This window comes from Roseiflexus sp. RS-1 (assembly GCF_000016665.1).
In the GTDB taxonomy this organism is placed as follows: Bacteria; Chloroflexota; Chloroflexia; order Chloroflexales; family Roseiflexaceae; genus Roseiflexus.
The window spans coordinates 1,037,914-1,095,584 of sequence record NC_009523.1 but is presented as its reverse complement, the minus strand read 5'-3'; the positions used below and the strand labels follow the sequence as shown (position 1 = coordinate 1,095,584).

At 58.9% G+C, this 57,671-nt stretch carries 45 protein-coding genes, 2 tRNA genes and 2 pseudogenes (2 of these 49 only partly in view); 32 read left to right on the top strand and 17 right to left on the bottom strand.

The window, feature by feature from the left end; translation table 11 throughout:
* The 3 genes from ROSERS_RS04570 to ROSERS_RS04560 form a co-directional block, all read right to left on the bottom strand.
* Window positions 1-38, bottom strand: partial view of an FmdB family zinc ribbon protein gene (locus tag ROSERS_RS04570; RefSeq protein WP_011955645.1) — the 5' portion only. The gene continues 199 nt to the left of window position 1, outside the view; only the first 38 of its 237 coding nucleotides appear in the window; its start codon is at window positions 36-38; the stop codon falls past the left edge of the window.
* A 151-nt stretch (window positions 39-189) separates the two neighbouring features.
* Window positions 190-1,026, bottom strand: coding sequence for an alpha/beta fold hydrolase (locus ROSERS_RS04565; protein WP_011955644.1), 837 nt, complete (start codon window positions 1,024-1,026; stop codon window positions 190-192).
* A 69-nt stretch (window positions 1,027-1,095) separates the two neighbouring features.
* Entirely contained in the window at window positions 1,096-1,740 is a 645-nt protein-coding gene (locus ROSERS_RS04560) for a hypothetical protein (protein ID WP_011955643.1), read from the bottom strand.
* Window positions 1,741-1,927: 187 nt separating this feature from the next.
* Here ROSERS_RS04560 and ROSERS_RS04555 point away from each other — a divergent pair, with 187 nt between their 5' ends.
* Together ROSERS_RS04555 and rimI are read left to right on the top strand one after the other, a co-directional pair.
* Window positions 1,928-2,776, top strand: coding sequence for a hypothetical protein (locus ROSERS_RS04555; RefSeq protein WP_041334776.1), 849 nt, complete (start codon window positions 1,928-1,930; stop codon window positions 2,774-2,776).
* Window positions 2,777-2,792: 16 nt separating this feature from the next.
* Window positions 2,793-3,458, top strand: coding sequence for a ribosomal protein S18-alanine N-acetyltransferase (gene rimI, locus ROSERS_RS04550; RefSeq protein ID WP_011955641.1), 666 nt, complete (start codon window positions 2,793-2,795; stop codon window positions 3,456-3,458).
* A gap of 542 nt (window positions 3,459-4,000) precedes the next feature.
* Here rimI and ROSERS_RS04545 read toward each other — a convergent pair.
* The 5 genes from ROSERS_RS04545 to ROSERS_RS04525 all read right to left on the bottom strand — a co-directional run bounded on the left by ROSERS_RS04545 (window position 4,001) and on the right by ROSERS_RS04525 (window position 7,661).
* Window positions 4,001-5,686 (bottom strand): ribonuclease J, encoded by a 1,686-nt coding sequence (locus tag ROSERS_RS04545; RefSeq protein ID WP_011955640.1) that lies wholly within the window; start codon window positions 5,684-5,686, stop codon window positions 4,001-4,003.
* Window positions 5,687-5,804: 118 nt separating this feature from the next.
* Complete coding sequence (locus ROSERS_RS04540) at window positions 5,805-6,380, bottom strand: hypothetical protein (protein WP_011955639.1); 576 nt, start codon at window positions 6,378-6,380, stop codon at window positions 5,805-5,807.
* A gap of 6 nt (window positions 6,381-6,386) precedes the next feature.
* A complete protein-coding gene (locus ROSERS_RS04535; RefSeq protein ID WP_041333024.1) occupies window positions 6,387-7,025 on the bottom strand; it encodes a uracil-DNA glycosylase in 639 nt (212 codons plus the stop codon).
* Window positions 7,026-7,056: 31 nt separating this feature from the next.
* Complete coding sequence (locus ROSERS_RS04530; protein ID WP_157040970.1) at window positions 7,057-7,437, bottom strand: hypothetical protein; 381 nt, start codon at window positions 7,435-7,437, stop codon at window positions 7,057-7,059.
* An 11-nt stretch (window positions 7,438-7,448) separates the two neighbouring features.
* Window positions 7,449-7,661 carry a hypothetical protein gene (locus tag ROSERS_RS04525; RefSeq protein ID WP_011955636.1) on the bottom strand — a complete coding sequence of 71 codons (213 nt, stop codon included), beginning with the start codon at window positions 7,659-7,661 and terminating at the stop codon, window positions 7,449-7,451.
* A gap of 419 nt (window positions 7,662-8,080) precedes the next feature.
* Here ROSERS_RS04525 and ROSERS_RS04520 point away from each other — a divergent pair, with 419 nt between their 5' ends.
* The 3 genes and pseudogenes from ROSERS_RS04520 to ROSERS_RS04510 all read left to right on the top strand — a co-directional run.
* Window positions 8,081-8,827, top strand: a complete 747-nt coding sequence (locus ROSERS_RS04520; RefSeq protein ID WP_083763259.1) for a class I SAM-dependent rRNA methyltransferase — start codon at window positions 8,081-8,083, stop codon at window positions 8,825-8,827.
* Between the two features lie 162 nt (window positions 8,828-8,989).
* Complete coding sequence (locus tag ROSERS_RS04515; RefSeq protein ID WP_011955635.1) at window positions 8,990-9,952, top strand: IS110-like element ISRfsp2 family transposase; 963 nt, start codon at window positions 8,990-8,992, stop codon at window positions 9,950-9,952.
* 27 nt (window positions 9,953-9,979) lie between these two features.
* Window positions 9,980-10,453, top strand: a pseudogene (locus ROSERS_RS04510) (class I SAM-dependent methyltransferase); the annotation flags it as partial.
* A 144-nt stretch (window positions 10,454-10,597) separates the two neighbouring features.
* Here the strand turns inward: ROSERS_RS04510 and lgt are convergent.
* Window positions 10,598-11,473, bottom strand: a complete 876-nt coding sequence (gene lgt / locus ROSERS_RS04505; protein WP_011955634.1) for a prolipoprotein diacylglyceryl transferase — start codon at window positions 11,471-11,473, stop codon at window positions 10,598-10,600.
* A gap of 154 nt (window positions 11,474-11,627) precedes the next feature.
* Between lgt and ROSERS_RS04500 the strand changes: the two genes are divergently transcribed.
* From ROSERS_RS04500 to ROSERS_RS04475, 6 genes are all read left to right on the top strand, one after another.
* A complete protein-coding gene (locus tag ROSERS_RS04500; protein ID WP_011955633.1) occupies window positions 11,628-13,226 on the top strand; it encodes a DUF4129 domain-containing protein in 1,599 nt (532 codons plus the stop codon).
* The gene (locus ROSERS_RS04495; protein WP_041333019.1) at window positions 13,207-14,199 is read left to right on the top strand and encodes a uroporphyrinogen decarboxylase family protein; all 993 of its coding nucleotides are present in this window, start codon (window positions 13,207-13,209) and stop codon (window positions 14,197-14,199) included. The genes ROSERS_RS04500 and ROSERS_RS04495 overlap by 20 nt, the downstream gene beginning before the upstream one ends.
* A complete protein-coding gene (murJ, locus tag ROSERS_RS04490) occupies window positions 14,196-15,530 on the top strand; it encodes a murein biosynthesis integral membrane protein MurJ (RefSeq protein ID WP_011955631.1) in 1,335 nt (444 codons plus the stop codon). Before ROSERS_RS04495 ends, murJ begins: the two co-directional genes overlap by 4 nt.
* 348 nt (window positions 15,531-15,878) lie before the next feature.
* Window positions 15,879-16,886, top strand: coding sequence for a tRNA dihydrouridine synthase DusB (dusB, locus tag ROSERS_RS04485; RefSeq protein WP_041333016.1), 1,008 nt, complete (start codon window positions 15,879-15,881; stop codon window positions 16,884-16,886).
* Between the two features lie 142 nt (window positions 16,887-17,028).
* Window positions 17,029-17,970, top strand: a complete 942-nt coding sequence (xerD, locus tag ROSERS_RS04480) for a site-specific tyrosine recombinase XerD (protein WP_011955629.1) — start codon at window positions 17,029-17,031, stop codon at window positions 17,968-17,970.
* A 243-nt stretch (window positions 17,971-18,213) separates the two neighbouring features.
* Entirely contained in the window at window positions 18,214-19,806 is a 1,593-nt protein-coding gene (locus tag ROSERS_RS04475; protein ID WP_011955628.1) for a glycine--tRNA ligase, read from the top strand.
* A 415-nt stretch (window positions 19,807-20,221) separates the two neighbouring features.
* Here ROSERS_RS04475 and ROSERS_RS04470 read toward each other — a convergent pair whose 3' ends face one another.
* The 3 genes from ROSERS_RS04470 to yhfZ all read right to left on the bottom strand — a co-directional run bounded on the left by ROSERS_RS04470 (window position 20,222) and on the right by yhfZ (window position 23,497).
* On the bottom strand, window positions 20,222-21,436 hold the full coding sequence (locus ROSERS_RS04470; RefSeq protein ID WP_011955627.1) for an NAD-dependent epimerase/dehydratase family protein: 1,215 nt from the start codon (window positions 21,434-21,436) through the stop codon (window positions 20,222-20,224).
* A 112-nt stretch (window positions 21,437-21,548) separates the two neighbouring features.
* Window positions 21,549-22,562: a tyrosine-type recombinase/integrase gene (locus tag ROSERS_RS04465; protein ID WP_011955626.1), complete on the bottom strand. Its 1,014-nt coding sequence runs from the start codon at window positions 22,560-22,562 to the stop codon at window positions 21,549-21,551.
* Between the two features lie 11 nt (window positions 22,563-22,573).
* Window positions 22,574-23,497, bottom strand: coding sequence for a GntR family transcriptional regulator YhfZ (gene yhfZ, locus ROSERS_RS04460; protein ID WP_011955625.1), 924 nt, complete (start codon window positions 23,495-23,497; stop codon window positions 22,574-22,576).
* A gap of 189 nt (window positions 23,498-23,686) precedes the next feature.
* Here yhfZ and ROSERS_RS04455 point away from each other — a divergent pair, with 189 nt between their 5' ends.
* Window positions 23,687-24,910: an ABC transporter ATP-binding protein gene (locus ROSERS_RS04455; RefSeq protein ID WP_011955624.1), complete on the top strand. Its 1,224-nt coding sequence runs from the start codon at window positions 23,687-23,689 to the stop codon at window positions 24,908-24,910.
* Between the two features lie 125 nt (window positions 24,911-25,035).
* A complete protein-coding gene (locus ROSERS_RS04450) occupies window positions 25,036-26,313 on the top strand; it encodes a cellulase family glycosylhydrolase (RefSeq protein WP_011955623.1) in 1,278 nt (425 codons plus the stop codon).
* On the opposite strand, the gene ROSERS_RS23945 is transcribed toward ROSERS_RS04450, so the two are convergent.
* Window positions 26,231-28,906 carry a histidine kinase N-terminal 7TM domain-containing protein gene (locus ROSERS_RS23945; RefSeq protein WP_232282760.1) on the bottom strand — a complete coding sequence of 892 codons (2,676 nt, stop codon included), beginning with the start codon at window positions 28,904-28,906 and terminating at the stop codon, window positions 26,231-26,233. The genes ROSERS_RS04450 and ROSERS_RS23945 overlap by 83 nt on opposite strands.
* A gap of 200 nt (window positions 28,907-29,106) precedes the next feature.
* Window positions 29,107-30,186, bottom strand: coding sequence for a glycosyltransferase (locus ROSERS_RS04440; protein WP_011955621.1), 1,080 nt, complete (start codon window positions 30,184-30,186; stop codon window positions 29,107-29,109).
* 149 nt (window positions 30,187-30,335) lie between these two features.
* Between ROSERS_RS04440 and ROSERS_RS04435 the strand changes: the two genes are divergently transcribed.
* From ROSERS_RS04435 to ROSERS_RS04375, 12 genes are all read left to right on the top strand, one after another.
* Window positions 30,336-32,681 carry a hypothetical protein gene (locus tag ROSERS_RS04435; protein ID WP_232282759.1) on the top strand — a complete coding sequence of 782 codons (2,346 nt, stop codon included), beginning with the start codon at window positions 30,336-30,338 and terminating at the stop codon, window positions 32,679-32,681.
* Between the two features lie 271 nt (window positions 32,682-32,952).
* Window positions 32,953-34,584 carry a DUF2079 domain-containing protein gene (locus ROSERS_RS04430; RefSeq protein WP_157040969.1) on the top strand — a complete coding sequence of 544 codons (1,632 nt, stop codon included), beginning with the start codon at window positions 32,953-32,955 and terminating at the stop codon, window positions 34,582-34,584.
* Between the two features lie 7 nt (window positions 34,585-34,591).
* Complete coding sequence (locus ROSERS_RS04425) at window positions 34,592-36,691, top strand: glycosyltransferase family 39 protein (RefSeq protein ID WP_011955618.1); 2,100 nt, start codon at window positions 34,592-34,594, stop codon at window positions 36,689-36,691.
* Window positions 36,692-36,849: 158 nt separating this feature from the next.
* The gene (locus ROSERS_RS26390) at window positions 36,850-38,736 is read left to right on the top strand and encodes a hypothetical protein (RefSeq protein ID WP_198136356.1); all 1,887 of its coding nucleotides are present in this window, start codon (window positions 36,850-36,852) and stop codon (window positions 38,734-38,736) included.
* Window positions 38,737-38,740: 4 nt separating this feature from the next.
* Entirely contained in the window at window positions 38,741-40,906 is a 2,166-nt protein-coding gene (locus ROSERS_RS04410) for a hypothetical protein (RefSeq protein WP_011955616.1), read from the top strand.
* Window positions 40,903-41,754 (top strand): class I SAM-dependent methyltransferase, encoded by an 852-nt coding sequence (locus ROSERS_RS04405; RefSeq protein WP_011955615.1) that lies wholly within the window; start codon window positions 40,903-40,905, stop codon window positions 41,752-41,754. Before ROSERS_RS04410 ends, ROSERS_RS04405 begins: the two co-directional genes overlap by 4 nt.
* 2 nt (window positions 41,755-41,756) lie before the next feature.
* A complete protein-coding gene (locus tag ROSERS_RS04400; RefSeq protein WP_011955614.1) occupies window positions 41,757-43,430 on the top strand; it encodes a hypothetical protein in 1,674 nt (557 codons plus the stop codon).
* A 27-nt stretch (window positions 43,431-43,457) separates the two neighbouring features.
* Entirely contained in the window at window positions 43,458-44,570 is a 1,113-nt protein-coding gene (locus ROSERS_RS04395; RefSeq protein ID WP_011955613.1) for a glycosyltransferase family 4 protein, read from the top strand.
* A gap of 16 nt (window positions 44,571-44,586) precedes the next feature.
* Entirely contained in the window at window positions 44,587-45,804 is a 1,218-nt protein-coding gene (locus tag ROSERS_RS04390) for a glycosyltransferase family 4 protein (protein WP_011955612.1), read from the top strand.
* A 154-nt stretch (window positions 45,805-45,958) separates the two neighbouring features.
* Window positions 45,959-46,531 (top strand): hypothetical protein, encoded by a 573-nt coding sequence (locus ROSERS_RS04385; RefSeq protein ID WP_011955611.1) that lies wholly within the window; start codon window positions 45,959-45,961, stop codon window positions 46,529-46,531.
* Window positions 46,532-46,844: 313 nt separating this feature from the next.
* Window positions 46,845-46,921, top strand: a tRNA-Glu gene (locus tag ROSERS_RS04380).
* An 8-nt stretch (window positions 46,922-46,929) separates the two neighbouring features.
* Window positions 46,930-47,005, top strand: a tRNA-Asp gene (locus tag ROSERS_RS04375).
* Between the two features lie 285 nt (window positions 47,006-47,290).
* Here the strand turns inward: ROSERS_RS04375 and ROSERS_RS04370 are convergent.
* Window positions 47,291-47,641 (bottom strand): nucleotidyltransferase family protein, encoded by a 351-nt coding sequence (locus tag ROSERS_RS04370; protein ID WP_011955610.1) that lies wholly within the window; start codon window positions 47,639-47,641, stop codon window positions 47,291-47,293.
* Window positions 47,642-48,067: 426 nt separating this feature from the next.
* On the opposite strand from ROSERS_RS04370, the gene ROSERS_RS04365 reads away from it, so the two are divergent.
* On the top strand, window positions 48,068-49,891 hold the full coding sequence (locus ROSERS_RS04365; protein ID WP_011955609.1) for a bifunctional metallophosphatase/5'-nucleotidase: 1,824 nt from the start codon (window positions 48,068-48,070) through the stop codon (window positions 49,889-49,891).
* A 356-nt stretch (window positions 49,892-50,247) separates the two neighbouring features.
* On the top strand, window positions 50,248-51,447 hold the full coding sequence (locus tag ROSERS_RS04360; RefSeq protein WP_011955608.1) for an aspartate aminotransferase family protein: 1,200 nt from the start codon (window positions 50,248-50,250) through the stop codon (window positions 51,445-51,447).
* A gap of 305 nt (window positions 51,448-51,752) precedes the next feature.
* Here ROSERS_RS04360 and ROSERS_RS24730 read toward each other — a convergent pair.
* Together ROSERS_RS24730 and ROSERS_RS24725 are read right to left on the bottom strand one after the other, a co-directional pair.
* Window positions 51,753-52,067: pseudogene (locus ROSERS_RS24730) on the bottom strand (transposase); the annotation flags it as partial.
* 54 nt (window positions 52,068-52,121) lie between these two features.
* Complete coding sequence (locus ROSERS_RS24725) at window positions 52,122-53,081, bottom strand: integron integrase (RefSeq protein ID WP_011955607.1); 960 nt, start codon at window positions 53,079-53,081, stop codon at window positions 52,122-52,124.
* Window positions 53,082-53,240: 159 nt separating this feature from the next.
* Here ROSERS_RS24725 and ROSERS_RS25820 point away from each other — a divergent pair, with 159 nt between their 5' ends.
* The 5 genes from ROSERS_RS25820 to ROSERS_RS04335 form a co-directional block, all read left to right on the top strand.
* A complete protein-coding gene (locus tag ROSERS_RS25820) occupies window positions 53,241-54,047 on the top strand; it encodes a hypothetical protein (RefSeq protein WP_011955606.1) in 807 nt (268 codons plus the stop codon).
* A 146-nt stretch (window positions 54,048-54,193) separates the two neighbouring features.
* Window positions 54,194-54,478: a hypothetical protein gene (locus ROSERS_RS04350; protein WP_041333001.1), complete on the top strand. Its 285-nt coding sequence runs from the start codon at window positions 54,194-54,196 to the stop codon at window positions 54,476-54,478.
* A 574-nt stretch (window positions 54,479-55,052) separates the two neighbouring features.
* The gene (locus ROSERS_RS04345) at window positions 55,053-56,057 is read left to right on the top strand and encodes a PGN_0703 family putative restriction endonuclease (protein WP_041332998.1); all 1,005 of its coding nucleotides are present in this window, start codon (window positions 55,053-55,055) and stop codon (window positions 56,055-56,057) included.
* A gap of 101 nt (window positions 56,058-56,158) precedes the next feature.
* Window positions 56,159-56,911, top strand: coding sequence for a DUF3800 domain-containing protein (locus tag ROSERS_RS04340; RefSeq protein WP_011955604.1), 753 nt, complete (start codon window positions 56,159-56,161; stop codon window positions 56,909-56,911).
* Between the two features lie 89 nt (window positions 56,912-57,000).
* Window positions 57,001-57,671 carry the 5' portion of a hypothetical protein gene (locus ROSERS_RS04335; RefSeq protein ID WP_011955603.1) on the top strand. 124 nt of this gene lie beyond the right edge of the window, so 671 of the gene's 795 nt are visible here — the first part of the coding sequence; its start codon is at window positions 57,001-57,003; its stop codon lies off the right edge, out of view.

Below are 57,671 nucleotides of genomic sequence, written 5' to 3'. Positions count from 1 at the left end.
CGCGAGCAGTCACTGCATTGATACTCGTAGAGCGGCATAGGACTGTTCTCATGATGGCGGAAACCATGTGCCTCGATTATACCACAGAACGCAGAACCACAATGACGCGCACCACGGAAGACTCGACCGGCGCCGCGTCCAGAAAAGCGGAGCGGCGCCGGTTTGGATGATCACGGCAATCTATGGCGTTCAGGGCATCAGTGAAGAGCGTACTACCGTTTGCGGCGCGATGCCGGTGCGAAAGGAGGAGTGATCGTTTGCCAGAAAACCAAGCAACAGCGTGTTGAACTGCTCAGCCTCATCGAGGAAAGGAAAGTGGCGACTCTTCGGCATCACAACGACCTGCGCCAGCGGCACATGGTGGAACAGATCCGCCTGATTGGGGTTCACGATCTCGTCCCGCCCGCCATGGACGATCAGCGCAGGAACAGCGAGTTTCGGCAGTTCCGGGCGCAGGTCGGTGTACAACATCGAGGCGATTGAACGCTGCAACGTGCTGGCAGAAGACTTCAGGCTGTCGTCGAGGATTTCGTGCACCGCCGGATCGTTCGTTTCGCCCAGGAAGTGGCGAAACAGAAAACGCCGCAACCAGGGAGCACCCGCCAGGGTATCGGCAAGCGGTCGATGATAGGTGAGTTTGAGCAACCAGGAGAGGGACGAGCCGACAATTGGAGCGCCCACTGTCACCACACGCGCAATGCGCGTGGGATGATCAATCGCCGTTTTGAGCGCTACCATACCGCCCATCGAGTGACCGACCAGCAGGACGCGATCAATGCCGAGAGCATCGAGGAAACGAATAACCTGATTGCTGTAATTTTGGATGCTCTCGGTCGTGCTCTTGCGGCGCGATTCGCCAAAGCCCCAGAAATCGAACGAGTAGGCGCGGTAGGACCGCTTCACATACTCCATCGTCGGAAACCAGTAGCGCCAGCTGCCCATCCAGCCATGCAGAAAGAGCACGGGGCGACCACGACCCAGCACTTCATAGTGAACGACCTGGTTGTCAACAACGATGATGCTCATACACTTATCCTACCATCTTTTGAACCACGGATCATCAGGAATATAGTACTGTTTCGAGAAAACACACCCTCAGGCGCCGCGGATCGTAATATTGTTCGTCAGACGGGTACGTGCCAGGGTCAGATGCTGCTCACGCTCACTGAGCGAACGTCGCAATCTGTTTTGCAGTGTGGCGATGTCTTCCGAAATGGCGCGCAGTTGCTGCATCTCACGTTCGAGATCATCGAGCAACTGACTGGCTTGCAACGCTGCCATCGCATTCGCACGGTCACGCGATAATGCCCCCAAACGCTCCTGGATCGCTGCCAGCAATCCCATCAGATTCGCCCAGGCTTCATTGTCCTGGCGGTCGCGCATTTGCAGACCGTGCTGGCGACCATCGAGCCACGACTGGATCTGGCTCTGGAGATCGCTCAGACGCGCTTCCAGTTGATCGATTGTCGCAACCAGTTCGGGAGAGGTTCGGGCGATGCCGCCATTCTGCGCCAGCGCTTCGAGCCGCCCCTGGAGCGTCGATAGCGACGCGCCAAGCTGTGCCTGCCGCATCGCAACTGCTTCCTGTTCGTTGAGCAGATCGAGCAGCATTTCACGCAGTTGGGCAGTCTCACCGGCGACCCGCGCCGATTGCTGGTGCAACAGGTGCGGTACGAACCAGAGCAACAGCGCAAGCAGCGCCAATACCATGATTCCCAGCGCGACAAAGAGGACAGACATAGCGTTAGACCCCCTACATCATTCCTGGCGTTATTATACGAGCACTCAATTACCAGAATCAACGCCTGAAGCGCCAGCAGGATGACATATGGATTACACCGGTTTTGACAACTTCTTTTCTGGATTTTATAATGCCAGGGCAGAGGCAGTCCCCATCTACAAGCTGAAAGCGCATATGTAAATGTATATGCACGATCATACCCGACGCATCTCGTGGATGACGCTCGTGCTTGTTGCCAGTGCAATCCTGGTTGCGTGCACAGGCGGCAGCCCATTATCGTTACCGGGTAGTCCATCATCGCTCTACGTTCCCGATCTGCTTGATCGTCCGCAGGAGTTCAACGGCAAAGACATCACCGTATCGGGTGCGTATCTGAATCGTTATGGGCGCGAAGTGCTGGCGCTTGGGGTCAGTACGCTCGATAACGGTCTCGACGCTCAACCTCTGGGAGAACCGATCTGGCTCGAAGGGTTCCCGCAGGAAGCAACTGCTGAACTCCATCGACCCGGTGATGCCGTTTATGGCTTCGTGCGGGTGAAGGGTCGGTTTGAGACCGGCGGTCCGTTTGGCGCGGAGAATGCGTACAGACATCGAATTCTCGTCGCTTCGGCTGAGCCGATTGAGCGCGTGCGACGTCAGGAGTATCGCATCGATAATCGCCCGCTCGGCGAGGGGAAAGTCTCCCTGTTCGATCTGGTCGCCGATCCGGCGCGGTATAACGGTCAAACCGTGACAACGCAGGGGTACTATTTCTGGAACTCCCTGATCTATGTACTGGCTGAAGGGGTTTCGACCGAAGAGGACGGAAGCAGCCCCCAACCGATCGGCAAGATGATCTGGATGGAAGGGTTTCCGCCCAGCGTTTCCGGTGAACTGAACCTTGGTCCGAATAACAGTTTCGTCTGGGGGCGCGTCGAGGTGACGGGGCTGTTCCAGGGCGGCGGAAATTTCGGCAAAGACGGCGCATACCCCGGTCAACTCCTGCTCGACCCGAACAATCCGGGTAGCGCGCGTCCACTCGACCCGAAACGATAACCGGCACGAGACTACCGTGTACTATTTCATCGAGCGCATGACCGAAGAGGATATCGAGCAGGTGCAGGCGATCGAGCGCGCCAGTTTCAGCACGCTCTGGTCTGCCAACACCTATCGCCACGAATTGCGCTCGCCTTCGACGAGTCGCTATATCGTCGCGCGCGCCTCGCCGATTCCGCCGCCGCCACGCGCTGAACGTCAACCTGTGCGACGTGGCTTGCTCGCAAGCCTCCTCCCGGCACTCTTCGGGCAGCAACCATCATTGCGCGACGTTCCGATCGTCGGGTATGGCGGGGTCTGGTTGAGCGTCGACGAGGGGCACATTACTACGATTGCCGTGGCGCCAGAGTACCGCGGTCGCGGCATTGGCGAATTGCTGCTCAACGGGCTGATCGACCAGGCGCTCGACCTGCACGCCGATGTGCTGACGCTGGAGGTGCGCGTCAGCAATGTCGTCGCCCAGCAATTGTATCTGAAGTATGGTTTTCGCCCCGCAGGCACGCGACCGCGCTACTACACCGATAATGGCGAGGACGCGCTGATAATGTGGACTGATCCGATCCGCACGCCAGCGTATCAGGAAAAGTTACGTCATCTGCGTGAACGCCTGTTTGCGCGGTTGCGTGAAGAGGCGGAGGCGCCAGAACCGGTGCGGAATGGTGTGCGCCCTGGGATGCAATGAGATGGTTGACCGTCTAATGGAGATTGAGAAATAAATCCGCTCTACCGCGCTAGCCGTCGGGCTGATGGAGATTGAGCATTTATAGCAGTTTTCAAATACATTGACCTTTGTTCCTATCTGCCGTATCGCACGAGGCGCCCGCGTCCGGCGGAGTGTAGACCGAAATTTATTTCGGTCACCACGTGGGGTGCGCAATTCCCAGAAGCGTTCAACCTCGTCCAACAGGTTCAACCTTTGTGAGAACTGCTATAATCCGGTATATGCCGTGTGCCGTCGGGCTGAAGCCCTCGGCTATGGAATGCGAAGCCCGCTTGCGCGGGCTGTGGTGGGTTATTTACTCAAAGACCATACGCCCTCGGCTATGGAATGCGAAGCCCGCCTGCGCGGGCTATGGCGGATTATTTACTCAAAGACCATCAGACGCTTCGTTGCTTGTATCCCCTGTCTTAAAGGAAGGCGAGCGGCTGCCATACCCGCGCGCTCCACCTTCCTTCTCGCTGACGTGTTCAGAAAACAGCAATGGGCATCTCCGCACGCCGGACTTACACCTCCATAACCACCGGCAAAACCATTGGACGACGGCGTGTTTGCCCATAGAGGTAGTCACTCACCACATCCTTGATCTTGCGGTTGACGAATGCGCTGTCGATCTCCATCTTGCCGCTGCCGTTCCGCTTCGAGAGCGCATCGCGCACGATGTTCTTCGTCGACTCGATCAGGTCGTCCGACTGACGCATGTAGACAAAACCGCGCGAGACCACATCCGGTCCTGCGACCAGTTCCCCGGTAGTTCGGTCGATGCTGACGACCACCATCAGAATGCCATCACGCGCCAGCAACTGACGGTCACGCACGACCACCTGCCCCACATCACCGACGGTCGTGCCGTCCACATAGACGTACCCGACCGGAACTTTGCCGGTCACTTTCACATAGTTGCGACTGAACTCCATCACAGCGCCATTTTCGGGGATGATCACGTTCGATTCGGAGAACAACCCGCCCATGCCAAGCGCAAGTTTGCGGTAGAGCATCATATGGCGATAGTCGCCGTGGAACGGCACCACGAACTCCGGGCGCAGGATGGCGAGCGCCATTTTGAGCTCCTCTTGAGCCGCGTGACCGGAAACGTGCACTGCCAGGCTCGAAGGGCTGCCGCCATAGATCACTTCAGCGCCAAGACGGAACAGGTTGTTGATCACCCGATTGACCGACACCTCGTTGCCCGGAATAGGCGTTGCCGAGACAACAACCGTATCCCCTTCCTTGATCTTGACGTGGGGATAGTCGCGGTTAGCCATGCGCGCCAGCGCCGACATCGGCTCACCCTGGCTGCCGGTGCAGATGACCGCCACCTGATCATCGGCGAGACCTGCCGCTTCCTGCGGGCGGATCAACGTGCCTTGCTGCGCGCGCAGATATCCGAGTTCGAGCGCGATGCGCGTCGTGTTCTCCATGCTGCGCCCGGCAACAACAACCTTGCGCCCATACGCTTCTGCCGAGTCGATCACCTGCTGCACACGCGATACGTTCGATGCGAAGGTTGCCACAATAATGCGACCGGGCGCAGTTGCGAAGATCGAGTCGAACGCCTCGCCGACCACCTGCTCGCTTGGCGTGTACCCTTTCGACTCGACCCGCACGCAGTCGGTGATCAGCAGCAGTGGCGACCGTCTGCCCAGTTCCGACAGTTTGACCAGATCGGTGGGACGCCCATCCACCGGCGTGTGATCAAACTTCCAGTCGGTCAGATAGATCGCCAGACCGACCGGCGTATCGATCGCCAGACCGACCGTATCGGGGATCGAATGCGCCACGCTGAACGGTTCGATCGTAAAGGAGCCGACGGTGAACGATTCGCCCGCCTGCATCTTCACCAGCCGGGCACGATCAAGCAGGCGATGCTCTTTAAGCTTCCCCGCCAGCATGCCGAGCGTCAGCGGCGTGCCGTAGATCGGCGGGAAATCGAGTTCCGGTACAAGGTATGGCACGGCGCCGATATGGTCTTCGTGCCCATGCGTCAGCACAATCGCCTTGATTTTATCCTTCTGGTCGCGGAGATAGGTGATGTCGGGGAGCACCAGATCGACGCCGAGCATATCGGCTTCCGGGAACATTACCCCACAATCGAGAACAAGAATCTCGTCATTTTGCTCCAACACCCACATGTTGCGGCCCACTTCACCAGCGCCGCCAAGCGGAATTGCACGTAATCTGTTTTTTGCCATAAGCGCCTGTGAGCAGCGACCATTGTTGCGGTCCCTGCTACGCTCCTTTCCTTTCCGGCCGCTGCTGGAGCGGCTCTGTTGTTATTCCGAATATCATTACAGGCTGCGCCACAGCCTGTTATGCTTGTGATAATGCCGACTGCACATCGGTCAGACCAGTGCGCGCGCGGATCTCCTGAAGCAGATCGTCGCGGTCTTCAAGACCCGGGTAGATCAGCAGGCGTCGGTCGCCGCATGCCTGACGGTGGAGCCAGCGCACCAGCGGATTCTTGATCTGAGATGACAGATCGTCGCTCACCATGATGGCATCGAGTGGTTCATCGGCATTCTCTTCGAGGCGACGGATGCCGGTAATACGATCCCAGGGACAGTTCAGCGCGATACCAAGCGATGTAAACCGCAAACCGGCGTCGGTTGGCGTATACTGCGCGCCCCACTCTTCGAGAATACCCCAGAGAACCAGTGGTGTCGCAATCAGCAACACCACCATCAGCAACGCAGGAATAACCTGACCGGCGGAAAGTCCGCGGTCGAGGTTTTCCTGAAATGCCTGGAACAACCCGGCGGAGGGGTCACTACTGGTAGCGAGTGTGATCCGCAGCGTCCACAACGCAAACATCCAGATAAGCAGTGCGCCGATCATCAAAACGATTGCACTGCGTCGTCCTGACGGAGAAAGCCGATACGTCTTCATAGATGCTCAGAACAGCGACAGTTGCTGCACGTCCGGATCATTGGGCTTTTCAGGCGCAACGGGAGCAGCGCTGTGCACCGACCGCGCTTCCGCCTGCGCAATGAACTCCGGCAACCTGCGAAAATCCGCTTCGATCAGAGCGCGGTACTGCGGTTGATGGAGCGCCGCAGCCGGATGCATCATCGGAACGATCAAACGTCCGTCGATCCAGCGAGGTTGACCGTGGATGCGGGAGATTTTCTCTCCTGGAAACCAGCGCGCCATCGAGAAGCGCCCAAGCGTCACAATCACCAGCGGATTCAGCGCGGCGATCTGCCGTTCGAGAAACTGACTGCACGCAGCAATTTCGTCCGGCTCGGGATCGCGATTGCCCGGCGGGCGGTGTTTGATGACGTTGGCGATGAATACATCACTCCGGCGCAACCCGGCAAGCGCAAGCAACTCTTCAAGAAATTGCCCGGCAGCCCCCACGAATGGACGACCCTGGCGATCTTCATTGAAACCGGGCGCCTCACCAATGAACATCACTTTCGCATCCGGCGGACCTTCGCCCGGAACGGCTCTCATCGCCGACTGATGCAATCGACACGCCGTGCACGTGCGAACTTCGCTGGCAATCTGCTGGAGTAATTCGGCTGCACTCAACGGTCTATTCCCTGCCAGTTATGATACTTCTTTATTGTATTATACCATCTTCATCAGACAACGCAGCGTGTTGTTCCTGCTCAGGAAGCACACCATTTTGTTCCTGTTCAGGAAGCGCACCGTTTCGTTCCGGCGCCTCGATGCTGTGGAATATCGGTGTGGACAGGGGATTGAGACCGGGATTAAAGCTCGACGCCGGTTCGGATTGCGGGTGCCGACGGCGTAGAGGAGCAGCGCGCGTCAACCAGCGCCTCATAAGCAGATGCTGAAGAAAAACCAGGAGGGCGCTGGCGATCAGGAACGCACCAACGAAGACGCCTATGGGGAAGCCAAGGAACAACTGCCGAAGCACGAGCGTCTCGACAGCGATGGCAACCCCCACCACGAGCGCCATTTTCAGAGCGTTACTCATCGGCATCGCTGCTACGCGCCGTCGTACGGCAGACGTGCGCGCTTTTCTTCCTCAGGTCGCACTTCACGCCCCTGGTCAAGGGTGTAGTTGCCGGTATCCAGATGTGTGGGCTTCGTCGCTTGATGCACAATGACCCCCATTTTCAGCGCCACGACGAACCCGACTGCACCGATCACGGCAAGAACAACGATCAGACACAAGACTCCCGGAAGTATCGACGACATTGCGACGTCTCTCCCTTTTCATACAGTAACCTGACACGATCATATCACACGCTTATGCCTGAACATACGCGACAAATGAAGGCAGGTTTCACCCTCTCTCTTTGTAATAATCGCTCAAGCATCTCAAGAGATACGTCTGATCAAGAGATGCACCAGATGCAGTGCTGCACGTCGCTCGGAAAACACCTTATGAGTCTGCTGCAAAAAGGTCATGTCACCACAGCGGCGCAGCAGACGCAGCGAGCGATTGATGGAAATCTCTGCGTCCCCGGCGTCTTGGCAGTGAGTTTTTGCAGTGGAGGCGCCTTTTTGTGCAGTGACCTCAGGATCATGCTACACTGCGCGTGATAGTACCAGGCGATCCGGTTCGCACGCAGACGTTCGATCTGTCAGGATCTTAATATCCAATAGTACAAACCATGGTGCATCTTCCAGAAATCGCGCTGCCGGCGTTCCTGCGCGAGCGCCTGGCTCAGGGGCATCCCTGGGTCTACCGCGACCATGTGCCGCCCAACGTGCGCCTGCCTTCCGGCGTGTGGGTGGCGGTTCGTTGCGGCGCGTGGCGGGGATATGCGTTGTGGGATGCGGAGGGGCCGATTGCGTTACGTATTTTCTCGACGCGCCGTCCGCCTGATACCATCTGGTTGCGCGATCAACTGATGAGGGCCTGGGAACTTCGCGCTCCATTGCGGGCTGCGGGCATCACTGCGTATCGCTGGGTTTTTGGCGAAGGTGATGGACTCCCCGGCATAACTATCGACCGCTACGGTGACTTTGCTGTAATCCAGACGTACTCTGTCGGCGCCTACACGCTGGTTGACGAGGTGGCAACAATGCTCGCCAGAGTAGACCCGACCCTTCGCGGCGTGGCGCTGCGCGGATCGGCAGGGACGCGCCCGGCGACGTATGAAGATCATCGTGATACAGCGCCTGACGGGGAGAGCGGCGCGCGTCTGCGAATCCTGCACGGCGAAGCGCTGCCGCGCGAGGTTGTGATCACCGAACACGGAATACGCTTTGCTGTCGCCCTCTATGCCGCTCAAAAAACCGGTTTGTTCCTCGACCAGCGTGAAAACCGGCGGTTCGTCGAAGGTCTTGCTGCTGGACGAACCGTGCTGAACTGCTTTGCCTATACCGGCGGATTTTCGCTCTATGCGCTAGTATAATCTAACGGGACACGGTATACCGTTCTGCGCCAGGTTCACGAGATCGCCGCGGAGTGTTGGGTAGCCGTGTCCTTCAACGCGACCAAGCCGAACAGTTATCTGGGCCCTCAAACCCGCATATGCTAGCAAGGCTGGCGCCGTTTTCCTCAGGAGGTTCTGTGTATGGCTTCCCGTGAGTCGCTCTTTATCGGCATTGATGTCTCCAAACAGACGCTGGATGTGGCGTTTGGCGCCGACCCGCACGCGCCACGCGAGACGATACCGTATACCGACGAAGGTGTCCAGCTCCTGGTCACGCGACTCCAGCGCCTGCAGCCGACCCTGATTGTGCTGGAGGCGACCGGCGGGCTGGAGCGCATGGTGTTCGCCCAACTGCTCCAGGCTGGCGTGCCGACGGCGCGGGTGCAGCCACGCCGCGTGCGCGCCCTGGCGCACGCGGAAGGACGCCAGGCGAAGACCGACCGCCTGGATGCCCGGTTGCTCGCCCGCTTTGCCGAACGGGTGCGCCCGCCGCACCACCAAGCGACGGACGAGCAGCGCGCATCCTTGCGCGACCTGCTGGTCCGGCGGGAGCAGGTGATTCAGATGCGGACGGCTGAGATCAATCGGTTGACGGCTGCCGCGCCGAACCTCCGCCCGGGCATCCAGCAGCATATTGATTGGCTGGATCAGGAGATCCGTGCGCTTGAGCAGGAACGCGACAACGAGGCGGAGCGCACCGACGAGGTGCGCCGGAAACGGGAGCTGCGCGAAAGCGTGCCCGGCATCGGCGCGATCACCGCACTGAACCTGCTGCTCCGCCTGCCCGAACTGGGGACCATCAATCGCAAGGAAGCGGCGGCCTTTGTGGGCGTTGCGCCGTATGCCAATCAGAGCGGCGCACAGCACAAACCCCGGCATATCTCCGGCGGCAGGAGGGATGTGCGCAGCGTGTTGTACATGGCGACCCTGGCGGCCACGCGGCGCCGTCTGGTCAGGCGCGCCTTCGATCAGCGCCTGTGTCAAGCTGGCAAGCCGCGCAAGGTCGCCATCGTCGCTGCGATGCGCAAGCTGCTGACTATTCTCGGCGCAATATTGCGTCAGCAAAAGCCCTGGGATCCGGCTGTGCATACGAGCGCCCCTTGACAAGCAACACAGTTACTCCGCGGCGGCGCCCGCCGGGTCGTTAGCGTCGATAGTGGCAAGGGACTGGCGGCAGCAACCCAAAATAACCTCGTGCTCAACAACCTCGACGATGGGCGACATCACTTTGAAACCGCCGACTGTTTCGAGTTGCTGGAGCAGTATGCCGCCTCCGGGAAGCGCTTCGATCTGGTGATCCTCGATCCGCCCAGTTTTGCCCGGCGCAAGGAGAGTCGCTTTGCAGCCCAGCGAGCATATGCGCGGCTCAACGCGCTTGGTATGCGCTGCGTCGTTCCCGGCGGTCTGCTGGCAACCGCCAGTTGCACCACCCAGGTAGGACCGGAGGCGTTCCGCGAAGCGCTGGCAGCAGCCGGCGCTATCGCCGACCGACGGTTGCAGATCATTCACGAGGCTGGTCAACCGCTCGATCATCCAGCGCCAGCGCACTTTCCCGAAGGAAGGTATCTGAAGTTTGTGGTTGGACGAGTCGAGGAGCGGGTGTAAAAGGTTGAAGGTGGAAGGGTTGCACCGTGCCGGTGGAACATATGCTCGCTGCATCGTCTGTGGTGCAGCACCGGCAGACAACAAGACGGAGAAAGAGGCGCAGCAGGCGCCTCTTCCCTCCACATTCACCACAGGATGTGACACCTAACGTTCAGCGCTCTTTGGTTGCGTTCCGTGTGTGGCGGCGTAATGGTGATTGATTGCCAGACCAACCACACCACCAATGACCATGAGCAGACTGACCAGTTGCGCCACACGCAACGACCCCTCGCATGTTCCGCCGATACCGCTCAAACACAGACTGTCGGTGCGGAATCCTTCGATCCAGAAGCGCCCCAGTCCGTACCAGATCGCATAGAACAACGCAATATCGAGCGGACGCAGCCAGTCGCGCAGGCGTCGCTCCAGCCAGATCAACACCCCGAAACCGATGAGATTCCAGACCGATTCGTAGAGAAATGTCGGATGAAACAGGGTATCGGGCGGAAACTGCTGCATATCGCGGTACGGACCGATGCGATGCTGCTCGTCGATCAGGACGCCAAAACCCAGGTGTGTCGGGCTGCCATACGCCTCCTGGTTCATAAAGTTGCCCCAGCGCCCGATCGCCTGCGCCAGCAGGAAGGGAGGCATGGCAATATCGAGAAAGATGCGCAACGGCAGGCGCTGCCAGCGTGTGTAGAGCGCAGCCGCAACCACAGCGCCGATCAGCGCTCCATGGATCGCCAGCCCGCCCGTCGCCGGGTTGACAATCTCCAGCCACGATGCACCGGCGAAGCGGGGCCACTCAAACAGGACATAATAGGCGCGCGCGCCGATGATGCCAGAGATCATTCCAACCAGCAGCAGGTTCCAGATATGCTCCGGATCATACCCGCGCTGGCGAGTGCGTCTGGCAGCGATCCAACCTGCCAGCATCGCACCACTGACGATGATGACGCCATACCAGCGCACGACAAGCGGAATGCCGAAAAGAGACGTATTGATGAGAAATGGATCATCAGGCGGATAGAGTCCCATACGACCGCTCCCCTTTACAGAATAGCGGATATTGTAGACCTCAACCGCACAGGTGTCAATAATTTCGACGCTCGACCGGCGTTCCTGTGGTACCATAGAAGGAGCAGCGCAGCATACGGAAGTATGGCTTGACTCAGTCTGGCAGGGTGACAGCGTGCCTCCTGGCGTGACGTTCAATCTGCGGGTGGTGTTTCTGGTCGCGTTAATGCTTGCGTCGCTCGCAGCAGCGGTGTCGGGTGCGCTCCAGCGACTCTTTCCCGGATGGCAACCGATCTATCTGGTGATTGTCTGCTTTCTGATTGGGCTGGAAGCCGGCATTGTTCACTATGTCGCGCGATCCACACGATTGACGACGATCGAACTGGCACGCTATCTCGTGCCGGAACTCTTCGTTATGGCGGTTGTGATGCGCCTGATCGCGTCGCTTAGCATCGCAGACGTATCGCTTGCTGATGATCTGCAACGCTGGCTGTACGACCCGCTCTCCGTGTTCGATGCTGCTTTTGGCGCGTTTATGGTCGCTGGCGTGGTTGTTGGCGTTCTGGCGCATCTTTCGATGCGCGATCTGAACACACTGGCGCTCCTGCTGCCAGCTCACCCATCGGATGATGATAATCGCCGCCTCGCCGCGCTGGTTGCAGTGGATCGCTCGCTGGCGCTCGAACGGATCGGTGCGCGTTTTGTGATCGGCGGCGCACTGTTGCTGATCGCACTCGCGGGTGAAGCGGTGAATACGACCACAATCGGCGGACCGCCCCGTCCACTGGCGCCGCTCAGCATTGCAGCGTCGCTGACATACGTGGTGAGCGGATTTGTGCTGTACAGTCGCGCGCGACTGGTGGTGATCCAGGCAAAGTGGGCGCAGGAAGGCGCGCACGTTGCGCCGCTTGTCGAACGGCGATGGGTGCGAAGCAGTTGGGCGCTGATCCTTCTGATGGTTGCAGGCGCGGCTTTGCTGCCGCGTTCCTATGCGCTCGGTCTGCTTGATACGCTGCGCGCGTTCCTCGGTGTGCTCGGATATGCGCTGGCAATGATCGGGTACGTGCTGACCTGGATTCTGGCGCTGATCCTGTCGTTGCCTGCATGGATCCTCGCGCTCTTCGCGCCAGATGGCGCACCTGCAGCATCGGGATTGCCGCCGCCGCCACCCGTATCGCCGCCGTCGGTCGAACGAGATCCCAACCTGCTTGCGGCACTGGTTTTCTGGGCATGCATGCTGCTGCTCGCCGGATATGCCCTTGCGATTGTTGCGCAGCGTCATACGCCACTGCTGCAACGATTCGGCATCGCAGCGACGATCCGGGCGCTGATCGCCTGGTTGCGCTCGATCTGGCAACAGGGAGCGTCATGGGCAACGCTGGCGATCCGGGCGGCGGACGAAGCGTTGCGCCGTCCGTCGGGAACTTCGACCAGGCATCGCAGGACGATCAACCTGCGACGCCTGCCGCCGCGTGAACGTGTGCGCTACTTCTACCTGGCAACATTACGCCGCGCCGCGCAGTGCGGCGTCGAGCGCCACCCTTCCCAGACGCCGTATGAGTACGCTGCGCGCCTGGAACGCGCACTGCCCGAAGCCTCATCGGACATCGCCGATCTGACAGACGTGTTTATCACCGCACAGTACAGTCCACACATATGCACTGAAGATCACGTCACGCAGGCGCGCCGCCCATGGGAACGGTTGCGCCGCATGCTTCGTCCCAGACATTCCAGGATATCGAAAGAGGTGCACCATGTCGATGACGCGCCGTGAGCGGCTTGCCGCCGCTCTTCGTGGTGAGCCGGTTGATCGCCCGCCGGTTGCGTTGTGGCGTCATTTCCCGGTCGATGACCAGGATCCTGAGCAACTGGCGCAGTCGGTTGCAGCATTTCAGGCGCACTACGACTGGGATTTTGTGAAGTTCACGCCGTCCAGCAGTTTCTGCGTGGAAGATTGGGGATGTCGTGCGGTGTACCGTGGGCGCCCCGAAGGCACCAGCGACTACGTGGCGCGTCCGGTCAGCGTTCCCGCCGACTGGCGTCGGATCGAGCCGCTCGACCCATATGCGGGAGCGCTTGGCGCGCACCTGGCTGCGATCCGTCGCGCACGGGAACTGATCGATCCGGACGTTCCGCTGCTGGCAACGATCTTCAGTCCGATCAGTCAGGCGAAGAACCTGATCGGCGACGGGATGGAGATCGTCCATCTCCGGCGACACCGATCCGATCTGTTCCACGCACTTGAGGCGATCACCGAAACCACCATTCGCTTCGTTCAAGCGGCGCTGGCAGCCGGCGCCGATGGCATTTTTTACGCCATGCAACGCTGCACGGCGGATGTCATCAGCGAAGCCGAGTACCGCGACGTCTGCAGCCCGCTCGATCTCCGCATCCTCGAAGCGGTCCACGCTGCACAGAGAGAGACAACCTTCATTCTGCTCCACCTGCACGGGCTGTATTCCTACTTCGACATCGCAGCAGAATACCCGGCGCAGGCGCTCAACTGGCACGACCGGGACACCGGACCGGACCTCGCGGAAGGAGCGCGTCGTTTTCCGGGCATGGTCGTCGGCGGGCTGAGTCAGCGTGACATTGTCGAGGGTACGCCAGCGACAATTCAGACGCTGGCGCGACAGGCTATCGATGCCATGGGTGGGCGGCGCGTGTGTCTCTCAACCGGTTGCGTTATGCCGACAACCGCGCCATGGGGCAACATTCGAGCGTTGCGGGCGGCTGTGGATCGATGATCCGGCGCGAATTCACCATCGCCGAAGGGACAATCCTTTTCATATCCGCCTATGTTCTATCAGCGGGATTGGGGATTATCCGTCAGGCGCTGTTCAACGCCGAATTCGGCACAGGAATGGAAGCGAGCGCCTACTACGCCGCCTTCCGCCTGCCCGACACCATTGCCAGCCTGATCAGCGGCGGGGCGCTTTCCAACGCGATGATACCGGTGTTGCTCGGCGTGCGCCACGAAGAAGGCGACACTGCCGAGCGACGTCTGGTGAACCTGGCGGCAACGACACTGACTGCCGCCGTAACGCTGATCGTGCTGATCTGCATCGTGTTTGCCCCCTTCCTTGTGCGTTTCGTCATTGCTCCAGGTTTCGATAGCGCCACGGCTGCATTGACCGTGGCGCTGACACGGATCATGCTGGCGCAACTGATCCTGGTTGTCATCTCCAGTGTGGCGATAGCAGTATTGAACGCGCGTAACCAGTTTCTGCTCACTGCGATCTCAATTGTGACCCACAACATCACCATGATTGGCGGCATTCTGGCGGCGCGTTTCATTCCCGGCGTCGGCATCTATGGTCCGACCTGCGGCGTGGTTGGCGATGCGCTGTTGCAACTGGTCATTCTCTGGATCGGGTTGCGCGCCAACCGATTTCGTTTGCGACCGGTGTGGGATCTACGCGACGCGCAATTGCGTCGGATGCTTCGCCTGCTGACGCCGAATGGATTGTCGTCCGGGGTGAATTATGCCGGCGGAATCGTCGATACTGCGTTCGCCTCGCTGGCGCGTGAGCCGGGAGCGCTACCAACACTCTTCAACGCTGGCCTGCTGATGGGTGTGCCACTACGGTTGATCGGAGTCGCTCTGGCGCAGGCGGCATTTCCACGCATCGCTGCCAGCGCGGCGCGCGGCGACTGGGCGCGTATGCGTAAAACTCTTGGCGCTGCACTGGCAATCAGTATCATTCTGGCAATCGGAGCAGCGCTGATGCTGGCACTGACCGGTCGTTCGCTCATTCGCCTGCTGTTCGAACGTGGTCGTTTCGATGCCGCTGCGGGCGATCTGACGTCGTTGCTGCTGATTGTCTATATCGCAGGTTTGCCGGCGTATGTTGCAACCGAAGTGCTGACACGCGGGTTGATCGCTCTGCACGATACGCAGACGCCGTTGGTGACCAACTGCGCGCAACTGATGGGGCGGATAGCGCTGATCTGGATGTGGCTCGAACCGTGGGGCGTTGTGGCGATTCCGGCTGCCTTTGCGCTTACGTCGGCGCTGGAGACACTGACGCTGGGGATGGCGTTGCGATGGCGGATGCGGGCGAACGTTGAAGGTTGAAGGTTGAAGGTTTGGAAGGTTGAAGGTTGAAGGTTGAACGTGGAACGTGGAACGTTGGAAGGTTGAGCGTTGGAAGGTTGAAGGTTGAAGGTTTGGAAGGTTGAAGGTTGAAGGTTGAACGTTGGGACGTTGGGGCATTGAAGGTTGAAGGTTGAAGGTTGAACGCTGGGACGTTGGGGCATTGAAGGTTGAACGTTGAAGGTTGAACGTGGAACGTGGAACATTTGGACGTTGGGACGTTGGGGCGTAGAACGTGGAACGTGGAACGTGGAACGTTGGAGCGCCATTGACTCTGGTATAATTCGTATGAGCACGATTCCACGAAAGCCAGATGGTTCATTGCAGTCTATGAACGACAACCTTCCAACGAAGTACCAGATCAGGCATATCACCATCGAGCCGAACATTGTGCTGGCGCCGATGGTTGGCGTCACCGATAGCATCTTCCGCCGCATGATCCTCAGCCTGGGCGGATGCGGATTGGTGTGCAGCGAAATGACCAGCGCCTCGGCGGTCAGTCCGCGCGCGCGCAGCCGCCATCGCCAGCTCGACTATCTGCCCGAAGAACGCCCGATCGCTATGCAACTGAGCGGCAATGATCCAGACCTGGTTGCGGCGGCTGCGCGCGTCGTCGAAGAACTCGGCGCCGATATTCTCGACATCAACTGTGGATGCCCATCGCCAAAAGTGACTGGGGGCGGGCACGGTTCGGCGCTGCTGCGCGACCTGCCGACAATGGAACGACTGTTGAAGGCAGTCTGCGCTGCGGTGCAGATCCCGGTGACCCTCAAGTTTCGCGCCGGGTGGGACGAAGCGAGCCTGAACTACCTGGATACGGCAAAAATGGCGGAGCAGGCTGGCGTGGCGGCGCTGGCGCTCCATCCGCGCACGCGCGCCCAGGGGTACAGCGGTGTCGCCGACTGGACGCGGGTCGCCGAAGTCAAGCGCGCTGTCAGCATTCCCGTCATCGGATCAGGGGATGTTCGTGATGCCGCCGATGCGCTTCGCCGTCTGCATGAAAGCGGCGCCGACGGTGTTATGATCGGGCGCGGCGCGATGCATAATCCGTGGATCTTCCGACAGATTGCTCAATTGCGTACAGGAATGCAACCGATGACGGTCACACCCGCCGACAAATATGATTTTCTGACGCGCTATCTGGAGATGTGTTGCGACGAAATGCCCGAACGCCTGGCGCTGAACAAGTTGAAACAGTTGATTGGACAGTTTGGCATTGAACTGCCCGGCGCAGCCGCACTGCGCAGCGCAGTGCACCACTCGTCCAGCGTCGCCGAAGCGCGCGACCATCTCGAGCGTTTCTTTGCCTGGCATATCGAGGCGATGGCAGTCGGTTGACACACCGGAAGCCTTGCAGTACCATGCGCTGACATCGGGCATCGCACTGCACTGTTGTACACGATGCGCGTCTGCCAGCAAAGATGCTGAGTGATATGGTCTGTCATGTGTGCCGGACTCCGGTCGAGGCGTTGGAGCGACTATGAATGATCAGGTTGAAGCGTTTCTGCGGCATCTTGCAGACGAACGCAACCTTGCCGCCAATACCATCGCAGCGTATCGCACCGATCTCGATCAGTTCTGCGACTTTGTGAGCGCGAGAAATCGGCGAGAGTGGCGTGATGTTTCGCACGATGATATTCTGTCATTCATGCTGTATCTCCGCGAGCGTCGCTACGCCAGTTCGACCGTTGCACGCAGGGTTGCAGCAGTGAAGTCGTTCTTCGCGTTTCTGACCGGAAGCGGCGCCGTCCCGCACGATCCAACCGAGCGGATCGATTCGCCGAAGGTCGATCGCGATCTGCCACGTGCGCTGACGCCGCATCAGGTGGACGAATTGCTGGAATTGCCGTTGCGTTCGCCGACACCGGAGCGCATTCGGGACAAGGCAATGCTCGAGTTGCTGTATGCCACCGGGATGCGGGTAAGTGAACTGGTGGCATTGAACATGACCGACATCGACCTGGTGCACAGCACGGTGCGCTGCACCGGAAAAAACGGGCGCGTGCGCGTTCTGCCGATCAACGGATCCGCAGCGACGGCGCTGGAAGAGTACTGTGATAACAGTCGCAGCCAGCTTGCCCGTGGAAGTGATGCGCCAATCGATGCGCTGTTCCTCAACCATCGCGGCAAGCGCCTGACACGGCAGGGGTTCTGGCTGATCCTTAAACAGTATGCCGAAGAAATGGGGCTGGGCGAACTGACGCCGCATATGCTGCGTCATTCGTTCGCAGTGCATATGCTCAACGCTGGCGCCGACCTGCGCGCTGTGCAGGAACTGTTGGGGCATACGTCGATTTCGACGACGCAAATCTATACCCACATCAACCACGCATCGTCGGCGCAACCAGTACGGTCGGAACCGCGCGCCACCGAAGTCAATGGCGTGATCAACGAGCAGGCGCTCGTTCCGGAGGAAAAGTAAAGACGTGTGGCGTTGAACCAGAGAAGTACCTGCATGCGCTGCATCCAGCGAGCCGGGGAAGGTGCGAGCCTGGCAGTATGCGCAGCAGGGAAGGGCGCTGGGGAGCTGAATTACTTCGAGTGATCGTTCAGGACGTTGGTGCTGAACGGTAACTGGGGTGGAACCGCGTGTTGCCCGTCCCGTGCAATGCGTCCCCAGGCGAATGATGATCGCCTGGTTTTTTTATTGAACAGGAGTTGTTCTATGCCGGCAACCACCTTGGATCAGTTGGTCTCGCTTTGCAAACGACGTGGCTTTGTGTTTCCCAGCTCCGAAATCTACGGCGGACTGCAAGGCGTCTTCGACTGGGGACCACTGGGGGTTGAGTTGAAAAACAATATCATCTCCTCCTGGTGGCGCACCAATGTCTATGAGCGCGACGATATGGAAGGGCTGGACGCCGCCATTTTGATGAACCGTCTGACCTGGCGCTATTCCGGTCACGAGGAAACGTTCAACGATCCGCTGGTCGATTGCCGGGACTGCAAGAGCCGCTGGCGCGCCGATCACATCAGGGGGCGTTGCCCGAACTGCGGTTCAACCAACCTGACCGAACCGCGACCGTTCAATATGATGTTCAAGACCGCCGTCGGTCCTGTGGCAGACGCCGACTCATTTGCGTATCTGCGCCCGGAAACAGCGCAGGGCATCTTCGTCAACTTCGGGAATGTGCTGGCGACCAGCAGTCGTAAACTGCCGTTTGGCATCGCACAGGTTGGCAAAGCGTTCCGCAATGAGATCAACCCGCGCAACTTTCTCTTCCGTGTGCGCGAGTTCGAGCAGATGGAGATCGAATACTTCGTAATGCCCGGAACCGAGGACGAATGGCACCAGCGCTGGCTGGAAGATCGGCTCGCCTGGTGGGAGAGCATCGGCATCCCGCGCGCGCGCATCAAGATTTACGACGTGCCGCCCGACGAACTGGCGCACTATTCCAAACGCACCTTCGACCTGATGTACGACTACCCGACCCTGGGGTATGAGGAAGTCGAAGGGATCGCCAGTCGCACCGACTATGACCTCGGTTCACACAGCCGCGACCAGGAGACGCTCAACCTGACGGCGCGCGCCAATCCCAACCGCGATAGCACCGCCAGGCTGACCTACTACGATCCGGAGAGCAGGCGGCATATCGTGCCCTTCGTGATCGAACCGTCGGCTGGTGTGGGGCGTTGTTTCCTGGCAGTGCTTGCAGAAGCCTACGATGAGCAGATGGTCAAAGCGCCTCCTCCTGAACGAGTGCACGCCGTTACCGACGCACTCGAAGCATTCCTCAAGTCGGTCGGCAGAAACGAAAAACTGGCGTCCGAAATACGCGACGCACTTGTTGAACGCGGACAGGCAATCCTCGCGGGACTGCCAGAGACCATGCCGCAGATCGAGACGTTGCTGGCAATGCCGGGCGCGGATCAGATCGACATCGGAAAGAAATTGCGTGGTCAGGCACAGGGACCGATCGATGAATACTTCCGTACTGTGTTGCATCTGAAACCGCATCTCGCACCGATCCGCGTCGCTGTCTTTCCACTCAAGCGCAACCACGAAGGTCTGGTTGCCATGGCGCGCGAACTGCGCACGGCGATCCAGAGCGGCAGTTCCTTTCGCACCGTCTACGATGATACCGGCGCTATCGGCAAACTCTACCGTCGCCAGGACGAGATCGGTACACCGTACTGTGTGACGGTCGATTTCCAGTCGCTCGAAGATGGCACCGTCACCGTGCGCGACCGCGATACCATGCAACAGGTGCGCATACCTGCATCCGAGGTGCGGGCGTATGTGACGGGAAGAGGTTGAAGGTTGAGAAGCGACACCTCGCTCCCCGCATGAGCCCCTGGCTATCCGGTGCGAAGCCCGCCTGCGCGGGCGAGAGCGGATTATTTCTTCAAAGACCATGAGGTGCGCTGCGCCCCCCGTATGCGCTTCGTGCCGTGGGGCTGAAGCCCTCGGCTATGGAATGCAAAGCCCGCCTGCGCGGGCTTTGGCGAATTATTTCCTCAAAGACCATACGCCCTCGGCTCGCCAGGGCGAAGCCCGCCAGCGCGGGCGAGAGCGGATTATTTCCTCAAAGACCATACGCCCTCGGCTCGCCAGGGCGAAGCCCGCCAGCGCGGGCGAGAGCGGATTATTTCCTCAAAGACCATACGCCCTCGGCTCGCCAGGGCGAAGCCCGCCGGCGCGGGCTGGAGCGGATCCTAAGCCTTAAGACCTGCTACGATTCGGTAACTGACGCCTGACCGGTCACCACTTCCTCGGTGGGAATAAGAGGATTATGCGTGCGGCGCCAGTTGACCGCCGGCATGATCAACTCTGGACGCACCCGATCACGGTGCTGCATCACCACGCGCATCACCGATTCGAGCAGTGTCTCGCTCAGATAGTGCGGCTTCAGTCCAAGGTCCAGCAGGCGCGTATTGGCGGCGTTGTAGTAGTGCTCTTCCTTCTCGACGCGCGGGTTCGGCAGGTGATTGATCGTCACATCGAAACCGAACTCCTGCGCCGCTTCGCGCACTGCCTCGGCGAGACCGGCGACATCGAACTGCTCGGTGAACTGATTGAACACACGCAACTCGCCGCGCGCCGCCGGATTGAGGATCGCAAGTTCGACGCACGCCAGCGTATCGCGAATATCGAGGAAGCCGCGCGTCTGCCCGCCCTTGCCGTACACCGTCAGCGGCAGCCCGACGACTGCCTGCACCAGGAATCGATTGAGCGCCGTACCGAAAACCCCATCGTAATCGAAGCGCGTCGCCAGACGCGGATCCAGAGTTGTTTCCGGCGTCTCGACGCCGTAGACCACCCCCTGATTCAGATCGGTCGCGCGCAGCCCCCAGATGCGGCATGCAAGGAGAATGTTGGTGCTGTCGTGCACTTTCGTGGCATGGTACCAGCTGCCGGGTTGTTTCGGATACGGGAGCGTATCGGTGCGTCCCTTATGCGTAATGGTGATGTACCCCTCTTCGATATCGATGTTCGGGGTGCCATACTCGCCCATCGTGCCGAGTTTGACCAGATGACAATCCGGTGCGTGATCGGCAATTGCATAGAGCACGTTCAGCGTACCGACAACATTATTGACATGGGTGAATACAGCGTGCTGACGGTCGATCATCGAATAGGGAGCGCTCCGCTGCTCACCGAAATGGACAACCGCCTCAGGCTGAAAATCACGGATGACCGGCTCCAGGAAGGTATAGTCACACAGATCACCAATGAACGGTGTGATGATCTTGCCCGTCAGTTGACGCCAGACTGCAATGCGTTGCTGGAGCGTTTCAATCGGCGTCAGGCTTTCGGCGCCGAGTTCATGATCCCAGAGACGCCGCGAGAAGTTGTCAAGAACGGCGACCTCGTGGCCGCGCTGTGAGAGGTGCAATGCAGTGGGCCAGCCAAGGTAGCCGTCGCCGCCAAGGACGAGAATGCGCATACGAGAAACTCTCCTCAGATTTCGGGTGAGCGGGTGATTTCTCCTGAGTATACCACAGACGCTTTACAAGCGTAGCGTCACAGTGTCAAGATTGTATTAAGGGCAGGTAAAATTATAACGATTCCGGATCCGGCGCGAACTGATCGTGTAGTTCCTGTAATCGTTCATCAGTATGACGCGCGTAGTACTGCTCGGTGATGCGGGTATTGGCATGCCCCAGGATTGCTGAGACTTCGGAGAGTTGTGCGCCTTCGTTGAGCAACCAGGTTGCAACAAAGTGTCGAAACGTATGTGGCGTGACGGTACGCAACGCGCGCGCTTCGCGGGGGCGCCCTTCCTGCTCGACCTGGCTGGCAATGGCGCTCGCCGCGTCGGTCACAATACTCCAGGCAGCGATACGCCCCAGGCGCCCACCGGCGCCGCGCGGTCCGTGCGAAATGAAGAGCGCCTCGGCATGAGGAAAGGTGGCGCGTCGCGCCGTCAGGTAGCGTGCAATTACCTGCTGCGCGTGCTCACGCAAAAAGACGGCGCGTCGTCGTTGTCCTTTTCCGACCACGAATGCGCGAGGGGCGATACAGCCATCGTCGGAGAGAACGTCTTCCACATTCAGGCTCAATACTTCGGAGATGCGCGCGCCGGTGGAAAAGAGGGTGTGCAGAAGCGCAGCATTGCGCAGCCTGTTGAGGCGATCACGCTCACTGCGGCGCCCCGGTTCGGCTGGCGGTGGTTCACCATCGTAGAACGAGACCAGTCTGCGCAGATCGGGAACATCGGGCGCACGACTGGCATAGGCGCGGGGAAGGGCGTCACGCAGGTGCAGACGCACCAGCGCCAGATCACAGCGCAGGCAACCGCGATCGGCAAGGAATTTGCAGATCGCCAGCGCCCCGTGACCATAGGTCAGCACTGTTCCGTCCGCCAGATCGGTCAGCGATTCGATCCAGGCGCCCAGATCAGTTGCGCGAATATCGGCGACCGTGCGCCGCCCTTCACGCTGCGCCCATCGTGCAAATGAGCACCAGGCGTCACAGTAGGTCTCGATAGTGGACGGCGCCAGCGGCTTGCGGCGAGAACGTTGCGCCGCCGCCCACGCTTCTGCTACTCCAGTAAGCGCCAGGTCTGTCATAATCCTCTCGTTCAGTACGCAGGCGGGCGCCGCCGATCCAGCACCTCCTGCTGGATCTCACGCAGTTCGGTCGCATTGACCGCAGCACGAAGCACCGAAGCCACAGCGCGATTGCCTTTATCAACGACCAGCGTCGCCACACCGAGCGCAACAAGTTCCGGATACTCGTCCATACTCAGGGGGATGACCGTCAGGTCACGAACCGTATCCGGCACATCCTCACAACTCCAGACCGTCCCATCGATAACGCCATTCATCACCAGGTGCAGCCCTTTAGCGTAGTCGATCTCGACGAATTCGACACTCCGCCCGCGACAGATGGCGCGCACAATGAAGGCATGATCGCTCGACGAAGGATCGATGCCAATCCGCATCCCGTCGTGAATGCCAGACCCTGAAGCATCGTGCAGCAACAGAACGTGGTGCGCCATGTAGGTCTCATCACCCAGTTCGGCAACCACATCGACTCCGGGGCTGAGCAACGCTGCGTGGCGTGAGAGCAGCGCCCAATCGCACTGCTGCGCCATCAACATCTGTACCCGTTGCCCCGAACCACGGATGAAGCGCAGTTCCAGGTCAATCGGCAGTCGGTCGAACTGAGTGCGCAGACCAGTTGCCAGCCCGGCCAGGCGGCGCGAGTAGATCAATGGCAGCGCACCCATCAGGGGGCGACGCATTGCCAGTGACCAGAGCAACGGGTACTCGATAGCAACGACATAGGTGCCAAGCCGACCGCGCGCTTCAAGACGAACCGCACCAACCGACATCAGGTAGTTCAGCCCTGCCTGAACCGTCCCGGCGCTGGCATCCAGGCGTGCAGCATACTCATGAACGCGCGTAATCCGATCTCCTGGGATGCGTTCGAGCATCGAACGCGCCAGCGCAGCAACGGTCTGCCCATGTTTCGAGAAAAGGGTTTCGACATCCGCCTGCACAGAAGAATCCCTGTTGGATTGACGGTTACGGTTCATTGCACCACTCTGAGCGCCTGGCACAGACCTGAATGTAGCACAAAGCGCGGAGTTGTGTCAACTCTGGTTGACACACGGTGATGTTGGCGGTACTATGCCTCGTCTGGCAGCGGATGAACGAATGCGGCTTTCGGAAACGATGGAGGAAGCGCAGTGAGCGCGGTGATCGAGTTCGACAACGTCTCGAAACGTTTTCTGCTCCAGCATGAGCGCCATACCACCATACGCGAGCGTCTATTCGGGGTCTTTCGTCCGCGTACACCACGGGATGAATTCTGGGCGCTGCGCAATGTCAGTTTTACAGTGGCGCGCGGCGAAAGTTTTGGGCTGATCGGTCACAACGGTGCCGGGAAAAGCACGGCGCTCAAGTTGATGACACGCATCCTCGAGCCGACATCGGGGCAGGTGCGATTGCGGGGGAGGGTTGCTGCCCTGCTCGAACTCGGCAGCGGTTTCCACCCCGAATTGAGCGGACGGGACAATGTGTTTCTCTACGGTTCGCTCATGGGTCTTAGCCGACGCGAGATGGCCGCACGGCTGGATGCGATCGTCGCATTCGCCGGGATGGAAGATTTTCTCGATCTGCCGGTCAAGCATTACTCCTCCGGTATGTACACGCGCCTGGCGTTTGCCGTGGCAACGGCGGTAGACCCCGACATTCTGATCACAGATGAAGTGCTGGCGGTTGGCGACGAGGCGTTCCAGCGTAAATGCATGGATCGCATCCTGAGGTTTCGTCACGCCGGGAAAACGATCATTTTCGTTTCGCACGCACTCGACACGGTGCGCACCCTGTGTGATCGCGCAGTGTGGCTTGATCGGGGCGTCGTCCGTGCGATCGGCGCAAGCGGGGAGGTGATCGACGCCTATCTTGCCGATGTAAACCAGCGTGAACACGCATCGTCGGCACAGATGGATGCACCGGGCATTGACCCGACACGCCGTTTCGGGTCAGGCGAAGTCGAAATCATCGGTGTGGAACTGCTCGATGCGCAAGGCGGTGGGGGCGCGATTGCCCGCACCGGTGCGCCGGTGACGTTCCGAATCCGGTATCGCGCCCATCAAACTGTGCCGCAACCGGTATTCGGGCTGGCGATCCATCACGAAAGCGGTACGCTTCTGGCGGGACCGAATACCCTGTTTGCCGGACTGGACATTCCTGCGGTGCGTGGTGAGGGAAGAGTTGATATGCACGTGGCAGCGTTGCCGTTGCTGGCGGGGCGGTACCTCCTCAGTGCAGCAGTGTATGACAAGACAATGCTGTTTCCCTACGATCATCATGACCGCATTTATCACTTTGCCGTGCATAACGAAGGGGGAAGCGAACGATTTGGCGCTTGCGTTTTAGGCAGTCGCTGGTCATGGCACGAGGAGTGACATCATAGTGGGTGGCTTCTCCCTTTGGGGAACATCCTGCCAGCAGAGAGGCTTGTTCACATCATAGAAGAAACGTTCTGAGCGTCGCGTCACGTTTGCGGAGCGGCGCGTAACAGGAATATCCGATGCACTATCACACTCGTTTGATCTGTTTATTGCTGGTGTTCGGGTGGCTTGTCGCCTGTGGATCATCGACGACGAATCCGTTGACCCAACCGGGGCTGGGTGAGATACGTCCGACAACCACGACGCGACCAACGGACAACGCAACGCCGGTGTTGCCCATACCCACAGATACAATCGGAACAGCAGCGCCGCAGGTGCGTTTCCTGCGCACATCTGCGCTGCAATTCGGCGTGGTGGCGCACCTGTACTACACCGATCGCAGCCGGGTATTGATGCTGACGAACATTGCCGGTTTCGACTGGGTGCGCCAGCAGGTGCACTGGAAGGATATCGAAGCGGCGCCGGGCGTCTACTACTGGGATGAACTCGACCATATCGTTGCCGACGTGGCGGCCAGCGACATACGCCTGCTGATCAACATTGTGCAGTCGCCGCCATTCTATGCGCCGGGGAATGGCGGTAAACCATACGATCCGGTTGTCATGGGCAATTTTGTGGCAGCCATGGTCGAACGCTACGGCGATCGGATCGCTGCCGTTGAAATCTGGAACGAGCCGAACCTGGCAGTCGAAAATGGCGGTCGGGTGACCCCCGAAGACCCGGGGCGATACGTCGAATTGCTGGCGGAATGTTACCGCCGCATTAAGGCGATCAACCCCAATGTGTATGTGCTGGCTGCCGCGCCAGCTTCTACCGGCGTATCCGACCCGAATCGCGCGGTTCCCGACATTGATTACCTGCGCGCGATGTATACCTACAAAAACGGCATGATCCGCGACTATTTCGATGCGCAGGCGGTGCACCCCGGCGGCGCGGCAAACTCGCCCGACTGGCTCTACCCCGATCTTCCCGGTGACCGTCCGGGATGGAACGATCACCCGACCCACTACTTTCGCCATGTTGAGAATGTGCGCGCCCTGATGATCGCGCATGGTCTCGGTGATCGGCAGATCTGGATTACCGAGTACGGATGGGCGACGCCTAACACGACTCCAGGGTTCGAGTTCGGCAATCTGCTGACATTTGAGGATCAGGCGGACTATATCATCCGCGCCATCACGCGGGTGTATGAACAGTACCGTGATGAGCAGGGACGTCCGTGGGTCGGGGCGATGTTTTTGTGGAATATGAACTTTGCGGTTCTGTGGGGAGCGCAGGGCAACCCGCAGCACGAGCAGGCGTCGTTCAGCATCCTCAATCCGGACTGGAGTCCGCGTCCGGCGTTTCTTGCGTTGCAGGGGCTGCATCAGCGGCTGAAGGCTGATCGGCAACGGTAACCGTCAGGAACTGCCGCAATGCGTGCTGGAGAACGCCGTATAACTCGGACATCTGATATGGCTTTTGAATAAACCCTTCAATCGTCTGGCCCGCAAAGCGTTGCAACACCTCGTGCTGACTGTACCCGCTCGACACAACCACAGGGATGTGGGGCGCAAGCGCGCGCAGTTCACGCAGGGTGGTCGGCGCATCCATACCCGCCAGGTTCGCATCGAGCAGGACGCACGCAATCTCTGAAGACTGTTCCTGCAACGCTTGAAGCGCGGAAGCGCCGTCCGCAACCACAACGACCCGAAAGCCGAGATGGGTGAGCAGTCGCGCAGTCACATCGCGCACGTCGGCTTCGTCATCGACGACCAGAACGGTCGTAGACGGAGCAGGAGGCAACGATTCTTGATCGCGATCCGCGTTGCTGTCGCGCTCGACGGGAGACGGCGGGAAGAGCACAGTGATCGTTGTTCCGCAACCAGGAGCGCTATCGACAATGATCGCACCGTGGTGGCGCCGGACGATGCCCAGGATCGCCGACATGCCCAACCCCCGCCCGACTGCTTTGGTGGTGAAGAAGGGGTCGAACATGCGCCGCTGGGTACGTTCGTCCATGCCGCATCCGGTATCGGCGACTTCCAGCAGCAGGTAGCGACCCGGCGGCGCCTGGTTGTTGATACGGTTGCGCTTCAAAAACGCTTCATCACAATCACGGACATCGGTGCGCACTGTGATCGTGCCTTCGCCGGAAGGGAGCGACTCAGCGGCGTTGAGAATGAGGTTGAGCACGATCTGCTGGATGTGCGATGGATCTGCCTGAAAGACCGGCAGATCGGGAGCGAGGCGGAGTTCCAGGCGCGCCTGTTTGCCGACTGAGACCCGCAGCATTGCTGCCATACCCTGGACTATCTCGGTCAGATTGACATCGGTGACCTGGTAATTTCCCTTGCCAGCATACGCGAGCAACTGGCGCGTCAATCCGGCTGCGTAGCGCGTTGCCAGCATCGCATTGCGAATCGGTTGAGCGGCGGGGTCGTTGCGGGAAAGGGTCAGGAGCGCAAGGTCGAGGTTGCCGAGAATGGCCGTCAACAGATTATTAAAGTCGTGCGCCACGCCGCTTGCCAGCACGCCAAGACTTTCCAGTTTTTGGGTGTGCTGAAACTGGCGTTCCATTTCCAGACGCTCGGCTTCGGCGCGCTTCTGGTTGGTGACATCGAGGATATAACCGAGGAAATAGACCGGCTTCCCCTGATCGTTGTACACGACAGATGTATAATCATCGACCCAGCGATACTCGCCATCGGCGCGCATCAGGCGGTACTCCTGACGAAACCAGGTCGTCTTGTGGTGCAGGTAATGGACAATTTCGCGGTTGATCCGCACATAATCCTCTGGATGGATCAACGAGGGATAGCTGAGTCTGTGCGCGGTGAAATCTTCCGGCGCATATCCAAACTGCTCTTGAACGTTGGGGGAGACGTATGAGACGGGCCAGTCGCGTCGAGCTTCCCAGCGAAAGACCACTGTCGGTCCGCCGATGAACAGTCGGCGTTCTTCGCGCAGCATGGCTTCGCTTTCGGCAAGCGCTCGTTGCGTTCGCCACTGCTCTGAGACATCGCGCACCACCAGCATATATCCGCTCTGCTGTCCACGGCGGTCGCGCAGGATGGTCGAGCGCACATCGAGCACCTGTTCGTTGTACTCCAGACGAAGCGGCTCTTCGAGCAGAACGCTCGAACCGGTTTGCGCCAGCTGAGGGATATGCTGCAGAACAAGCTGAACCGGTCGCCCGACGGGATTCGTCAGACCGAGCAGGCGGTATGCCGCCGGATTGCAATCGATCACCCTGCCCTGCATATTGAACACCAGCACCCCGTCGTTCAACTGCTCGAACAGGTGCGTATAGGCGACGGGATGCGCATCAAACAGCCTGGGTCGGAACAATGCCAGGTAGAGCAATATTCCATTCACCGGCAGCAACAGCGGTGTGATGTCGAAGACACCGGCAAACTGACGACTGATGTAGAAGATCAACCCGATGGCCGTCAGAAAAAACAACCCGCCGACTGTCACAGCGATCGGCATTCGATGAAGACGCAGCGCCCGCCCCCAGAATCGGATCAGCACCCAGAGTCCAATCAGCACAACCAGGTAGGAATAGCCAACGTTGAGCCAGTACCAGGGACCATATTCAAAGGTCACAACGAGCGACGAACCGGGCGGCATCACACTGATGCGTCGGTAGAAGAGTTGGTGCCAGTCATTGGTGACGTTCACCACAAAGGTCAACACCGGGAAGAATGCCAGCATCGCCGCCTGTTTCTTCGTCAGGCGCGCGATAGTTTCGGTGTAGATCAGCGTAAACCAGAGCCAGCACGCTGGGACGGCAAGAAGACCAATGTACCTGATCCGCACGGCAAGCAGAGCAAGTTCGGGAGACACTGCACTGATCTGCAGGGCATAGCCCCACGCCCAGATTGCGCTGGCGATCATCACCAGCGCAAAGGGAAGAGCGCCGTTGGCTTCACGATGCTGCAGGATGACAAGCGCCAGAACAATCGCTGCGCTGCCGCTGATCAGCAAACCCAACAGAAACAGGGTCATACCCATAAACGCGATACCCCCGCCAGACAGGAACGGAGTTATGAACGATCGGCGTGGATCGTTGAACCTTCTATGCAACACATCGTGGTGCGCCAGTTGGCGTCACAGCGCGGCGATGGGTTATATCTGGAAACGTTGCGATTATTGCCCGTTATGTCACGATCTTCAAAGAAAATATACCACGAAATCCCGATCAAACATTACCAGAGTTCAGAGCGATTCAATTGTGCATACACGATATCGATCGCCCGCTCCCACGACCAGCGCGCCGCATCGGCGGCTGCACGCTGACCTTTAGCGCGACGCTCTTCGGAGTGATGCGCAACATGGCGCAACAGTTCAACGAGTGCATCGCCATCGGGGTCCGCCCATTGTGCGCCGCGACCATAGAACCCGCCGGCATCTGCGGGAACCAGACCACGGATCAGTAGCGGATAGCCGTTCTCGTGGTTCAAAAACGCCGTCGGTCCGCTCCAATCGGTTGCAATTGCAGGAATGCCACATGCCATCGCTTCGAGGATCGGCATCCCCCATCCTTCGCCACGCGTGGGCAGCACAAAACAGTCGGCGCTGCGGTACAGTTCAGCCATACGCTGCGCATTCAGCGCGCGGTTGTAGAGCAGCGTCACCGGTGGCGAGGGCGCCGGCAACAGCGCTGCGACCTCACGCACCGGGTTCTCATCAGGGGCGCGACAGTCGATCTTCAGCACCAGCACCACCGGATCATCGGGACGAAAGGCAGCACGGTAGGCGCGGAGCAGCACATCCCATCCTTTGCGGCGGCTCCACTCGAACACTGACAAAAAGACGACGCGGTCGGTCAGATGGGTGCGGGGAGCACCCGGCGCAAAACATGCCGGATCGACGCCGAGGGGCACAACATGGATAGGGCGGGTCACGCCACTGGCGGCGAACACGTGCGCCCCCCAGGCGGTTGGGGTCCAGACTTCATCCATCTGATTGGCTTGCTGAACCCATTCCTGCGGCAGGCGGTCGAACTCGAGCATGGTAAAACCGATACGGTAGCGCCCGCTATTCTTCGAGAAACGATCCCCCGGCGCGTACACGACCTGCGGCACATCGAGACGCACCGGAGCGCGTTGCAGCGCGGCAATGCGCGGGTGAACGCCACCCATCATGATATGCTCATCACGATCGGCGCCGTACAGGTAGAGTGGGCGAACTGCGATACCCCGCGCATCGAGACCAAGGACAAACGCCAGCGAGGAGCCACTGTAGCCGGTGAGCGATGCGAATGATGAGTGCCAGACAAGATGCATGCGAGAACCAGGAACCAAGAACTGAGAACCGAGAACCGAGAACTGAGAACCAGGAACCAGGAACTGAGAACCAGACAGTTCAAAGTATACCCCGATTCTGCTTGTGCTATAATGCGGCGGATGATTTCACCGGTACAAGGTTGTCAGGTTTGGCTGCTCCGAAAGCAACACGCGCTCCGGTCGCCTGGTCGGGAGCGTTGATCAATCTGCGTCGCTGGCAACCAGGGTTGCCGCTGGCGATGACGGCGCTCGGCGCCCTGATCGCGCTGCTGGTTGCCTATGCCGCTCAACCGCAGGTAACGCTCGATATTGGCGCCCGTCTTGACTATCCCTACATCCGTGGTATGCACGGGCGCGAGTTTACCGCACAGACAGTCCTCATGCGGGTTGCTGCGCTCCCCGCTTCAAACGAGGTCGTTGTTGCGGCGCCGCTGCGTGACGATGCACGCATGGTGACGCTGACGCTGGACGACTGGCAGCCAGATGCAGTTCATCCACGTCGTCTGATTGCGGTCTATGCCAATGATCGGCGGATCGACACCCTTGATGATCGTGGCGGCGCCCGGCGCTTTCGCCTGCTTCTGCCCGATGACATGGATCTGTCCGGCGGCGTGCGATTGCGCATCGAAGCGATTCCAGACCGCACGCTCGATGTGCCGCCGGTACGCCTGATCGATGCCGAAATCGCCAGAGCGCTGACCTATCGGTGGACGAGTGAACGCTCGACGATTACGTTTCCTGCATTGGGACACGGCGATTGGCGTGTGGAACTGCGGGCGCTGGTGGCGCATCCGGATGGCGGCGCGGTCAATGCGCACGTCTTCGCCAATGGAGAAAGGATTGCCGCTCTGCCTGAGACGCCGGGTATGCGCCGCTATCTGTTGATCGCGCCAGCGCGCACCCTTAACAACGGAAACCTGAATCTGGACATCACAGCGAATCCGTACCGCGATCCACGCCCACTGGGAGTGTCGCTGGAGCGTGTGACAGTAACGCCGCTCACCCGTGCGCCGGCTGCGGCGCTGCCGCCGTGGAGCGCAGTGTTGCCAGCAATGACCATTGTTGCCGGTATGTACGGCGCCCTTCGCGCAGCGCGGGTTCCGGCATGGATTGCGTGCGGCGCGGGCATCGTGGTGGCGCTGATCGGCGCATGGGCGCTGATGGCGTACCGCTACCCGACCGGGCTATTCCTGGGGCCGCTGGCATGGTTTGTGCTCTTCACCCTTGCGCTGACGCCGGTGGCGGATCGCGGTGTGGGCTGGATCTTCCGTAAACTCGATACCCCCCTTGATCCGGCAGTGCGGTATGCGCTGCTGGTTATCTTTCTTGTCGGTCTCTGGCTGAAAGGTGGCGGATTACTCTTCCCCTATATGCGCGCTATCGACGTCGGCTGGCACATGGATCGCGTGCGCTGGATCCTCGATGGGCACTGGGCGGAGATGTATCGCCCTGGCGCCTTCTCAGAATCGGTGATGCCGATTAACGAGTGGGGACCGAATCGCCCTGTCATTCCCTATTCGCCGTTTTTTCACCTCTTTTCGACGAGTTTTGCCCTCTTACCATGGTCGCTCGAAACCAGCGCGAACCTCTTCAGCGCGCTGCTCGATAACAGTCGCGTGTTTCTGATCGCTCTTCTGGCGCGCAAGGCAGGGTTGAGCCATCGCGCAACGCTTTTTGCGGCACTGATCTACGCCGTTACACCCGTGACCTTCCTGCTCCATTCGTGGGGGAATGTTCCGACGACATCTGGCATGTGGTGGACGCTTGTCACCTCGACGGTCATGGTCGCACTCTATCCGCGTCTCCACGAACGGGGTCCGTTTGCCCTGCTCACCGTGCTGACCGTGATCACACTCCTGTTCTACACGGTGATGGCGGTCTTCCACATTGTGTTCATCGTCTGCTTCATTGGAATCGCGCTCGTCGCACCGGTGGGGATCGACCGAAAACCGCTGCGCCCTGTTGCACTCTCACTGGTCGTGGCGCTGGCAGCGGCAACGCTGATCTACTACGGTCAGTATATTCCACCGATTGTCGAGCGAACCATACCGTATATGCTGAGTCTGGCGACAAGTGGTCCGGAGAGCGTCGGTGTGGCGCGTCCGCCGTTCAGTGACTACCTTTTCTCTTTCTGGCGCCACTTGCGGTACGATATGCGACCGGATGGCTTTTTGTACTACGGTTTGCTCATTCCGCTCGCATTCGTTGTTCCGGGCTTTGTTGCGTTGCGCAAGCGCCCGCTGCTGTGGGTGATGCTGGCAGCGTGGTTTTCGGTCGGAACCCTGTTCATGCTGGTGGGATATCGGGTGTCGATGGTTGACAAGCAGTTGTTCTACATTGTGCCCGCCATCTGCCTCTGCTGGGCGATCTACGCTGAGCGCTTCTGGCGACGCGGGTGGTGGGGGAAGGCGCTTGTTGCGACGATCTACACCTTTACGCTGGCGACGGCGCTCGATCTCTGGGTGATTCGTATTCTGCGGTCGCCGGTGGTGTGAGGATATGAGGCGCGAGGGGATGAGGCGCGAGGGGGTGAAGGTTGAACGTTGCACGTTGAACGTGGGACGACCACGTGGAGGGGCGCAGCAGCGCCGCAGCGTGTGGGGATGAGGTGCGAGGGGTTGCAGGTTGAACGTTGCACGTTGAACGTGGGACGACCACGTGGAGGGGCGCAGCGGCGCTACGCACGCACCGGCGGCGGGGGCCATCGCGGGGGCGGCGCGAGGCGCGAGCGGTGTAAGGCGAGGAACAGGCGAGAGTTCAGAGCATATGACACGAGCGCTTGCATCACACCACGAATATTCCAACACAGGCATTGTGCAGCTACTCGCAACGATCGAGCGACGGGCGGGTCTGACGCTGGCGGCGCTCATTGCGCTGTACATCGCCATTCTTTTCTTTGGTCTGACGTTCAAGTACGTCCATTGGGCGCAGGGGTACGATCAGATCGACTATCAGCAATCGATCTGGAATACGACGCAGGGACGATTTCTTGAAATATCACACTATCGCCACACCGACCATCTGTGGGGGATGGATTTCATTCCGGCGATCCTGCTGATCGTTCCGTTCTATGCGCTGTTTCCCTCGGCGTTGACGCTCAATTTTTTTCAGGCGCTCTTTATGGCGCTCGGTGCGCTGCCGGTGTACGGGATTGCGCGGGATCGCTTTGGTGGTTCGCGTCTTGCCGGGCTGGGATGGGCTGGCGTGTATCTGCTCTACCCCTCGCTCTGGTTTGTGACGATGAGCGCTCCATGGCAACCGCGCACGCTGGCAATTCCGGCGCTGCTGGGTGCATTCTTTTTTTTGCAGCGTGCTGCGGATGGACGGGCGAACACGCGTGATTTGGGCGCATACGTGGGATTGCTGGCGCTCGCGCTGACAACCCGCACCGACGTGTCGCTGGTGGTGACCATGTTCGGCTTCCTGGCAGCGTTGTGGCGTGTGGGATGGCGCTGGGCGCTACCGCCGGTTCTGATCGGGCTGGCATGGTTCTATCTGTCGACCAGTGTTATCGTGCCGTCGTTCTACCGCCCGGACTATCAGGTGCGTCAAGGCGAGACTGGCACGGTGACGGAGGGGGATTATACCGAAATCTGGCCCGGCAAAAGCCCACAACTTGCCTACTATTCGCATCTCGGCGACAGTGCAGGCGCCATTCTCTGGACGATTGTCAGTCGTCCTGGTGATGTGCTGCGCCTGATGTTTACGCCCGACAAGGTGGTGTACCTGTTTCTCATGCTGCTGCCGCTGGCGTTGCTGCCGTTGCTCGCACCCGATGTCGCGCTGCTGGCGGCGCCGCCGCTGGCGATGAACCTGCTCTCGCTGCGCCCGTTTCAGATCACCGTGCGTGAACAGTATCAGGCGATCGTTATTCCCGGTCTGATACTTGCCGCCATCATTGGCGCTGCGCGGTTGTGGCGATGGTGGCAGGCAAGAAACGCAGCGATAGACCAACGTAGCGTCGGTGTGGCTCGGCGCAACAATGGCGTATCGCGTGCAGCATATGCGCTGATGATCGGCGCGATTGGCATCGCAGCAGCAACCAATCTGGCGTATCGTAATCCGGTGGCGACAACGGTGCTCTACCGCGAGACACCCGAACGACTGGCAGCGATGGAGCGTCTGGCTGCACTGATCCCGCCCGACGCATCGCTGGGGGTTACGTCGTTTCTCGCGCCGCGGATGATGCCACGCCGCTTCATCTATTACGTGCCGCCCGATGAGTCGTTTCCGCCGCTCGAGCGCGCCGAGTATCTCTTTATCGATACACGCGCCGCAGCACTGCGCACCGATCGTCACCGCGATTTCGTTCAACGCCTGCGTGAATCGGGTCGCTGGCAGGTGATTGCCGAAGAACAGGATCTGCTGGTGATGCGTCAGGCGCCGGACAATCCTTAACAGGACGATGCTCGATCATCATACGCTGCGGAATGCGCGCGCTCTGCCGACTGCCAGCCGGATCGCGCTGGTTGCCGTGGTTGTGCTGGCGCTGGTCATGCGTCTCTGGTTCTGGTGGATCCAGGCGCGCTCTGGCGCTGTGCCGCCTGGTGATCCGGAAGAGTACTATCGCGCAGCCATCCATATCCTGCACGGCGGCTACCACGACACCGGCAAGTGGTTGCGTCCGCCGGTCTATCCGGCATTTCTGGCGCTCCTGTTGTCGGCAGCCGGGATGCATGTCGCCGGTGCGTTGCTGATCCAGGCGTGCATCTTGAGCGTCGGGGTGCTGGCGTTCTACGCATGTGGCGCGCACCTCTTCGGGCGGATCACCGGTCTGGTCACGGCGTTGCTGGCAGCGATCTTTATTCCGCTGGCATCGTATGCCAGTTCGCTCTACGCCGAGGCGCTGTTTGTAACCCTTCTGGTTGCCGGTCTGACGGCGCTCAACAACGCGATTGAACGCAAAAGCGGGCGAATGGCGTTCGGCACTGGCGTGATCCTGGCGCTTGCGGCGCTGACGCGCGCGGTTGGCGTGTATCTGATCCCGCTGGCGGCGGCATGGATGGCATGGCGCGCCTGGTCCGACGGGTATCCGGTATGGCGCTGGCGTCATCCGGCGATCCTCCTGCTGCTGGGCGCAATGCTGGTCATCGGACCGTGGGCGGGGCGGAATTATCTGGTGCACGGTCGCCTGATCGTGAGCGATACGAATGGCGGCATCAGTATGTGGTACGGTACTGTGCGCGATGACGCCGAACAGGCGGCAGGCGAGGCGCGCCTGGCAGCGGTTCCGAACCTTGCCGACCGGCAGACGCTTGCCCTGCGCATGGCGTGGGATAATATTCGTGACGATCCGGTGCGGTTTCTCACCCGCATGCGCTTCAAGATCGCATCACTCTACGCGCTTCAAACGCGCAGTTATGCGGTTGGCGATGTCATTTCGATCGACTCACGCGGCGCGCCAATCGTGCAGAATGCGGGTGAATATCGGCTGGAACTGACCGCACTGGCGGATGCACAGTACGTTGCATTGATGTTGCTGGCAATCGGCGGATTCTGCTTCATGCCGCAACCTGCGCGCGCTGTGCCGACATTACTGTGGGTCGGGCTGGCGACACTGCTGGCGGCGCTGACGATTGGACATCCCCGTCTGCGCCTGCCGGTTGTGGCGGCGGTTCTGCCATTCGCAGCATATGCGCTGGTCAGGCTGCCAGCACTATGGCGGCAGCCTGATCGACTCCTGCGCGACCGGCGCAGTTACGCGGCGCTGATCGGGGCAATGATCTTCCTGGCGTTCATGTTCAGCACCCGCTACATCTCGTGGATCGAAAGTCTTCGGTATACTGTGCCGGGACGCGCAGCGCTCGCAGCGGGTGATGTTCATCGGGCTGGCAGGTTATTGACACGGGCGCGAGAAGTCGCTCCCGACAACCCGTTGCGCGTGATCGACCTTGCCGATCTCTATCTGGCGCAGGGCGACAATGAGCGGGCGCTGGAACTCTACCGCCTGGCAGCGTCGATGGAACATCGCAGTCTATACGCGCAGGCAATGCGCGTGCTCACCGCTGCGGCGCTCGACAATCCGGCGGAAGCGGCAGCGGCGCTGCGTGCCATCGACGGCTACTGGCGCACCGGCAACGATCTGCTGGAATGGGCATGGAACATCCAGCAGGGCGTCGCGCCGGATCGCATCATTCCCGGCGATCCCGCTGCGCTCGGGTTCTACGCCGGGTTCGCGCCCGCCACTCCCGATCTTACCGTTGGGCGCTGGACATTGGGAGAGGGAAGAGTGCGAGTGCGCGGCGGGTGCGGGCAGCTGGAGGTGCGCATGCATGGACCGACTGGACGTGTGGTTGACATCTCGCTTGATGACTGGAACATCCACGAGCGGGTCACGCTGACCGGAGCGCCGCAGGAGGTGCATCTTTCGCTATCAGGTATACGCGAATGTGAGTACAATCCCGAACTGACAGTGCGGTTCACAAGTGCAACAGGACTGCTCGATCTGGAGACGGCGCCGTGGTATGGCGGAGTGGCGATTACTGACGTGCGGGTCACGCCGTAGGCGCCGGAGAAATTGGCACACAGCATTGTTCTAGAAAAGGAACTCCAGTGAACTCGTATAAAGACACGTCCACTCATTCTATATTATCAGACAGACCAGCGAAGAGTCTGTCTCCTCGTTCGGATCTCGTGTGGACGCTCATGGCGTGTGCAGCCACATTGCCATGGATTATTTATATCATTGCCGCATACATTAATCTCGATTTCTGGCATGACGAGATTTATACACTACATCATTTTGTGTTTGTTCCGATATCAACGACTGTAACCGACTATCGCGCGCCAAACAATCATATTTTCGCCAACATACTAAACCACTTTTATCTGAACGGATTCGGCATCGATGATTTCGATTTACTTAGAGAACCGTGGAAAATCCGCTTATTAATGCTTTTTTACACATTTTTGACGTTTATATACGTCTATAGGACTGTAAGAGACTTTTTTGGTCCGATAGCAGGATTTTTTACAGTTATTATCCTGGGATCAACTCTTCCTTTCATAAACTTCACTGTTCAGGTTAGAGGCTATACCTTGAGCATGACACTGCTCGGAATGATTTTATACTATAAATTACATTATTATACGGGTGGAAGCAGGATAAGTGGATCTTTAGTCATAATACTGACTTCTTTGCTTTTTTATACCATCCCATCAAATATATACATTATCGCGCCTATTTTCATTTATTGGTTATCAAGGTATCTGTTTTCGAGTTTGAGAAATAAAAACGTCCGAACTAACGGAAAATTAACGACTAACCGCGAGATAAAGCTGGCGATCATGATTATGTCAGGCATCGCCATCGCCACAATCTGGTATATCCCCATCCTTCCAAAAGTAATCGACAACAATATGACAAGAACATCAGGAATGCCCAACTTGAGTACATTAACAGAACTTATGCCTGCATTTTTCAGACATCTCATCTCAAAACGGTTTTTACTACTCTTACCAGTATTATATGGACTTATGAAGATTTTCAGGGATAGAAACCGGGATTACAACGTTTTTTATCTACTTCTGGTATTAATGGTACTTCCATTCTTATTGAGTGCTCTTAGGGGTGACAAACCGTTTGACCGAACATTTATTCCATTAGTCATCCCTTTCTCTATGATCGGGGGTATATCTCTGAAAGAAGCAATCAAAGGTTTCAATGTTCGATTTACTTCTATTTCTCTCGTATTGATCTTTCTTGCCGCTATCATCTCATTTACTTTTTCAGTAGTATATCGCGATAGAATCCTGCTATCAAATTTAGAATCTGGAAGGCATTTACAAGACATTACAAACAATTATTACCAGAATTATTATAAACCATCCGCACTTATGAAAGAGTTTGCTGAGATTTGCCAGGAGGAATCTATCTTCATAATTCACAAGTGGGATAAGATGGCAATGCCGAGATATCTCGACTATTGGTTAGAAATTTACGGAAAAACATTAAAAGAATGGCATAAATCTCCTAACCTAGAAATAAAGAAGAGCTGGATTCGATCAAAGAAGCCCATATACGTGTTTACAAATGATGCAAACGTACAGCGTCTCCTGGAGAGTCGCTATCCTGATTTAAGTTGCAAGCGTATTACATCACCAGGGCAATTAGGCATGGTAATAGAATGCAACCACAGAGATCGACCCGAAGAATCAACTCTTGATCGCTCCCGTCCATGGGTTGCGCTGGGAAGAGGCTGGTATGCTACTGAATATGCCGGTTCCTTAGCCTATCGCTGGGGCAGCGCCAACAACACGCTCTGGCTGGTCAACCCGTATGATACGCCAATCCATATGACGCTGGCGTTGACCCTGGCGTCTTACGAGACGGCGCGCCCGGTGGAACTGTGGCACGATCGACGCCTGATCGCGCGCTGGGACGTGCAGCGCCCAATGCGCACCTATCGCATAGGAGTGACCGCACCGCCGGGACAAACCCGATTGCGCCTGCGTGCGCCGACGACGTATGACCCGCAGTCGCAGCGTGAGTTAAGCGTTATAGCACTGAAGGTGCAGCTTGCAGATTACACTGCTACGGAAAGCAAGTAACGTTATGAAGCGCTCGTCTGCTGAGCGGGCGGCTCCTTCCAGCAGCCGCATCGCCGCCATCTATGCGCTGGCGCTCGGATGCTACGTGCTGCTGGCGCTGATTGTCACCTGGCCCCTGGCGTTGCATTTCGACCGGCTTCTGTTCGGCGGAATCGACGGCGCGCCAGGGCGATTCGACTTTGCTGGCGGCGAAGAAGCTGGATTGCATCTGTGGCATCTCTGGTGGGTGAGCGAGGCGATCCTGCACGGCGCCAACCCGTTCTGGACCGACCTGCTCTTCTACCCGGACGGCGTGCAATTGTATGTGCAAACGCTCAGCGCGCCGAATGCAGTGCTTACGCTGCCGGTCTATCTGCTGGCGGGTCCGGTGGCGGCGTTCAACGCAGCGGTGCTGCTGGGTTTTGCGCTGACCGGGTTTGGCGTCTTTCTGCTCGCCTACCACTATGTGCGCGGATTCTGGGAGGCGCTGGTGTGCGGTGTGCTGGTTACGCTCGGACCGCTCCACATCGCACAGTTGCAGAACAGCCACCTTAACCTGTTCAGCCTGCACTGGATCCCGTTCTATATCTACGCCCTGGCATTGCTGGATCGCGGCGCGGAGCGCTGGCGCATTGCATGCGCTGCGGCAATCGCCGCGCCGGTCGTGCTTTCCGACTGGTACTGGGCATCGATCTGTGGCGTACTTACAATTGTATGGATGGCTGCACGGTTCGCAGCAGTTCGTGAGCGCCTGATCCTCGCCCGCCATTATGCGCTGTTTGCGATTGGAACGCTGATCCTGCTGGCGCCGTTTCTCGCCGGGATGCTTATGCGGCGTGACGTATTACCGATAGGTCACCAGGCGCGTGACGCGATCTTGGAAGCATATGTGTACAACTCGTCGGTCGACCTGTTCGGGTTATTCTTTCCGAATGTGTACCAACCGCTGTGGGGGGCGCAGGTCGAGCAATGGATGCGCCCGGTTGCCGAATACTTCGCTCCAAGCGTCTGGTATGTTCCGGCGGGATGGACCCTGATGGCGCTGGCGATTATCGGCGCGCGAACCGTCTGGCGGCGCGAGCGGCACCTGGCGTTCACTGCCATCGTGCTCTGGGTGTTGGCGATGGGTCCTGGTCTGCACATCCTGGGGAAGGACACGGGCATCCCAATGCCGTATGCGCTGCTTGATCGGCTTCCGCTGTTCGGGACAGCGCGCAAGCCAGCGCTGTTTATCGCGCCGGTGCTGATGGTGATGAGCATCGCAGCGGCGCAGGGGCTGGCGCAGTTGCGCCGGGGGACGCCAGATGTCTGGCGCATGCTACCGGTAGCAGGAGCGGTAATGGCAGGGTTGTTCGAACTCTGGCTGCCGTCAGGGCGCGTCTTCCTGCCGCTGGAGCGCCCGGCGGTGTACGAACAGATTGCAGCGCGCCCCGGCGCCGTCGCCGACCTGCCGCTCGATGTGCTCGAAACAAGCCGCACCTTACGGAATCAGATCGTCCACGGTCAACCAATCATCGGCGGGTTCATCGCGCGCCGACCGGCGTATGAGACGTTCAATATGCCGCTGCTGCGCGCCATTGGAACAATGCAAGCATTACAGCCAGATATTGTTCCGCTCGACCAATCCACGGTCAGAGCGATGCAGTGTTTCGCGCCGGTGCGCCACGTGGTGGTGCGCACCGACCTGACGACGGCGCGTGAGCAGGAACAGGTCGCGGAAACGCTCGGAAGGTTGATCGGGCATGCGCCGACGCCGGTGTATGAGGATGCGCAGTATCGCCGGTACGAACTGCCCCGGTTCGCCGACGCCTGCCGTCCCTTCGTGTATGCAGGCAAAGGATGGGACGACGTGGAGCGCAACGATAACGGTCGGCATCGCTGGGGGAGCGCCGACAACGCGATCTGGCTGGTCAACCCGTATGATGCGCCAATCCATGTGACGCTGGCGTTGACCCTGGCGTCTTACGAGACGGCGCGACCGGTGGAACTGTGGCAGGATCGGCGGCTGATCGCGCGTTGGGAGGCACCGCGTTCGGTACGCACCTATCGCATAGGAGTGACTGCACCGCCGGGACAGACCCGATTGCGCCTGCGTGCGCCGACGACGTATGACCCGCAATCCCGACGTGATCTGAGCATTGTAGCGTTGAACATACATATAACCGGTTATACGTTGAACTCTCAACCATGATGACCCAACCATCCGCTGTACCAACCGAACTCGAGCAGGCGATTGATCCCTGGCTGCGGCATATGCGCTGGCGGCGCGACTTTACGCGCTGGCGCGAGCGGCGCATCAATCAGGAAGCGTACCAGAGCGACCGGCTTGCCCGTCTGGAACAGATTGCCGGACGGGTCGATGGAGTGCGACTGCTCGATCTCGGCGCCGGCATGGGCGGCTTTGCGGTTGCGGCAGCGCTACGTGGCGCGCAGGTTGTCGCCAGCGAATATAATCCAGCCTACTGTCGGATCATTCTGCTGCGCGCGGCGCGTTACCACCTGCGCGTGCCGGTGATCAACACCGCTGGCGAAGCGTTGCCGTTGCCTGATGCAGCATTCGATGCTGTGGTATGCTGGGATGTCATTGAGCACGTGCAGTCGCCGGAACAGGTGCTGCGCGAGATTGCGCGGGTGTTGCGCCCTGGTGGCGTGGCGCTGATAACGGTGATCAACCGACGAGCCTGGATCGATCCGCACTACCATATGCGGGGGATCAACTGGATGCCGCGCCCGTTTGCCGAATGGTTGATCGCGCGCCGCGGGCGCAGCAAGCAGGGCGCTGCGTTTCGTGATATGCAGCGGTTGAGTGACATGCACTATTTCGAGTACCAGACATTCACGGCGCTCGCGGCGCGCTGCGGATTCTGCGTGCGCGATCTCCGCGAAGAAGAACTGCTGCGTGGAACGCTCTCCAGTCCGAAACCGGCGCACCGCATCGCGCGAGCGGCGCTGCGCCGCCTGGGGTTGGAGCGCGCTGCGTATCGCCTGCAACGCGACTGGTACACCGGCATGTTTGAACTGGGACTGGTCAAACAGTAGCAATGGCAACCGAACCGACAACCAGTCGCGCCCCTTCGCTCGCCAGCCAGGTATCGCGCGCCGTTGTGTGGAACGCGGTGTTCGTGCCGCTGCGCATGATCGCCGAAATTGTCGCAACGCTGCTCAAACTGACGGTGCTGCCGTTGACCAGTTACGGCTTGCTGGCGCTGGTAAGCGGCGCCAGTAATGGACTGGGCACCTGGATCGACCTGGGAACAACCCGTGCGTTGCCGAAGTACATCCCTGAAACGAACCGCACCGGCGGACCACGCGCAGTGTTGCGATTGCTCTTCGCGGTGCTTGTGGCGCAGGTTGCCGTCCTGACCCTCGTGTTTGCCGGATTGATCGCAGGGTACGACCGCTACATCGGCGAGTTGCAGGGCAAGGTGCTTGCCGATGGACGCATTCCGCCTGTCGAGCAGATGACCCTTGTACGGTTCATCGATGAGTCTGGCTGGCTCATTATGCTCACCATCCTGATTATGCTCTTCCTGGGCATCTGCTACGACATGCTGATGGCGTACCTGAACAGTTTTTTCAAGCAGCGCGCCTGGAACAGTGTGGCGCTGGCAGCGGGTTTGTTGCCGCCATTGTTGAGTGCAACGGCCATTCTCATCAGCCGGCTGACTCCTGATCCTGACCGTAGTGCAATCATCGGCGTGCTGATCGCCATGTTCGTTGCCCCCGCGATTGCCGTTGCGCTGGCCGCATGGAACGTGTACCGTTTGTGGAAATCCGATATCCGCTCCTGGTCGGATGACGGACAGGAAGCGCCCGACCTGTCGCTTGCCAATGCCCTGCCGTCCGGTTTCGTGCGCTACTGCGCGGTTTCATTCCTTATGACGGTGACCGACTTTCTGGCAAGCAAGTCGTTTGCGGTGTTTCTGGCGAACGACATCAGCGATGTCGCCCTGCTCTGGGCTGGCGCGTCGGTGGTTGGGATGGTGCTTGGCTACCTGTACACACCGATGGTTGGCGTTCAGGTGCCGCTGTTCACCAGGGTGCGCGCAGGTGAGGGCGGAACGCTTTTGGGCGCATATCAGTCGCTGGCGCGACTTCAAGCGCTGCTGCTCATCCCCGGCGCCGTGGGATTGATCCTGCTGGCGCGCCCGGTGCTCACCGTGCTGACGCCGCAGTATGTCGATGCTGCATCGCTGGTGTGGGTGCTCGTGCCGTGTCTCTTTCTGGAGAGTATGTTGACCACCGCATACAACGCGCTGATCGTCTACGAAAAGCTGGGCGTCATTGTGATTTCGCGCTTGCTGACACTCTCAGTCGTTCCGTTGCTGGTCCTGCTGTCGCCGCTACTGGGCATCGCTGGCGTGGCGCTGGCATTCGGATTGGCGCGTGTCCTGGGGGGATTGTGGGTGACAGTAAGCGGATACCGGTTAATGGGATTACGCTGGCCCTGGCGGTTTACATTGCGCGTTCTACTGGCGAGCAGCGTGATGGCGCTCCTGGTAGCGGGGATGGCGGCACTGTTGCCAAACCTTCCGCCGCATGCCAGCATTCTTGTGCGGTTACGCGAGGCAGGGTTGCTGACATGCGTGGCGTTGCTGGGCGCAGGTGCATTCATTGCAGCGCTGCGCGCAACCGGCGGGCTGGAACCGCAGGATCGTGAGCAACTGGCGAAGATGCGTCTGCCGGGGCGTCGCTGGTTGCTGCGCGTCTTATAACGACACGAAGGCGCCTGTGGTCAAGCCATGCGCATTGCACTCTACAATCTGACAACGACAACAAAGTTTGGCGGTGTGGAAAGTTTTGTATGGGACCTGGGGCGCGAACTGGCGCGTCGCGGGCACGCAGTGACAATTATCGGCGGAGTGGGGAAACGCCGTGAGCTGGCGCCGGGAGTTCGGGTGCTGATGTTCCCGTTTATTGATCGCTATCGGTTTCAGACGCTGCCGTTGCTCCGCCGCGCATATGCCGAAGCCAAACTGCTCGAACGTCTGTCCCTGGCAATCGCTGCACTGCCGGAACTGATCGCTGGCGGATACGACATCATCCACATTCAAAAACCGTATGACCTGGGTCCGGCGCTCCTGGCGCGACGCCTTGGCGGAGCGCGGGTGGTGCTGGGGTGCCACGGCGAAGATTTCTATCCGGGCGACACACTGCTCGCGCCGCGCATCGATGCCGCAGTATCGTGCAGTCGTTTCAATGCTCGCACTGTGGCAACACGCTACGGGTTCGAGCCGACTGTCGTGTTCAACGGGATCGACACGAACCTGTTTCGTCCGACAGCGCCCGATCCCAACATCGTTCGCACCGATGGAACACCGCTCCTCTTGTGGGTCGGTCGGCTGCAACCCTGGAAGGGGGTCGATGTTGCTCTCCACGCCTTACAGGAGATTCCGCGTGCGCATCTGATGATCGTCGGCGATGGCGAAACTCGCGCAGACCTGGAGCGACTGGCACAGGAACTGGGACTGGCGGAGCGGGTACACTTCCTGGGCGCCCTGCCACGTGAACGTCTCCCGTCGATCTACGCCGCAGCCGATCTGCTGCTCGCCACCAGTTTTGCCAGCGAGACGTTCGGCATCGGTCTGGTCGAAGCGCAGGCGTGCGGGCTGCCGGTTGTCGCATCGCGCTTCGGCGGCTTCCCTGAAGTGATCGACGAAGGACACACCGGACTCCTCGTGCCGCCACGCGACCCGACTGCGCTGGCAGCAGCGGTGCGCACACTGCTCAACGATCCGGAGCGCCGTCGTGCAATGGCTGACGCTGCGCCGGGTTGGGCTGCACAGTTCTCGTGGTCTGCTGTGGCAGATCGGGTGGAAGCGGCATACCGGGCTGCCTGCAACAGTAAGATGTAACGGTATAAGGAAACCTGTGCGCGTTCTGATCATTGGACTGGGCGGCATCAGTCGCCATTTTCGCAACTGGCCCGAGCGGACGCTTGGTCAGGCGCTGGTGCATGCCGGGCATGAAGTCTATGCCCTGACCTACTGGCAACCTGAAGCACCACATCTTGGTCTGGTCGAGCGCGCCGAAACGATCGATGGCGTTCGGGTCATACGGGTGCGCCCGCGAATTGCGCCGAACCGCGATCTTGTTGCTGTGCTGCGCAACATTCCACGTCCAGATATTGTGCATCTGATGCATCCGCGCAATGTGCTGGCATGGGGTGCAGTGCGCTGGTTGCGGCAGGAACGTGTGCCGGTCTGCTGGACGTGGCTCGGACCGTACCACGACCGCTGGCTGGTGGATGATCGTGAGCGTCCATATGAGCGTCCGCCCCACCCTGAGCGCCTGATTTTCACCTGGTTCGACCTGGCGCGCCGGGTGGCGCGTGAACCGTTGCGCCTGCGCGATCACTGGCGAAACTTTGCGATCCACGCTCCACTGAAGCACGTTAATCGCTTCATCCCCTGCTCCCGCCACGAAGCCGGGGTTCTGACGCAACTCGGCTTTGGCAAACGGGTGGGACCGGTTGTACCGCTCTGGCTCGACATGGAGTTTATGCATGGTCCGGCGCCGGCGCCGCCTGCCCTGACCCGACCGATCATTCCGTATATCGGGCAGTTGACCATCCGCAAATGCTACGACATGATCATCGATGCCATGCCGACAATTGTACGTCGATACCCGCAGGCATCTTTCGTGTTCGTCACCCACAACCAGGCACAACGCGCTGATCTGATGCGGCGAGCTGCAGCGTACGGCATCGAGCGCAATCTGCATTTCCCTGGTACGATCAGCGAAGAAGAGAAACTGGCGCTGTTGCGCGCCAGCGATGTACTCCCTTTTCCTTCCCGCTACGAAGGGTTTGGCCTGCCGCTCCTCGAAGGCATGGCTGCCGGTGTACCGGTTATCTCGACCGATATCCCCGTTGTAAATGAGATCGTTGTTCATGGTGAGAATGGGCTGCTCATCCCTTACGATGACACCGATGCGCTGGCGCGCGCCATCCTGAGCGTTCTCGATGATCAAAACCTGCGCAATCGCCTGATAGCAGGCGGTCAACGTGCGCTGACCGAGCGTTTTGCGCCAGAGCGTCTGGTTCGTCACATCATTGATGTGTACGAGGACGTTCTGGCAGAGCGTTGAGGTTTTTCAGATACCGCCTCTACTCCGTGTAGGTTCAGGCAAAGACCATTTGGTTGACGAAACCATTGAGTGGCACTATTATTGCGTCATCCAAAAATGGTAGTTGCTATCATTGACGGACAGGGAAACCACTGCGAACGATCAGGAGCAGGCGATGACACCCGACGCCTGTATTGTCCTGCCCGAACCGATCCAGCGGCGCGGCGCTGAACTGCTCCACCTGCAATGCTGGCTGTGGGGCTGCGATATTCGTCGTGGTGAAGGGAATCTCCTGCTGGCGTATGGGTTCTCTCGTCAGCGACCGCCATCCGGTGCAGTTGGGAGCAGCGCCTATCTGATGGCGCTTGGGTCGGGGACGCATGTCGTGTTGTGGGGCTTCGGCGCCTTCTACGGCAACCCGGCAGAGGGTGGCGTCTATCTCAGGCGGTACGAGTTTACCCCAGTGTGGACTGCGCCGCTCAACGCGCAGCGTTTGCCCTGGTTGCCCGACCAGATACACCCCGCAGACATCCCACCGGAACCGGAGACGCGGCAGCGGATGCATCGGCAGTTTGTTGCGCTGCTTGAATGGATCGCGCAGTACGAAATGTGGGTGCGCCACACGTATGGTCTCGCATACCGGCGTCGGTGCGCGGAAGAGTCGACGAAGCACACCTTTCGCATCGCCATCGAGCAACTGGTCGAGGAGTGGCAGCACCTGGCGCACCGGTGCGCCGATCTATCCTGAAGGCAGGAGACGAACCATTGTGGGATGCCAGCCACGCCATCGGTGCGCCAGGGCAGCGACGCTGTGCTCGCGCCAGCGTCGAGCGCGCGTTACTCCGGCGCGCCGTTTTCCACTTGGGCTGTAACGAGCTATTCGCAGCAGCACGCCTGATCCGGGTACGGCGCGATCCAGTCATCCTTCAGCGTGCAGTTGACCATGACAGATCGCGCTTCGATCAACCCGCATGACCTGTTGCTGATTTGCAATGTTTCACACTTGCTGGTATAATAGCGGATGTCGGGGCCGCGAGGAGTTCGGGCCGACGGAAAGATCAGGCCCCATCGTCTAGCGGCCTAGGACGCCACCCTCTCAAGGTGGAGATCGCGGGTTCGAATCCCGCTGGGGTCACCAGTTCATACGGGCCCGTGGTGTAGCGGTTAACATGGAGCCCTGTCAAGGCTCAGAGCGCGGGTTCAAATCCCGTCGGGCCCGCCAGAAGGCGGCAAAAAGGCTCACTGCGGTGAGCCTTTTTGATTCGCGAGTCCACTGCAAAAAGGGTATGTCACCCTAGAGGCGCAGCGTTCGCAGAGAAAGATGCCACATTGCGTCACGCACACGCACGCTTCGCTATGCATCCATCGTGTTTCGTTTTTGTGACTCTCCGCGCGCTCGTCGTCTCAGCTATGCGTTTTTCCAGCGAAGTCATTCATGCTGGCTTTTCCCCGTCGCTGTTGATCCTGCCCGCTTCCGGTTGAACCATCGTCGGATCGCCTGCACCGATCAGATCGTCGCATAGAGCACCTTTTCTTGCTCCAGGATGTGCGCCCGAATAGTGGGTTTCAAGCCCGCGCGGGGTACCAGGTCAACCGGACGCCGAAAGAGATCTGTCAGTTCGCGCTGCATGCGGCTGAGCGCCAGGAATCCGATCCGCGCGCCAGGCTCAAACTCTACCAGGACATCTATGTCACTGTCCGGTCTGAAATCGCCGCGCACCACTGATCCGAACAGCGAGAGCTGTCGAATGTGGCGCCTGCGGCAGAATGCTTCGAGTGCCTGAAAAGACACATCTGAAAGAGACGACACTGTTTGATCCATGGTGAACTCCCTGCTTATGTCAAAAATGAGTGGCAACAGACATACCTGGACTGTTCAGCGACTCGTTCAGCATCGGTCGGCCTGAGCGCGCTCTTTGTCGGCTTCCTGCACACGCGCTGCCGCTTCCTCACACGCGACTGCTGTCCAGCAAACATCCCAGAAGGCAAGGCAGGATTCTTGTTTATTGTAGCGCAAGAAGGGATGAACCATCGCTGCGTCTCTTTCTCACCGACGCTATCGTACATCAGTACCTCATCCGTCCCTCGCACGCGGTTTGTCGCTCCGTGTCCGCAGTGCATTCCGTGGTGAGACAACGGCGGGCGCGCAACGTGGCGCTGCGCGTCGCCTGCGCCTTTCCGCTCCCCTGCACAACCGGTCGTCAGAATGTGGTATAGTACGCTCGCTCCATATCCATGTTGCAAGCAGCATTGTCGGATGAGAAGAGCCAGAGGAGAGAGGAATATGGCTGTGCCCACCATTTCGCGGCGGACCTTCGTGAAAACGATGGCGGTCGGTTCAGGCACGATCGCCTATCTCGCAACGGCATTGACGGTCCATGGCGCCGGTCCGGAAGTTTACACGCTTCGGATCATTCACACGAATGATCACCACGCGCGCATCGAGCCGGTCTTCAGCGGGAACAACCCGGTGCACGGCGGCGTCTCGCGGCGCAAGACCCTGATCGATGCGATCCGCGGGGAAGGCGGCAACCAGTTGTTGCTCGACGCCGGCGATGTGTTCCAGGGAACGCTCTATTTTAACCAGTACCGCGGTCTTGCCGATCTGGAGTTCTACAACGCCCTCAAATACGATGCCATGGCGATTGGCAACCACGAGTTCGACATTGGGCAGGGGCCGCTGGTGGATTTTGCGCGCGGTGCAACGTTCCCGCTGCTCAGCGCGAATATTCAGGTTGATCGCTCGTCGCCGCTGGCGGGCCTGATCAAGCCGTGGGTTGTGATCTGGGTCGGTGGGCAACCGATCGGCATTATCGGTGTGACAACCGAGGATACCCCGGTGCTCAGCAATCCCGGTCCCGGCGTAAGGTTCACAAACTATATCGAGGCGGTGCGTCTGGGAGTGGCGTCGCTGCGCCGCGATGGCGTGAACAAGATTATTGCGCTGACCCATGTCGGCATTCAGGCAGACCGCGAACTGGCGCGCCGGGTGGACGGTCTGTCGGTGATCATTGGCGGACATAGCCATACCCCGATGGGTCCGATGATCAACCCGCCTGATCCCAATCGCCCCTACCCTGAAGTTATCGCCTCTCCTTCCGGCAAGCCGGTCATTGTGGCGCATGACTGGGAATGGGGGCGCTGGCTCGGCGACCTGACGATCGGGTTTGATGCCAATGGCGACGTGACGCGCGTCGTCGCAGGGCGCCCCACCGAAGTGCGGCCTGCCATCGATCCAGATGGCGGTTTCGAGAACCGGATCAGGACGTTCAGAGGTCCGCTGGATCAACTGCGCGCCACGCCGGTCGGCGAAACGCGGGTTGCGCTGAACGGCGCCCGCGCTGATGTGCGCTCGAAGGAGACCAACCTGGGGAACCTGATCGCGGACTCGATGCTGGCGAAGACGGCGCCGGCCGGTGCGCAACTGGCGATTATGAACGGCGGCGGTATCCGCACCAGCATTCCCGAAGGACGTATTACGCTTGGTCAGGTGCTCGAAGTGATGCCGTTCGGCAACACGCTCGTGCTTTTGACCCTCACCGGCGCGCAGGTGAAGGAAGCGCTGGAGAACGGCGTCAGCCAGGTGGAGCAGTCTGCAGGACGCTTCCCGCAGGTCGGCGGAATGCGCTATAGCTGGAGCGCCTCGGCGCCAGCCGGGAGCCGCATCACCGGCATCCAGGTCTCTGATGGCAGGGGCGGGTTTGTGCCAATCGACCCGAATGCCAGCTACCGGGTGGTCGTGAACAACTTCATCGCCGGCGGCGGCGACGGCTACAGCGTTTTGCAGCGGGGCACGAACAAGGTCGATACCGGTTTTCTCGATGCTGATGTTCTGGTGGAATACCTGCAAGCGCGTTCGCCGGTCAATCCGCAGGTTGAGGGACGCATCGTGCAGGATGGCGTGTTGCCGGGCGTAGCGGGCGTGGCAGCGCCAGCGCCTGCACCGGTGGAAACGCCAGCCGCGCTGCCGCGCACCGGCGGCGAGTCGCTGCCTGCCTGGTTGCTGGCGCTGGCAGCAGCCGGTGCGATTGGCGGCGGTCTGCGGTTGCGTGAACGTGCGGCGCGCATCGCGGCAGCCAGCGAGCGCGAGACGGTAGAGGTCGAGTAGGCAGCACGGTGTGGCGTGGGAGAGACGCGGCAATGCTACGTCTCTCCCCATCTTGCAATTCCAATGTTGAGTCCACTGCAAAAAGGGCATGTCACCGCAGCGGCGCTGCGTTCGCAGAGGAAGATGCCAGAGCAAGTCGCTCCAATGCGTGCGCATATTTTTGAAGCTCTCTGCGCGCCTGGCGTCTCAAGGGCATGTCACCGCAGCGGCGCTGCGTTCGCAGAGGAAGATGCCAGAGCGAGTCGCTCCAACGCATTATGCTTCGCCGCGCATATTTCTGAAGTTCTCTGCGCTCCCGGCGTCCCGGCGGTGCGTTTTTGCAGCGAAATCAATGTTCATCCAGCACAGGAGCCATTATGACCGCCGCTGACGTCATTTCTGCCGAACAACGTTACCTGCTGCAAACCTATGCGCGACCGGAATTCGTCATTGAGCGCGGCGAAGGATGCTATCTCTACGATAGTGAAGGTCGTCGCTACCTGGACTGTGTTGCCGGTATTGCGGTCAACGCGCTCGGCTACGGCGATCCCGACGTTGCGCGCGCAATCAGGGATCACGCCAACGGACTGATCCATCTGTCGAACCTGTACCACTCGCGTCCGGCGGTCGAACTGGCGCAGACGCTGGTCAATCATACATCGTGGGCGGATCGGGTCTTCTTCTGCAACAGCGGCGCAGAGGCGGTCGAGGGTGCGCTAAAGTTCAGCCGCCGCTATGCGCGTGACATCCACGGCGAAGGGAAGACGACGATTGTGGCATTCAGCGGCTCATTCCACGGGCGCACGATGGGCGCCGTGGCGGTGACGGCGCGCGAAAAGTATCGTCAACCGTTCGAACCGGTGATGCCAGGGGTGCGTTTTATCCCCTTCAACGATAGCGCTGCCGCAGCTGCCGCCATTACCGACGATGTGTGCGGCGTGATCGTCGAACCAATACAGGGGGAGGGTGGTCTCAGCGTAGCGACGCCGGAGTTCCTGCGTGCGCTGCGTGAACGGTGCGACGCAGTCGATGCGCTGCTCATCTTCGACGAAATCCAGTGCGGTATCGGACGCACCGGAACGCTGTGGGCGCATGAACCGTATGGCGTGGCGCCCGATCTGATGACGATCGCCAAACCCCTCGGCGGGGGGCTGCCGATCGGCGCGATCCTGATGCGCCAGAAAGTTGCGCAGGCGATCCACACTGGCGATCACGGAACGACGTTTGGCGGCGGTCCGTTCGTTACCGCAGTCGCGCAAACGGTGTTCCGCAAAATCGCCGATCCGACGTTCCTCGCCCATGTGCGCGAAGTCGGTGACTACCTCGGCGAGGCGCTGGCTGACCTGCAGGCTGCCCGCCCCAATGTTGTGCTGGAAGTGCGCGGACGTGGTCTGATGCGCGGCGTGGTGATCAATGGTTCTTCCAGCGCGGTGCGCGAAGCAGCGCACAATGAAGGTCTCCTGATCGCCACTGCCGGTGATGATGTGTTGCGCCTGGTACCGCCCCTGATCCTGACCCGCGCTCAGGTCGATGAAGCCATCGAGAAACTGACCAGAGCGCTGGACGCCGCATCCTGAGCGTGTGGTTGAACTATGGAGAGGGTTCCACCCGCCAACGAAAGCAGACGCCTCGTGCGCCATCCTCTCCGCGTGCTCCGCGTCTCGGCGGTGAACAATACATACACCGCCGAGACGCCAAGGGCGTGGAGAGGCGGAGCGCAGCGCTCACAAGGCCGCTTGGACGGGGCTGCACCTGTCGCCGCAAGCGGGCGCCTCGCGCAATGCGGCAGACCCGGACAAGGGTCAACGTCTCTGAGAACTGCTACAATCCGGTATTCGCCTCGTGCCGTGAGGCTCATGGAGATTGAGCATTCTAGCAGTTCTCACGGGGGTTGAACCTGGTGAACGAGGGTGAACACTCCCGGAGTCGCGCCCCTCACACGGCGACCGAAATGAATTTCGGTCTCCATTCCGCTGGCAGCGCGCGGCTCCGCCTCCCGTCCCGATGCACGGCGCATCTCCGTTCGGAGCACATCGGTGCGCCACGTCCAGATCCCATCCTGCCGCTGGCGACGAACGGAAGGATAGACCGTCTGCCGTGGCGGGATGTCGTGAGGAAGCATCCGGCAGGCGAACCCACGTGACAGGACGGAGACGATAGCACGCACCATCCCGCGGGAGGAATGCACCCGATAGCGCCCCTGAAGTGGAGATTTGGATGGTCATCCCGTCTCTGTAGCCAAAGGGCAGCCTCAGGTTCTGGAGGATAGGGGACCGCGTAAGCGTTTGCAGGCAGGCGCCTGGCCTTCAAGGTAATGCTGAGTGGTGCGAATGTCGGCATGCCCCATGAGTTGTTGGATATCGTCGAGCTGGTAACCGGCCTCTTTAAGCCGGTGAGCGAAGGCAGCGCGCAGGGTGTGGGCGGTGGCGCGTTTGGTCATGCCTGCGGCATGGACAGCGGCGGTGATGGCCTTCTGAACACCGCTGGGGTGGAGGTGATGCCTCTTGACGACAAGGGTACGGGGGTCTACGGAGAGGTCACGGGAAGGGAAGACGTACTGCCATTCCCAGGAGGTGGCTGCTCCCGGATATTTGCGCGCCAGCGCTGGCGGCATGGAGACCGGAACGTCAAGGTGAACCTCATAAAGGCGGCGGACCCCCTCCAGGTGGGCGCGGAGGCGTTGGAGAAACCGCTCCTCGTCTGGGAGGAAGGTCACGCGGTCGCGGTTGGACTTGGTGTTGCGAACGGTGATGAGGGAGTTCTCAACATCGAGGTCCTGGATACGCAGGCGCAGCGCTTCGAGCAATCGCAGTCCGCTGCCGTAGAGAAGGCAGGCGACGAGGTAAGGCGTGCCGTCCAATTCGGCGAGGATGCGCAGGCATTCGTCATGGCTGAGGTAGGGCTGGACGTAGGTGCTTTTCTTCGCGCGCAGGGCGTGCACATCGCCGAGGGGGATGGCGAGAACTTCCTGATAGAGGAACAGAAGGGCGGCAAGGGCCTGATTCTGAGTGGAAGCGGAAACCTGCTCGCAGGCAGCGAGGTGGGTGAGGAAGGCTTCAACCTCCGGTGCGCCCATGGCGGCGGGGTGGCGGAGTTTGTGGAAGCGGACGAAGCGTTCGTACCAATGGAGGTAGGCTTTCTCGGTGCGGATGGAATAGCCACGCAGGCGGATGGCGTCGCGGATGCGATCGGCCAGTTTTCTCTCCGGCATGATGGTGCTCCTGCTTTGACAGAAATTTCCGTTGTATGATAGCATGAGCGTGTAAGTCCCTGGTCAACTGTGGCTGTCGTATGGCATAACATAGAGAGTCACGCAAGATAACATAGAGAGTCGAGATAAGTACAAGTTAGCCCGCTACGGTGAAGTGCAATGAGCAAACACATCCTTTTCGGAATCGCATTAGCAGTACTCCTCTTGAGTGGATGTGCTTCCAACCCTGATGTTCAACTGGTTGAACTCAGTAAAAACACTGTTGTCTATGATGAGATAGTCCGCATTAACAACTGCGGCGGCAAAGGCGATAGCGAACAAACCAAGTCACGGGACTTTGCAACCACTGTTGAGTTTGAAGCAGGCGTTTCCGCGGGGTATCAGTCCATTGTGCAAGGTAGCCTTTCCGCCAAGTACAGCGAGTACCGAAATACATCTGTAAGCCAGCGTTTGGTTGCGCCGCCTGGGACGAATATGGAGTTTGTGTTACGCTGGTCTGATGATGTGCGGGCTGGAAACGTTCAGGTGAATGGCAAGAGCGGGACGTATGAAGTGCGTATTCCTGTCTCGGTGGAGCAGGTTTCAAGTAGGGATTTGGGATGTGGTATCTCTGCTGTGCCTGTACAACCGACTATACCAAGTATCCAACCCAATCCACAATCCTCTTCGAGTACTCTTATGTGTAAGATTGAGTTCTTAGGCGAATGGTTATATCAACAGCCACGCGCGCCTATGCCTCCTCCTGCAGGTCCAAACCAAGTTATATTTGCACATGGTGACATTGATAACTCTGGTACATGCCATGTAAAAGAGTTTGGCCCAGGTGAACCTGTTCAAGGACTCGGCCTTGGCAGTTTCAAACTCTGGCTAATTACGGGTTCTCCCGAATGTATCAAGGATTATGAAGACTATCTTCAGCGCGGCGCAGCATCACATGCTGGAACATCATGTCCTTATCTCCCATAGATAAAAGCGGGCTAACCCGCGCATCCAGCCGACAGCGCTCCGCTTCGCTCCGCGCTGCGGCTGATGCGCCAGCCGTTGGGCCGTCCATCTCAGCAAGTAGCGGTCTGCGAGGTTGCACATGGATAATGTCAATAAGGAGGACACTAATGGAAAAATGGGAATATTGGACAGGTTTTTTGTGGGCTAATATCGAAAATGAAGGCGCAAGGGAACTTATAAAGAAAAGATGGCCAGATTGGAAGAATCCACCAAAATATGCACCTCAAACCATGATACCTGCACTCAACAACTTTGGAGAGCAAGGTTGGGAATTAGTACATATGGAACCAGTGGCAGGAGTTGTTGGCGTAAACTACGATATGGCTTTCTTTGATAAGGCAGAGTGGAGCAATGCTTATTTTTGTGTCTTCAAACGCAGAAAGCAGGAGTAATCCGTCAGGTTGATTTCACTCTACTGAATCATGTGGGGATGGATTGTTCGAAAAGATTTGTAAAGGCTGCAGGGCGTATTCGGGAAGAGGGCGCTGTTTCCTGGCCTGAGGTGGGAAGGAAGCCGGTGGCTTTTCGGATAGTGGGCGCTGTGGGAAGAGCGCGCCGGTTGGGGGCTGGCCGTCCGGAAGTGTGTCTCTCCATTCAGAGAGATGCCCTCAATGCTGGTGGGGTCGGTAGGGTGGCGGACGGTGGAGCAGGCGCTGGGGACAGCGGGCCGTCGGACGTCGGCGCTTCGGATTATGCTCCAAGCGGCGAGAACCCCGCAGGGGGTGAGTAGGTCCAACTGGAGTCCTCGCTGGAATTCAGCGGACAAAGGTGGATAGGTCTTCCGTCCTGAGGATAGCAGGCAGGCCAGCGGGGGGCTGGTGGGGGAGTGGGCCGGTTTGCCTGAGGCGCTTCTGGCGAAAGGGGTTGGCGGCCCAACCTGCGCTTTGAGCCGACAGGCCTCCCTTCGGTCGGCCTGCAGCTCAAGCGCGGGCCGTTAGCCCGCTCACTGCGGACAGGATGAACAGAATGGGCGAGTTTCTCGAAAGCGAAAAACTGCATCAGGCGAAATTCAAAGCGAGTTCACCATACTTTTCCAACGCGGCTCGCGCCGATGGAGTCTACAAGGGCAAGTCACGTCCATTTTGTTTGCCTATCGAATGTGCTGAAGAGAACCTGTTTCCCGAAATTCGACAGGCGGCACTTGCCTACTTTGCGTCTCAGGGTATCAAATGGCACGACGGCCAAAATGGCCAACCAAGTAATCATCTTTGCGACTCGCAGGTCTGCTGTGTCAATTTTCTCTTTGCTTTTTCGGACAAGCCTGACGCGCTAGCCAGCGTCTTGCGCCCTGTCTTTCCTGATATTCGGACAATGCTCCCGGTGGAAAACGGACAGTATGTCGCTTTTGAGTGGATAGGTGAAGAAAACTATCTGGGCGAGAAGATCTCGCGTAACGGCAAACGGACACGTGGCGCGAATTTCACAAGTGCAGACGCAATCGTGATGTTTGAGCGGATAGATGGAAAGCGGCAGATTGCCCTGATTGAGTGGAAATACACCGAGTCATATGGTGGGGCGTCGCTCAAAATCGCCAGGAGTGGCACAGACCGCACCAACATTTACAGGCCGCTTTTCAGGCGGGATGATTGCCCAATCAACAAGGAATTGTTGCCCAACTTTGAAGCACTGTTCTATGAGCCGTTTTATCAACTGATGCGCCAGCAGTTGTTAGCCCACGAGATAGAACGGGCGCAGGAATTGGGCGCAGACATCGTATGTGTACTTCATATTGCCCCAGACCATAACGCCGATTTCCGCAGAGTGACTTCGCCTGATCTTGCGCCGCTTGGTGATACGGTGACAGATGTTTGGAAAAAACTGGTGCAACGGCGAGATAGGTTCATCAGCATTAGCACCGAGCGACTATTTGGCGGTTGGTTGATGGGACAGTTGCCAGGAATGCGGGGGTGGTCGGAATACATCAACGCCAGATACGCTTGGGTTCAAGATAGCACAGCGTCATCTTCGTAGGCAAGGCGCGGGCTAACACCGCGTTCCAGCCGACGCCGCTCCGCTGCGCTTCGCGGCGCGGCTGAACGCGACCGTTAGCCAGCCGAACAAGGGACGTGATCATGCAAATAATTTTTTTGGATGAGTCGGGTTACAGTCGGGACTGGAAAAAGCAAATAGATGAGCAACCGTTCTATGTGCTTAGCGCGGTTTGCATTCCGATGAGCAACATTCCTGCAGCCTATGACAGACTGAGAAAAGAAATCAATAAAATAAGTGTGCCAGGACAAAAGAAGCCATTAGGTCGCGGATTTGAGATAAAAGCCAGAGACATTGCTCAAGGCACAGGCTGGTGGCGAGATCACAATGATGAGAGAAATCAAGTGCGAGACTTGTTTTTGTCGTTTCCGCAAAAGGAAAGTGGCACTGCGTTTGTAGTGGTTGTTAACAAAGAAGCCCATCTATCTAAATATGCTTTTCCAGATAATCCTTATCTTTTGTCTTTGAAGTTTATCTTTGAAAGAATCGAGATGTATCTTCAAGATCATGATGACTTTGGCTATTGCATATATGACCAAAACGAAAGGTTAGAACAAGACCTTCAAGAACATGCTAATTGGCTATTGACAGAAGGAAGCAGGGGTTGGAATGATGTATTTGAATTCTCGTTGCCTATTCAACGGATCACAGAATTGAGTTTTGGCGCTTCGGTAAACTCGATTGGTCTACAAGTAGCAGATTTCTTTTCGTCTATGACGAATTCGTATTATAAAAGTGGCAAGCCTTCAAATTGTGGCTGGTGGAATTTACTAACCGAATCGCTTCATAAAAAAGGCGGTAAGTTGTTAGGTATAGGGTTGAAAGAGTTTCCGTAAAGGCTGGCTAACACGCGCTTGCACCTGACGCCGCTCCGCTGCGCAGGTGAAGCGCAGGCCGTTAGGCGGCTTCTTTCAGGAGAGAGACGTTGAGCAAAACCACGAACAGGTTACTCAAATTTGTTGGCTACATACTTGATTATGCGCCCATTATCGCCACAGTAATCGTGGCAACATTGGCATCTCTTTCAGCCGTGCGAAGTGGTATAACCACCGCCGAGATGTTGCAATGGGTGCTTGTAGTATTGGCTTTGCTGGCGACGACACAACTTGTTGATAGATTTCGATTGATGAGAAATCTTGATGTTAAAGTCGAGCAATTGTTGGAAAGTGCCCAGGGATTGAAAGGAGCAAACGCTTTCTTTGTTCCACGAATCCCCGATATGGAAGAACGACTACGCCAAGCAAAGTCTATAGCCATCAACGGAATAACGTTGTCTCGTACTAGCGATTCTTTTTGGGGTACCTTTAAGCAGAGAATCGCAGAAGGTGCAAGAATTCGGATTCTAATTGTTGATCCTAATCACCAAGCGCTCGACATTGCGGTAAATCGTTTTCACAAACACCAAGACCCGAACAGGCTGCGCCGCGAATCAGAACACGCTCTAGATAATTTCGAATCGTTGATGGCTGAACAGACTTTGGGCGAAGCCTTTCAAGTGCGTTTGCTCCCATTTGTGCCCCCTTATGGCATTTGGCTCATAGACGCGGATACCCCGAGAGCCGAGATTTGGGTCGAATTGTACTCATTTCGTGATGA

Bases quoted from the DNA above. Each gene is read 5' to 3' on its own strand.
- ROSERS_RS04565 (WP_011955644.1), bottom strand. From the start codon at position 1,026: ATGAGCATCATCGTTGTTGACAACCAGGTCGTTCACTATGAAGTGCTG.
- ROSERS_RS04560 (WP_011955643.1), bottom strand. From the start codon at position 1,740: ATGTCTGTCCTCTTTGTCGCGCTGGGAATCATGGTATTGGCGCTGCTT.
- ROSERS_RS04555 (WP_041334776.1), top strand. From the start codon at position 1,928: ATGCACGATCATACCCGACGCATCTCGTGGATGACGCTCGTGCTTGTT.
- ROSERS_RS04545 (WP_011955640.1), bottom strand. From the start codon at position 5,686: ATGGCAAAAAACAGATTACGTGCAATTCCGCTTGGCGGCGCTGGTGAA.
- ROSERS_RS04540 (WP_011955639.1), bottom strand. From the start codon at position 6,380: ATGAAGACGTATCGGCTTTCTCCGTCAGGACGACGCAGTGCAATCGTT.
- ROSERS_RS04530 (WP_157040970.1), bottom strand. From the start codon at position 7,437: ATGAGTAACGCTCTGAAAATGGCGCTCGTGGTGGGGGTTGCCATCGCT.
- ROSERS_RS04525 (WP_011955636.1), bottom strand. From the start codon at position 7,661: ATGTCGTCGATACTTCCGGGAGTCTTGTGTCTGATCGTTGTTCTTGCC.
- ROSERS_RS04520 (WP_083763259.1), top strand. From the start codon at position 8,081: ATGGTGCATCTTCCAGAAATCGCGCTGCCGGCGTTCCTGCGCGAGCGC.
- ROSERS_RS04515 (WP_011955635.1), top strand. From the start codon at position 8,990: ATGGCTTCCCGTGAGTCGCTCTTTATCGGCATTGATGTCTCCAAACAG.
- lgt (WP_011955634.1), bottom strand. From the start codon at position 11,473: ATGGGACTCTATCCGCCTGATGATCCATTTCTCATCAATACGTCTCTT.
- ROSERS_RS04495 (WP_041333019.1), top strand. From the start codon at position 13,207: ATGTCGATGACGCGCCGTGAGCGGCTTGCCGCCGCTCTTCGTGGTGAG.
- murJ (WP_011955631.1), top strand. From the start codon at position 14,196: ATGATCCGGCGCGAATTCACCATCGCCGAAGGGACAATCCTTTTCATA.
- dusB (WP_041333016.1), top strand. From the start codon at position 15,879: ATGAACGACAACCTTCCAACGAAGTACCAGATCAGGCATATCACCATC.
- xerD (WP_011955629.1), top strand. From the start codon at position 17,029: ATGAATGATCAGGTTGAAGCGTTTCTGCGGCATCTTGCAGACGAACGC.
- ROSERS_RS04475 (WP_011955628.1), top strand. From the start codon at position 18,214: ATGCCGGCAACCACCTTGGATCAGTTGGTCTCGCTTTGCAAACGACGT.
- ROSERS_RS04470 (WP_011955627.1), bottom strand. From the start codon at position 21,436: ATGCGCATTCTCGTCCTTGGCGGCGACGGCTACCTTGGCTGGCCCACT.
- ROSERS_RS04465 (WP_011955626.1), bottom strand. From the start codon at position 22,562: ATGACAGACCTGGCGCTTACTGGAGTAGCAGAAGCGTGGGCGGCGGCG.
- ROSERS_RS04450 (WP_011955623.1), top strand. From the start codon at position 25,036: ATGCACTATCACACTCGTTTGATCTGTTTATTGCTGGTGTTCGGGTGG.
- ROSERS_RS23945 (WP_232282760.1), bottom strand. From the start codon at position 28,906: ATGACCCTGTTTCTGTTGGGTTTGCTGATCAGCGGCAGCGCAGCGATT.
- ROSERS_RS04440 (WP_011955621.1), bottom strand. From the start codon at position 30,186: ATGCATCTTGTCTGGCACTCATCATTCGCATCGCTCACCGGCTACAGT.
- ROSERS_RS04430 (WP_157040969.1), top strand. From the start codon at position 32,953: ATGACACGAGCGCTTGCATCACACCACGAATATTCCAACACAGGCATT.
- ROSERS_RS04425 (WP_011955618.1), top strand. From the start codon at position 34,592: ATGCTCGATCATCATACGCTGCGGAATGCGCGCGCTCTGCCGACTGCC.
- ROSERS_RS04410 (WP_011955616.1), top strand. From the start codon at position 38,741: ATGAAGCGCTCGTCTGCTGAGCGGGCGGCTCCTTCCAGCAGCCGCATC.
- ROSERS_RS04405 (WP_011955615.1), top strand. From the start codon at position 40,903: ATGATGACCCAACCATCCGCTGTACCAACCGAACTCGAGCAGGCGATT.
- ROSERS_RS04400 (WP_011955614.1), top strand. From the start codon at position 41,757: ATGGCAACCGAACCGACAACCAGTCGCGCCCCTTCGCTCGCCAGCCAG.
- ROSERS_RS04395 (WP_011955613.1), top strand. From the start codon at position 43,458: ATGCGCATTGCACTCTACAATCTGACAACGACAACAAAGTTTGGCGGT.
- ROSERS_RS04385 (WP_011955611.1), top strand. From the start codon at position 45,959: ATGACACCCGACGCCTGTATTGTCCTGCCCGAACCGATCCAGCGGCGC.
- ROSERS_RS04365 (WP_011955609.1), top strand. From the start codon at position 48,068: ATGGCTGTGCCCACCATTTCGCGGCGGACCTTCGTGAAAACGATGGCG.
- ROSERS_RS04360 (WP_011955608.1), top strand. From the start codon at position 50,248: ATGACCGCCGCTGACGTCATTTCTGCCGAACAACGTTACCTGCTGCAA.
- ROSERS_RS24725 (WP_011955607.1), bottom strand. From the start codon at position 53,081: ATGCCGGAGAGAAAACTGGCCGATCGCATCCGCGACGCCATCCGCCTG.
- ROSERS_RS25820 (WP_011955606.1), top strand. From the start codon at position 53,241: ATGAGCAAACACATCCTTTTCGGAATCGCATTAGCAGTACTCCTCTTG.
- ROSERS_RS04350 (WP_041333001.1), top strand. From the start codon at position 54,194: ATGGAAAAATGGGAATATTGGACAGGTTTTTTGTGGGCTAATATCGAA.
- ROSERS_RS04345 (WP_041332998.1), top strand. From the start codon at position 55,053: ATGGGCGAGTTTCTCGAAAGCGAAAAACTGCATCAGGCGAAATTCAAA.
- ROSERS_RS04340 (WP_011955604.1), top strand. From the start codon at position 56,159: ATGCAAATAATTTTTTTGGATGAGTCGGGTTACAGTCGGGACTGGAAA.